This is a genomic window from Rhodococcus sp. NPDC056743, assembly GCF_042790355.1.
Taxonomy (GTDB): domain Bacteria; phylum Actinomycetota; class Actinomycetes; order Mycobacteriales; family Mycobacteriaceae; genus Rhodococcus_F.
Window position 1 is genome coordinate 1 of sequence record NZ_JBHTZI010000007.1, and the last position, 57,671, is coordinate 57,671.

The window sequence follows — 57,671 nt, forward strand, 5'->3', positions numbered from 1 at the left end:
ACGCCCGGTCCCATTCCGAACCCGGAAGCTAAGCCCTTCAGCGCCGATGGTACTGCACTCGACAGGGTGTGGGAGAGTAGGACACCGCCGAACACAACTTGAGAAAGCCCCCCAACATTGTTGGGGGGCTTTTTCGTGTCCCCGAATCGATTTGTCCCCGGGATCGGTAGTCGCCGGCACCAGTGGTCGGGGTGAACGTATCGCTCCCACCGTTGGACAGGGGCGGCGGTACGTTCACGCGATGCCGGAATACGGAAAACCCGCCACCTAATATCCTTGAACGTACCGTTCGCTCAATCCGTCGGCGGAACTGGAGCCGATACAAGGCCTTCCGCTGGCTCGCAAGGAATCGCAAGTTCTGTCTCTTCGAGACGACCGCGCAGTGTGATGCTGTCAGTGATACGCCACTGGTCGGCTTCGTCGCTGTGTGCGGCGGCAACAGCGCGGCCTGACGCGGCGAGATTTCCCGGTACTGTTTTGGCCACCTCGGAGAGGCGGGCTGCTTCGTTTACGGGATCACCGATGACGGTGTACTCGAATCGTTCACGCGCACCGACATTTCCGGCAACCGCGATACCGGACGCAACACCGATCCCGGCCTTGATTTCGGGCACCTCGGCGCACAAACGAACCTGGATCTTTCGGGCCGCGGCGAGTGCGCTGCCGGCATGGTCGTCGATCCGGTTCGGTGCCCCGAAGATGGCAAGGGCCGCGTCACCCTCGAACTTGTTGACAAATCCTCCGTGTCCATCCACCTCGTCGACGATGACGTCGAAGAACCTGTTGAGCAGTGCGACAACGGCGGTAGGAGTATTTGTCGAGGCGATTGTGGTGGAACCGATCACATCGACGAAGAGAACGGACACATCGCGTTCCTCACCGCCGAGTTCGGGATTCTGACGCATCGCGTTGGCCGCAACCTCGTGTCCGACGTGTCGTCCGAACAGATCGCGGATGCGTTCACGCTCCCGCAGTCCCTCCGCCATGCGATTGAAACCCGTTTGTAGCAAGCCCAATTCGGTACCGTCGTAGACAACGACATGAGCACTCAGATCGCCGCGGGTGACCTGTTCCATTCCGCGCCGAACCGATCGGATGGGCGCCGCGGCCGATCGAATGTTGATGTAAGTCAGCCCGAGCCCGACGCACAGAGTGATTCCGCCGATCACCAGGATGGCGATTGCGAGAGCTTGTCCGGATGCGGGACGGATGAAGCTGAAGATCGCGATCAACATCAGCCCGGTGACGGGGACACCGCTGCCGAGCATCCAGACCAGGATGGTGCGGCCGGTGATGCCGAGCACTGCGGATTTTCGTGGTGTTCCGGATTCGAGGGCACGCGCGGCGATGGGACGAAGTGCGAACTCGCTCAGGAGATAGCAGAACGCACAGGTCGTGATTCCGCTGAAAGCTATGGTGAACAACACTTTCGGGATGGTGTCAGCGTCGACGATCCCGTACATCGTGGTGAACGTGGCCAACGCCACAGTCCACAGGATTGCCTGAACTCTGGTCAGGCGCCACGGCCCGCGCAGCGCGGCCCGTTGATTCTCGGCTGTCGGAGGGACGTTGTCCGTTGCCCAGCGAAGATCATGGATGAGGCGAGTAGTTCCCCACAAGAGCCCGACGATGAAAACGCACAGAGTGAATACCGGCACTGCGATGAAGTTGATCCACGCGAACTCCGATCGCATGATGCTCGGCCCTGGAACCACAACTCCGATGAGAACGACAGCCAGTAGTGACCCGATCAGATTGGTGACCAGGAGTGGAGCAGTGAGGAGGGCTTGGACGCGGATGCGTCGTCGGCGGGGACTCTCGTCTGTGGATCCGAGCAACCACGACCCTAGAGGCGCGCTCGGGACGTTGCTTGGCTGCATAGTGTGTCGAGACTAGTCGCACCGATCGCTTAGGGTGGTGCAGTGCGCTTAGTTATTGCTCGTTGCCGTGTCGACTACGTAGGTCGATTGACCTCCCATCTCCCGACCGCCAGACGCCTTTTGTTGGTCAAAGCGGACGGTTCCGTCAGCATCCATGCCGATGACCGGGCGTATAAGCCGCTCAACTGGATGAGTCCGCCGTGCTGGTTGGTCGAGACCACTGGCGACAGCGACGACATTCTGTGGGTCGTGACCAACAAGGCCGGCGAAGAACTCCGGATCACCCTCGAAGAGGTCGAGCATGATTCGTCGTACGAACTCGGTATCGATCCGGGTTTGATCAAGGACGGCGTCGAGGCGCACCTGCAAGAGCTTCTCGCTGAGCACGTCGAAACACTCGGTGCCGGCTACACCTTGGTTCGACGCGAATACATGACGGCTATCGGGCCGGTCGACCTTCTGGTTCGTGATGCCGACGGAGCCTCGGTTGCCGTCGAGATCAAGCGTCGCGGTGAGATCGACGGTGTCGAACAGTTGACGAGGTACCTCGAGTTGCTCAACCGTGATCCTCTGCTCGCGCCGGTCACGGGAGTGTTTGCGGCGCAACAGATCAAGCCGCAGGCCAAGACTTTGGCAACCGATCGCGGGATTCGCTGCCTCGTCCTCGACTACGAGGCGTTGCGTGGGACCGAGAGCACCGAGTTCCGGCTTTTCTAATGCCTCGCCGCAAACCGATGCCGAAACAATCTCGTCGCACTGACAGTCGACGAGGTCCGGCCTCGGATGAGCCGAGGGGTGTGCTTTTCGGTGGGGCGGTAGTCCGCGAGGAACCGGGACCGGGCGGCGAGTTGTACATGGTTCGGCCGATTCCGGGAGCCAATGCCACAAAGTTCTACCGATGCCCCGGCTGCGACCACGACATCAGGCCTTCGGTCGCGCATGTGGTGACGTGGCCGTCGGAGCCGGGTGGGGCCGCAGAGCGTCGGCATTGGCACACCGGATGCTGGTCAGGCCGCGGAACCCGCGGCCTGACCAGACGGTGGTCCTGACGGATCAGTTTCGGGACTGCGCCCGCTGCTCGACTTCGCGTGTGTCGATTTCGGCAGTGTTGGTGTTTTCGATGTCGTCCGAGTCGTCGGTTTCCGGTTCCGACTCGGTGTAATCGGCCTCTTCGTACTCGTCGTCGGCGAATTCCGCGGCCGGCGGAGTGGTCGGAGCGTCGAGCAATTCGCTCTCACGGTTTACGGAGGCGAGCATCGCGGGCACCGAATCGAGCTGACCGCGGATTCCCAGGAGTTGCGCGAGAATCCGGCCACGCAGAACCCGCAGTTCTTCGGCAAGTTCCTTGGCGTGAGCGATCTTTCGCTCGGACTGATCTGTCGCGGCCTGTAGGCGACGCTGAGCTTCGCGTGTGGCGTCGGTCAATCGTCGTTCGGCTTCTGCCTTGCTGGATGCCTCGAGTTCGTCGACTGCGGCAACAACCTTGGCGCGTCGTTCCGCCATGGAGATGTCGAAATCCTCGCGAATCTGAGTTCGCTTTGCCTCGGATTCGGCGGCCAGACGATCGCGCTCGGCCTGCGCGGCTTCGACAATGCGTGCGGCTTCGGTTTTGGCCTGCAACATGGTCTGCTCGTGCATGGTTTCCATCGCGTTGCGACGGTCGTCGAGCTCCGCGATCAACGACTCGTAGTGCCCACGTAGGCGGGCGCCGTCCTGTTCCGCGATGGAGGTCATTTCTGCTGCGTCGGCCTCGGCTTTGGCACGAACCTCGGACGCTTCGTCGGACGCCAGTCGGAGCATGCGGCTGATGCGATCGCTCATGCCCTCCGCGGTGGTGGGCGGAACGGACAGACGGTCGACGTCCTTACGGAGATCGTCGATGTCGTCGCGGGCATCGTCCAACTGCTTGGCAAGGTCGCGGGCTTGCGCGGCTGCGGCATCACGGTCCGCAGCCGTCACACGCAGTTCTACGTCGAATCGCTCGAAGTAGTTGCGTACCTCGTCGCGGTCGTATCCCTTCCGTGCGATCTGAAACGGAAGTTGAATGGAACCGCGGTCCTGCTCGTATGCCATGGCGATAATCTACCTGGCATACCTGCAGGAGTCGGGGCTACTAGTGCGACGCGGCAGGTTCGACCAGTTCGACGAGTACACCGCCGGCGTCTTTCGGGTGAATGAAGTTGATGCGTGAGTTGGCGGTGCCGCGCCGCGGTGCGTCGTAGAGCAACCGGACGCCGCGTGCTCGGAGCTCGTCGGAGATAGCTTCGATGTCGGTGACGCGGTATGCGAGCTGCTGCAGTCCGGGGCCACTGCGGTCGATGAACTTGGCGATCGTCGAGTTCTCGTCGAGGGGCGCGAGCAACTGGACGGCCGTGGAGCCCGCGGGTGCACCGACGACGGAGAGCATGGCTTCGCGCACGCCCTGTGCTTCGTTGACCTCTTCGTGGGTCGAGACCATGCCCAGGTGCTGGGTGTACCACGCGATGGCGATATCGAGATCGGGAACGGCAATTCCGACGTGGTCGATAGCGACGACGAGGTCGGAGGACAACGCTGCGAGCGCGGGGCTGGGGGAGGTCTGTGTCATACCGTTCACGGTAGCGCTACCGTTTAAGTAGTACACGTCGGGATGTGACTTGGCTCGTATACCACGTGCGTCCGAAGACTATGTCTCTTTTTTGCAGCCGGAGGAAATCGTGACCAGTTCTGTGATTGTTGCCGGAGCCCGGACCCCGATGGGTCGCTTGATGGGTTCCCTGAAGGATCTGTCCGGATCCGATCTCGGTGGCATCGCCATCAAGGGCGCCCTGGCTAAGGCCGGTGTCGCACCCGAGCAGGTCGAGTACGTCGTGATGGGCCAGGTTTTGACCGCCGGCGCCGGGCAGATGCCGGCCCGCCAGGCCGCCGTCGCCGCGGGCATCCCGATGAACGTGCCCGCCCTGAGCATCAACAAGGTCTGCCTCTCCGGTGTCGACGCCATCGCCCTGGCCGATCAGATGATCCGCGCCGGCGAATTCGACATCGTCGTCGCCGGCGGGCAGGAATCGATGTCCCGCGCCCCGCACATGCTCGAAAAAAGCCGCGAAGGCTTCAAATACGGCGACGTCACGATGCGTGACCACATGGCCTACGACGGCCTGCACGACATCTTCACCGACCAGGCGATGGGACTGCTCACCGAACAGGTCAACCAACAGGAGACCACCCACATCACCCGCGCCGAGCAGGACGCGTTCGCCGCCGCCTCACACCAGAACGCGGCCCGCGCCTGGAAGGACGGCCTCTTCGACAACGAAGTCGTCCCCGTCTCCATCCCGCAACGCAAAGGCGACCCGATCGTCTTCGCCCAGGACGAAGGGATCCGCGCCGACACCACCGCCGAATCCCTCGGCAAGCTGCGTCCCGCGTTCAGCAAGGACGGCACCATCACCGCCGGATCGGCATCGCCGATCTCCGACGGCGCCGCCGCCGTCGTCGTGATGAGCAAGACCAAGGCCGAAGAACTCGGCCTTGCCTGGATCGCTGAAATCGGTGCGCACGGCGTGGTCGCCGGACCCGATTCCACCCTGCAGTCCCAGCCGGCGCGGGCCATCGCGAAGGCCTGCGCGAAGGAAGGCATCGACCCCATCGACCTCGACCTCGTCGAGATCAACGAAGCCTTCGCCGCCGTCGGGATCGCCTCCACCCGTGAACTGGGCCTCGATCCGGCGAAGGTCAACGTCAACGGCGGCGCCATCGCCGTCGGGCACCCCCTCGGAATGTCCGGCGCCCGCATCGCCCTGCACCTGGCACTGGAGCTGCAGCGCCGCGGCGGCGGCATCGGCGCGGCCGCACTGTGCGGCGGCGGCGGGCAGGGCGACGCCCTGATCATCCGCGTCCCCAAGGCCTGAGAGTCTGTCTAAATACACCTGAACATCTCAGTTCGCTCTACGGCGCCTCGTGGTATTCCTCACACCACTACGGGGCGTCGTAGTTGTTCGGGCACAATGGGGTTCATGGCGAACATCTTTGACGTGTCCACTCCTGCCAAGCGCTTCCGTCTGGTTGCCTGGTGGGAAGCGGTGACCTGGGCGGCCTTGCTGGTTGCCATGTTTTTCAAGTGGGTCCTCGGACATGAAGAAGCGATTCGCATCCCGGGAATGCTGCACGGCATCGCGGGCTTCATGGTGTTCATCGTTGTTGCCCTGCTGACCGCATGGTCGTTGAAGTGGGACATCAAGACGACGATCCTCGCGCTGATCTCGAGCGTCCCGCCGTTCGGCACCGTCGTTTTCGAGCGCTGGGCCGTGAAGAATGGCAAGCTCGGTGAACTGTCCACCGAGTACGAGACCGCCAAGGGCAACCCCGCGCTCGCCTGAGTGAAGTAGGCCTCTTCGAAGGTTCGGGCAACTCGTGACAAACTGGGACTTGTGACTCGACCAGGATCCAGGCCCCCCGCGCGTTCGTCCGCAGTTGCAGCCGCTATGAGCGGCGCAGTCGACTTGTCCGCTCTCAAAGAGCGGGCGACGGCCCCACCTCCGCGTAATCCCAGCGGCGACGGGGCCGTTTCTGCTGCCAACGGTTCTGTCGTCGAGGTGACGGAAGCGAACTTCGAGGCCGAAGTTCTGGTCAAGTCGAGCCAGGTACCCGTGATCGTCAACCTCGGTGGGCGTGCGTACGAACCGTCTGTCGTTTTCACCGAGGTGTTGGAGCGGTTGGCCGCGCAGGCCGGTGGCCAGTGGATTCTTGCGAACGTCGACGTCGACGTCAGCCCGCAGATCGCCCAGGCCTTCGGAATCCAGTCGGTGCCGACGGTTGTTGCCGTCGCGGCCGGCCAGCCGTTGGCCGATTTCCAGGGCGCGCAGCCCGAAGAACAGTTGACCCAGTGGTTTGCCGCCGTTCTGCAAGCTACCGCCGGCAAGCTCAGTGGTCCTGTTCCGGCCGCTGACAACGACGAACCCGAAGTGGAAGATCCACGGTTCGTTGCTGCCGAAACCGCTCTCGACGCCGGTGACCTCGACGGCGCGATCGCGGCATACCAGGTGATTCTCGACGCCGAGCCCGCCAACGCCGAGGCCCTCAACGCTGTTCGTCAGGTCAAGTTCATGGCGCGCGCCCAGAACACCGACCCTGATGCCGTCGCGGCCGCCGACGCAGATCCGTCGAACGCCGAACTGCAGTTCGCGGCAGCGGACCTGGAGATGGCCGGACAGAAACCGGAAGCAGCATTTGCCCGCCTCATCGGCGTCGTGTCACGTAGCGCCGGAGACGACAAGGCAGCAGCGCGGACGCGACTGCTCGAACTCTTCGAATTGTTCGATCCCGCCGAGCCCATGGTGATGGCCGCGCGCCGCAAACTCGCCGCAGCGCTCTACTAGCCCTCCCTGACGACAGCCGCTATTCGGTATAGAAGGTCGTAGCCGTCCTTCGGCCGCTACTCCGTGTAGCGGCTGTCGCAGGACACCTGCCCACCCAGCACACCGGTACGGAAGGCGTCGACCCGGGCGAAGCCGCTCGGGACGGTGTCGCCGTTGACATCGCTGGCAGCCAACCCGTCCGTCAGGAGTCCGGAGACGGCCTCGTCGAGGTCGCCGGGAGACAGGGTGACCTGCGCACCGGACTCAGCTGCGTTGGTGGGGCTCAGTGCGGCAGTGATCACTCCGGCCAAGCAAGCCGCCCGCAGTGCTGTCTGTGGTGTGTCGAGTGCCTGGCCACGTTCCTGCTGCATCGCCAGGGTGTACCGCGACGCGAGCAGCACGTACGCGTTGTAGTCGCCGGTGATGTCGGTCTGCATCAACTCGCGTCGTCCGACCCGTCCTGGCGTTCCGCGTTCCGCCAATTCGTCGACGCTGATGCCGATGGTGTTGGTCGACGGGCAGAACGAGACCGGTTCGGTGGCAACGGCGTCGGCGCATCCGGTGTCCGCGCCGTCGAAGGTAACTGTAGGCGGATTCTCCAGCTCGAAGACCGACTGGAACGTCGTCAGGAACTCCTGCAGTGTTTCCTCGGTGACGGGGAGTTCTCCGGAATCGCCTTCGGAGTCGAATGTCTGGGGCAGTTCGGCCCGTCGGGATTCGATTTCTTCCTGGTCGATCCGCGTGCAGGCGGACGCGCCGTCGGTGAATCCGATCTGTGTTGCAGTGACGCGTTCGAACGCGGAACCGTGGTGCGAGTCGGGATCGTTGGGATCGTCGTCACGGATAGCGACCGCAGAGGCGAGTACCTTGTTCAGGCCGTCCGACGTGTTCATGGTGAAGTGCACTGCCTTGTCTTCGGCAACGTGCCGCAGGAACGCGCCACCGAAGCAGTCGGCTTGCTGTTCACGCACCAAGGCCGATTCGGACCCACCTTTGACGATTCCGGCTTTGCGCTGGACCGCGTGCCCGTATTCGTGCGCGAAGATGAACGCGACGGCAACGTCCCCGAACTTTTCCTGCACCTCGGGAAGGAGCAGTTCGCGATCCCAGCCGATGGTGTGGTCGAGGCTGCAGTAGCCGGCGTTGATGAGGTCTTCGGTGGTCTCTTCGCAGAAGTCCGGGCCGTTCGATTCGGTGGGATCCCATGAGATCAGCTTGTCGACGGGTTCGAACGGCTCGTTGAAAAGGGCCGGATACTGCGTGTTCCAAAAGGTTTCGATGTCGGTGATCGCGTTGGCGGCCAGGGCGTCGATCGCGCCGCCATCGGTGCCGACGATGTCGCGTTCAGCGTCAGGCGCACCGGGCCGCAGACCGCTCGGACCCGACGACGCGTCGAGGCCGGCGACGCGGAAAGGGTCGTGGTAGATCGAGACGGCGTGACCGCTCGACGACTGGGAGCAGCCGGACAGCACGGCAGCAGTTACCAACAACGACGAAGTGACTAGTGCTGCTCGCCGGCCCACCATCAACGCTCCAGACTGATCCATATCGCGCCGTTGGCCGGCAGTGCGACCTGAGCTGACGCCGGCCGACCGTGCCACGACTGCGACGTCGCTGTGACCGCACCGAGGTTGCCCACCCCCGAGCCGCCGTACGTCTGCGCGTCGGTGTTGAGGATTTCCACCCATCGGCCGGGCTCCGGTAGCCCGACGCGGTAGCTCGAGTGTTCGCTGCCCGAGAAGTTGAAGAGGCAGGCGACAATCGAGCCGTCAGTACCGTAACGCAGAAAACTCAGGACGTTGTTCTCGGTGTCGTTGGCGTCGATCCACGAGTAGCCCCCCGGCGAGGTGTCCAGGGTCCACATTGCCGGATGTCGGCGGTAGGCGGCGTTGAGATCGCTGACCAGCTGTACGGCGCCGCGGTGGAGATTGCCGGTGTTCGGGTCGTCGAGCTGCCACCAGTCGAGGCCTCGTTCTTCGGACCACTCGGCGGTCTGGCCGAACTCCTGGCCCATGAACAGGAGCTGCTTACCCGGGTGTGCCCACATGTAAGCGAGGAGTGCGCGAAGCCCCGCGGCTTTTGTGAAATCGTTGCCGGGCATTCGTGTCCACAAAGTTCCCTTGCCGTGGACGACCTCGTCGTGGCTGATGGGCAGCAGGTAGTTTTCGCTCCACGCGTACATCAGCGAGAAGGTGATCTCGTGATGGTGATAGGTGCGGTGGACGGGATCGCGGCCCAGGAATCCCAGGGTGTCGTGCATCCACCCCATGTTCCATTTCATGTTGAATCCGAGTCCGCCGACATTGGTCGCGCGGGTGACCCCAGGCCAGGCGGTCGATTCTTCGGCGATGGTGACGACGCCACGATGTTTCTTGTGGACGGTGGCGTTCATCTCCTGAAGGAAGGCAACTGCTTCCAGGTTCTCGCGGCCGCCGTGAATGTTGGGAGTCCAGCCACCTTCGGGGCGGGAGTAGTCCAGGTAGAGCATGGACGCGACCGCATCGACGCGCAGGCCGTCGATATGGAATTCGTCGAGCCAGAACAGTGCGTTGGCGACGAGGAAGTTGCGGACCTCTCGTCGGCCGAAGTCGAATACGTATGTGCCCCAGTCCAACTGCTCACCGCGTTGCGGATCGGCATGTTCGTAGAGCGGTGTGCCGTCGAAGCGGGCCAGTGCCCATTCGTCCTTGGGGAAGTGGGCGGGAACCCAGTCGACGAGGACGCCGATGCCCGCGGCATGGAGGTGATCGACAAACCAGCGGAAATCGTCGGGTGTCCCGAATCGTGCGGTCGGGGCGTAGTACGACGTGACCTGATATCCCCAGGAACCGCCGAACGGGTGCTCGGCGACAGGGAGCAATTCGACGTGTGTGAACCCGGTTTCGGTGACGTACTGCGCGAGTTGCTCGGCCATCTGCCCGTAGTCGAGGCCGGGGCGCCAGGATCCGAGATGTACTTCGTACACACTCATCGGTGACTGCGCGGGGTCGACATGGGTGCGGGCCTCGAGCCACTCGGCGTCGCGCCAAACGTGGGAACTGGTGCTCACTCGTGACGCCGTCGCGGGCGGTACCTCGGTGGCGAAGGCCATGGGGTCGGCCTTGTCCGCTACTGAACCGTCTCGCCCGTGGACGCGGAACTTGTACAGTTCGCCTGCCGCGATTCCGGGCAGGAACAGTTCCCAGACTCCGGTGGACCCGAGGACGCGCATGGGTGCGAATTGCCCACCCCAGCCGTCGAAGTCACCGATAACGGTGACTCCCCGGGCGGCGGGTGCCCACACGGCAAACGAGGTTCCCTCGACAACTCCGTCAGGGGTTTCGTATCTGCGCGGGTGGGCGCCGAGGATATCCCACAGGCGTTCGTGTCGGCCCTCGCCGAAGAGATGGAGATCAAGTTCTCCGAGGGTGGGGAGGAATCGGTACGGATCTGCGACGACGACGGTATGCCCACCTGGATAAGTGACCGAGTATCGATAGTCCATGAGGTCAGCGAAGGGGACCAAGGCAGCGAAGACGCCACCCGAAATGTGCTGGAGGGGAAATATTTTCCCACCGATGACGGCGTCGACGGACTCGGCGTGTGGCCGGAGCGTGCGCAGCACGGTGCCGCCGGGATGGGTGTGTGCGCCGAGGACGCTGTGCGGATCGTGGTGCTCACCGCGGGCAAGCAGTTCCAGATCGTGGAGTGCGGGCGCAACTCCGGCAGGCAGTTCGGCGGCCATCATTTACCTCCGCGGTATGCCAGGGAAGTTCTGGCGGGGTAGGGAACTGGTGGTAGCGCAAGAATGTGGGCGACGGACCGCCACGGCTCGAGGCGAACGAAATTTGCTTGGCCCCACTGGTATTGCTCGCCGCTCACTTCGTCGAGCACGCTCAGGTGGTCTTGCCATTCGCGACCGAGTGCCGGCATGTCCAGCCAGATCGTTCCTTCTTCCGCGGCAAACGGATTGAGGTTGACGACGATGAGTACGGCATCGCCGGTGATCGGATCGAACTTCGAGTAGGCGATGATCGCGTCGTTGTCGATGTGGTGGAAGTGCAGGTTGCGGAGTTGTTGCAGGGCGGGGTGTGCGCGGCGGATTCGGTTGAGCGTGGTGATCCAGGGCTCGAGGGATTCGCCCCGCGCAGCTGCTTCCGCGAACCGGCGCGGACGTAGTTCGTACTTTTCCGAGTCCAGATACTCTTCGCTGCCGGGACGCACGGCCTGGTGCTCGTAGAGTTCGTACCCCGAGTAGACGCCCCACGTCGGCGCCAGTGTGGCGGCGAGAGCTGCTCGCAGCGCGAACATTCCGGGGCCGCCGTGCTGCAGGGACTCGTGCAGGATGTCCGGGGTATTCACAAAGAGGTTGGGGCGCGCCTCGTCGGCTTTTGCCGCGAGTTCGTTGCCGAATTCCGTCAGTTCCCACTTGGCGACGCGCCAGGTGAAGTACGTGTACGACTGCGTGAAGCCGCGTCGGGCCAGGCCGTACATGCGGGCCGGCCGAGTGAACGCCTCGGCCAGGAAGAGCACGTCCGGATCGGATTTCTTGACGTCGGCGATCAGCTTTTCCCAGAAGTTGGGTGGTTTGGTGTGGGGGTTGTCGACCCGAAAGATCTTGACGCCCGCGTTGATCCAGTGGCGAACGACGCGAAGGATTTCCTTGTCCAACCCGTCCGGGTCGATGTCGAAGTTGATCGGATAGATGTCCTGGTACTTCTTCGGCGGGTTCTCCGCATAGGCGATGGTGCCGTCGGGCAGGACGTTGAACCACTCGGGATGCTTTGCCGCCCACGGATGATCGGGTGCGCACTGGAGCGCGAGGTCGAGTGCCACTTCGAGGTCGAGTTTGCGTGCCCGCGATACAAATGCTTTGAAGTCCTTGAGCGTTCCGAGTTCCGGATGGACCGCGTCGTGTCCACCTTCGGCAGATCCGATGGCCCACGGAGATCCGACATCGCCGGGTTCGGGAGTGAGTGTGTTGTTGCGGCCCTTGCGATTGATCTCACCGATCGGATGGATCGGCGGCAGGTAGACAACGTCGAAACCCATTGCGGCAATGCGCGGTAGATCCTCCGACGCGGTCTTGAACGTGCCGTGCTTGGGCGCCCCGTTCTCGTCCCAGCCGCCGGTGGAGCGGGGGAAGAATTCGTACCACGATCCGAACAGTGCTCGGTGGCGGTCGACCAGTACGGTGTGCGGTTCGCCCTTGGTGATGAGTTCGCGTAGGGGATGCGCGCGAAGCAACTCGGCGACGTCGGACGCAAATGCTGGGGCGACCCGGGCCGTCACAGGCGCGGTGCTGCGCAGCGACGCCGTCACCGCCTCGAGCTTCGAGCGATTGGCGCGGGGCTGTTCCTGGGCGGCTTTCTCGAAGAGTCGTGCGCCGATCTCGAGGTCGTTGGCCAGCTCGGCCGGGCCTTGCCCGACGGACAGTTTGGCTTCGACGGCGTGCTTCCAGGTCGCGACGGGATCACTCCACGCCTCGATCCGAAACGTCCAGAGTCCCTCGGCGGACGGGACGAACACGGCGTCGACGGTGTCCGGTTCGCTGCCCGGGTCCATCTGGATCCGTAGTGGTTTGGTGCCGCGAGGTCCGCGCACGGTGAGGGTGGCCGCAACTGCGTCGTGGCCCTCTCGCCACACGGTGGCATGTACGGGAAACACTTCACCCACTACGGCCTTGGCTGGATAGTTACCCGAGATCGCGGGTACCACGTCGTCGATACCGAGGCGTCCTGTCACGGGAAGCTCCATTTCTGATGGTGGAGTGTTACTGGTGTGGCCGAGTTCAACCGTAGTGGGTACAGCGCCTTGTCGTCGCTCCAGCGGACACGGTGGTTGAACTCGACTAGGGTTCGCGGGGTGAAAGCCTTGCGTCGGTTCACTGTCCGAGCCCACCTTCCGGAGCGCCTTGCAGCGCTCGGCCCTTTGTCCACCAACTTGCGTTGGTCCTGGCACACCGAGACTCAGGATCTGTTCTCGCGCCTGGACCCCGAACTCTGGCAAGCAGTTCAGTTCGATCCGGTTCGAATGCTGGGTGAGGTCGACCCGTCGCGCTTGGACGAATTGAGCAGCGACGAGGCGTTCCTTGCTGACCTCGACACCGCAGCAGCTGATCTCGACGGCTATCTGAGCACTCCGCGCTGGTACCAGTCGCAGCAAGCGAAGGGGGTGTCGCTGGCCGGGGGAATTGCGTACTTCTCCATGGAATTCGGGGTGAGCGAAGTCCTGCCGAACTACTCGGGTGGCCTGGGAATTCTGGCCGGTGACCATCTGAAGGCCGCATCGGATCTGGGACTGCCGCTGATCGGTGTCGGACTGCTTTACCGGTCCGGGTATTTCCGTCAGTCGCTGACCGCCGACGGGTGGCAGGCCGAGCACTACCCGCCCCACGATCCGCAGGGGTTGCCTCTGCGTTTGCTGACGGATGCCGGGCCGTCGTCCGACGACGGATCGCCGGTAGTCATCCACGTTGCGATGCCCGGAGGACGAGTCCTGCGTTCGCGGGTGTGGATCGCGCAGGTCGGCCGGGTGCCGTTGCTTCTTCTCGATTCCGACATCGCAGAGAACGACGCGGACCTGAGGGGCGTCACCGACCGCCTGTACGGCGGCGATCAGGATCATCGCATCAAGCAGGAGATCCTCGCGGGTATCGGTGGCGTCCGCGCGGTGCGGGCCTACACCGCGGCGTACGGATTGCCCGATCCCGAGGTGTTCCACATGAACGAGGGCCACGCCGGTTTCCTCGGCATCGAACGAATCCGTGAACTTGTCACCACTCGAGGCCTCGACTTCGATTCGGCACTGGCTGCAGTCCGCGCCGGAACAGTCTTCACGACTCACACCCCGGTGCCCGCCGGAATCGACCGCTTCCCGGCTGATCTGGTTCGCCACTACTTCGGCGGTTCCAACGGGGAGAACGAATCGGCGCTTCTTCCCGGACTGACTGTCGATCGCATTGTCGGGATGGGCCGCGAGTCCGACCCGTCGATTTTCAACATGGCGCACATGGGCCTTCGGCTGGGCCAGCGTGCCAACGGTGTGTCGAAGCTGCACGGCATTGTCAGTCGCGACATGTTCAACGGTCTCTGGCCGGGGTTCGACGCCGACGAGGTGCCGATCGGTTCGGTCACCAACGGTGTCCACGCACCTACCTGGGCGGCACCGGAATGGATGAATGTCGCCCGCCGGATCGTCGGACAGGATCAGCTCGAGGAAGCGCGCGGCTGGGAGCGCCTGCACGAGTTGTCCGCCACCGAGCTCTGGGAAACGCGCAATGCGTTGCGCGGCAAGCTTGTCGACGAGGTGCGTCGACGTGTGAGGGCGTCGTGGCTCGAGCGCGGCGCCACCGAAGCCGAACTGGGTTGGACTGCGGGAGTTTTCGACCCCAACGTGTTGACCGTCGGTTTTGCGCGGCGGGTTCCGACGTACAAGCGACTGACGCTGATGCTGCGCGACCCCGATCGACTGCGTGCGATGCTGCTCGACGAGAAGCGTCCGGTGCAGTTGGTGGTGGCCGGTAAGTCCCATCCCGCCGACGACGGCGGTAAGGCGCTCATCCAGCAGGTCGTGCGATTCGCCGACGAAGCGGACGTGCGTCACCGCATCGTCTTCCTGCCGGATTACGACATGTCGATGGCCCGGTACCTGTACTGGGGTTGCGATGTGTGGCTGAACAATCCGCTGCGACCGCTCGAGGCGTGCGGAACCTCCGGAATGAAGTCCGCTCTCAACGGCGGACTCAACCTGTCCATCCGCGACGGATGGTGGGACGAGATGTACGACGGCGAGAACGGGTGGGCCATCCCGACGGCCGACGGTGTTCTCGACGACGTTCGTCGTGACGATCTCGAAGCCAGCGCGCTCTACGAATTGCTCGAGCATGCGGTGCTACCCACGTTCTACGACCGCGACGCTGCCGATCTGCCGACGCGGTGGGTTGAGAAGGTTCGCCACACGCTCGAGCATCTCGGTCCGAAGGTGTTGGCGTCACGCATGGTTCGTGACTACGCGGTGCAGTACTACGCTCCTTCGGCAGAATCAGCTCGAGCGGTGGTGGCCGACAGTTACGCCGGAGCGCGTGAGGTCGCAGAGTTCCGTCGACGCATCGAATCGCAGTGGCCGTCGGTGAGCGTTGTCCAGGTAGACGGTTCCGGGTTGCCGGATACCCCGGAAATCGGTGCGACCCTCTCGCTGAAGGCGCAGATTCGTCTTGGCGATCTGTCGGTGTCGGATGTCGAGGTGCAGGCCGTCATCGGACGCGTTACTCCCGGTGAGGAACTGACTGATGTCGTCACTTTTCCGATGACGCATTTCGGTTCGGAGGACGGCGTCGAGGTCTTCGAAGCTGAAGTGGCCCTTCCGGTTTCGGGATCGGTCGGCTACACGGTTCGGGTTCTTCCGCATCACCGTCTGCTGGTGAGTGCTTCAGAACTGGGACTGGTGACCACGCCGGCTGTGTAGTCACATTCTGCGCAAGTGTGTTCGGGCGGTCGTTGTAATTCTCGCAATTCAGCGGGAGTTGCAACGACCGTGCTGCGTTGTCCTACAAGTGATCGTCCTACAAGTGATCGATGACCGGCATGCATCTAATGTCGGTGCCGTCTGCTTGGATTGTCGGTATGAAGCAAACAGGGTGGGGATACTCGGGGTTTCGGGTCTTTGTGGGTCTATTCGTTCTGACGGGTGCCGTCGCGTGTGGTGGAGCAGGCGATGGGATGAAAGGGGATGTGGTGTCGGAGACGTCGACTCTCATGGAGTCGACTGAAAGTTCGACACCCTCCATACCTGTTGACGCCGATCCAGTGGAGTATTCGAGAGGAGACGGCTACTACGGGTTTGCATTGGAAGGTAAACCGTTGCGCGAATGCAGTTTTTCGCCTTCCACAGCCGGTGCTGGCGTTCGCGTCTCTTGTTCGGTCGCTTTCCCAGCAGGAACCCTTGATGTGAGCAATCCGCCGTTCGAGGGTGCCCCGAATGCAATCGCGCTCGAGCAAAGCGGCACCGTTCCCACCATCGTCGAAGGTGGACCTCCCGGCACCCGTGTTCTTCCTCCGGGTAGTCGGTTGACGATCCGAGACGCGCAGTGCAGTGCCTTGGTGGGTGGGGGAGTCGACTGTGAGAACGGTGGTGCAGGGTTCCGTTTCGTGGCAGGCGAATTGACGCGAAGAGGTCCCGAGTTGACGCCCTCGAAACCTGTTACCGTCGCGGCCACGACTGCTGAGGCAACCACCGGTGCGGCGCTCGGCGCTCCGATGGGGGTCTACACGGACGGCACAGATCCGGTTGAACCAGGCACAGTTTGCGGCGCAGCGACAGGCAGACGCGTGGTGAAGGTGGTAGCAGGATCGATCTCGTGCTCGGATGCCATTGCGGTCATGGATGCCTATGTTGCCTTGCCTCCCGGTGATTACGGGAATGCGAATATCCGCGCATTCGAGGGTTGGAGCTGTGCATCTCCGACTGCTGCCCGTTCGGCCGAACTTGGGTATGGAATGTCCTGCACGCGTGGCGATGTTCAGGTGGTTACACCCCGCTAGATCTCGCCGGTACCGGCTTCGCGCCACAACAGTTTTGCGGTAAGAACGGCTCTGCGACAATGGCTACTCTGCCCCGGACCAGGTCGAGAAGGTCCGGGGCAGAAGTGCGTCAGGGTCGCGAATCGCGGATGCGGGTCAGTGCCTTGCGGACGACCTCAGGCTTGGTCGTCTCCCAGAACGGTGGCAACGACGCCCGCAGGTATCCGGCATACCGAGCCGTTGCGAGGCGTGGATCCAGGACGGCCACAACACCTTTGTCGTCGACGCTGCGCAGTAGTCTGCCCACTCCTTGGGCGAGGAGCAGCGCAGCGTGGTTGGCCGAGACACTGAGGAAACCGTTTCCGCCGTGTGCCTCGATGGCCTGTTGGCGAGCCATCAGCAGCGGATCGTCCGGTCGCGGAAACGGAATGCGGTCCAGGATCACCAGTGATAGCGACGGGCCCGGAACGTCGACGCCCTGCCAGAGGGACAGTGTCCCGAACAGTGATGTGGCTTCGTCCTTGGCAAAAGCCTTGACGAGGGTGCCGGTGGCGTCGTCGCCCTGGCAGAGGATCGGGGTGTCGAGGCGATCACGCATGGCTTCGGATGCGGCTTTGGCGGCGCGCATCGACGAGAACAGTCCGAGGGTGCGCCCACCGGCAGCTTCGACGAGTTCGGCGATTTCGTCGAGGTAGACCGGGGACAAGCCGTCTCGGCCCGGTGTCGGGAGGTGGCGGGCGATGTAGATGATTCCGGCTTTGGCATGGTCGAACGGCGATCCGACGTCGACCGAGTTCCACCGGAATGCGTTGGCATCGGAGGGTGCTTCGCTTCCGATCGCAGTGCCGGAATCGGGGCGCACCGACGACTGCGCCGGTAATCCCCAGTTGATCGCCAGACCGTCGAAGGAACCGCCGACGGTGAGGGTTGCGGAGGTCAACACGACTGTCGATTCTGCGAACAGCCGTGAGCGCAGCAGACCGCCGACGGACAGGGGTGCCATCCGGACGGAGCGGCGGACCGATCCACGGAATTCGTCGGAGGAGAGCCAGACGACGTCTTTGCGCTGGGCGGGGTCGGGTTCGTCGAAAGCGGTGAGCACTCGTACGGCGCTGTCGTGAATGTCTTCTACCGAGGAGAGTGCCGCGTTGCGGGCGGCTGCGGCTTCGGGATCGGCTGCCATCATGCCGGGCTTGGCGGGTCCGATCGCCGTGCGCAAGGCCCACGCGGCATCGCGGATGGCTGCGAGCGCGGGGGCTGCGCCGTCGGGGAGCCCGTCCCAGCGTCCGGGGCGAAGTTCTTCGAGGAGCCCGGCCCAGCCTTCGCCTGCGGCTTCGAGACGATCGGCGTCCTGTTCTTCGACGATCTTGCCGCAGCGACGGGCCGCCGCGCTGATGGCGGCCGCCGTGAGTTCGTCCGTCGCGACCCCGGTGACGCGGTCGACCAGTTCGTGGGCTTCGTCGATGACCACGACGTCGTGCTCGGGCAGGATCTGGATTCCCGTGATGGCATCGATCGCGAGGAGGGCGTGGTTGGTGACCACGACGTCCGCCTTCGAGGCCTCGACGCGGGCGCGTTCCGCAAAGCAGTCCTCACCGACCGGGCACTGGTTCTTCCCGAGGCACTCGCGGGACGTCACACTGACCTGCCGCCACGCCTGATCGGAGACACCTGGCACCAGTTCGTCGCGGTCGCCGGTGTCGGTGTCCGACGACCACTCGGTCAAGCGCACCACTTCCCGGCCCAAGCGCGAGACCGTGAACGGATCGAACAGTTCATCCTCTGGCGGCTGCTCGGAGGCGCCGGTATGAATCTTGTTCATGCACAGATAGTTGTTGCGGCCCTTGAGGATTGCGAATTCTGCGCGGCGCCCGAGCGGCTTCTTCAGTGCGTCGGCCAGACGGGGCAGGTCGCGATCGACCAACTGCCTCTGCAGTGCGATGGTGGCCGTCGACACGACGACGGTGCGCCCGGACTCGACAGCGTGACGCAAGCTCGGCACCAGGTAGGCCAGTGACTTACCCGTACCGGTGCCGGCCTGGACGGCAAGATGCTCACCGGTATCTATCGAATGCGCTACCGCCGACGCCATCGTGAGCTGGCTGGTCCGCTCGGCACCGCCCAGCGCCTGCACCGCCGTGCGAAGCAGTTCGGGGACATTCGGAAGTTCATCGGCCACTGAAGCAGGTTAGTGGATACCTACGTCAGAAAGATCGACGCCACTCGAAGGCGCATGGTCGTCACGGCCGCTGAGCTGCACTCCGTGCTCGCGCATCTGCGTCAAAGCCGCCTCGATCGTGGCGGTTGCCACACCCGCGGTGAGGGGAAGGAGGACGGTCGTGGCAAAGCCGGCGCGGACAGCGTCGAGTGCCGTGGCCTTCACACAGTGATCGGCGGCGATGCCGATCACGTCGACGTCGGTGATGTCGTGCGCCCGCAACCACTGCTCGAGAGTTGTGCCGTCCTCGGAAAAGCCTTCGAACCCGGAGTACGCGGCGCTGTACGCACCTTTGGAAAACACGGCAGAACCGGCGATCGTTGCATCGAATGCCGGGTGGAAGTCGGCCCCGGAGGTTCCCACCACACAGTGCACCGGCCAGGTGTCGACGTAATCAGGGTTCTCGGAGAAGTGAGCGCCCGGATCGATGTGGAAATCGCGGGTCGCTGCGACGGCGTCGTACTCGTGAGAATCGACGAAGGTGTTGATTGCGGCAGCTACGGCAGCGCCGCCGTCGACGGCGAGGGCGCCGCCTTCACAGAAATCGTTCTGGACGTCCACCACGATCAATGCGCGCGCGGTCATCGCTGATCACCACCGACAAATCGAACCGGAACGGCGGAATCGCCACGGGAGAGCTTCAAGCCTTCCCACGGGAGGCTGACCAGTCCGGCTTTCACGACTGCTCGGCTTTCTTCCAACGTCGGGACGCCGTCGACGGTCTTGCCGCCGCGTACCAGAGGAATCATCAGCTCGGTCGCGCCGTCCGCGGCGGTGAACGGCGAGGGTGCGTCGGCGGGATAGATCACTTCCTCGACCAGTGTTCCGGTCGGGCGCGCGATGCGCAGTGCCTTCTTTGCTCCGCCGCGCGACGCCTTGTTGGTACTGCGCTTCTCGACGGGAATTCCGTCCACCTCGACAAGTTTGTAGACCATGCCGGCTGTCGGCGCGCCGGAGCCGATGACAAGAGATGTGCCGACGCCGTACGTGTCGACAGGTTCGGCACGCAACGCGGCGATGGCGTATTCGTCGAGGTCGCCGGAGACGACGATGCGGGTCTTGGTGGCGCCGAGGTCGTCGAGTTGTCGACGGACCTGGCGGGTGATCACCCCGAGGTCGCCGGAGTCGATGCGTACCCCGCCGAGCTCGGTTCCGGCAACGGCGATAGCGGTTTTCACGCCTTCGGTGATGTCGTAGGTGTCGACAAGCAACGTGGTCGAGACACCGAGTGCGTCGACCTGCGCGCGGAAGGCCGCAGCTTCGTCAGTTCCGTTGTCAGTGGTGTGCAGGAGGGTGAACGCGTGGGCGCTGGTGCCCGCGCCGGGAACCTCGTGGCGGCGGACGGCTTCGAGATTGGAGGTGGCGTCGAATCCGGCGAGGTATGCGGCGCGGGACGACGCGACGGCAGCTTGCTCATGGGTGCGGCGTGACCCCATCTCGATGAGCCGTCGACCGTCGGCTGCGCTGACCATCCGGGCAGCGGCCGACGCAATCGCACTGTCGTGGTTGAGGATCGAGAGCGCCAACGTTTCGAGCAACACGCATTCGGCAAACGATCCGCGGACGGAGAGGATCGGTGAGCCGGGGAAGTAGAAGTCGCCTTCGCGATAGCCGTCGATATCGCCGGAGAATCGGTAGTTGCGCAGCCACTCGACGGTGGTGTCGCCGAGGAACTTCGAGACGATCGCCAGTTCGGGTTCTCCGAAACGGAAGTGCTCGAGAGCGTCGAGTAGCCGCTCCGTACCGGCGACGATTCCGTAGCGTCTGCCGTCGGGGAGTCTGCGCGCGAATACTTCGAAACTGCAGGTACGGAAAGCAGATCCGTCGGCAAGTGCGGCAGAGAGCATGGTGAGCTCGTACTGGTCGGTGAGCAGAGCGGTACTCGCGGCGGCGTCACGGGTGTCGGAGATTTGCGTAGGCACGCACACAACTCTAGGCGGGAGACCACGAGGGTGGGTGTTGTCGCCTCGGATCGCGCCGTACCCTGGAGACATGGTTTTCGGCTCTGCGACTGTTTCCACAACTGCCTCTGCGCCGCGCGCGGTTCCGGAGCAGTCCGAGGCTGTTGCAATCATCGAAGCTGTTGACAGGCCTTGGGTGACGATCGTCTGGGACGATCCGGTCAATCTGATGCACTACGTGACCTACGTGTTCCAGAAGTTGTTCGGCTACAGCAAGGCCAAGGCCACCGATTTGATGATGAAGGTCCATTCGGAGGGCAAAGCCGTCGTGTCCAGCGGTTCGCGCGACAAGATGGAAGCCGATGTTCGGCGTCTGCACGCGGCGGGACTGTGGGCCACGATGCAGCGCGACGACACGTAAGACTCGCTCACCTTCGACAAGTTCGAATCGATCACAAGAGGGGAGTCCGACGCGTGCGGACGTGGATCAAGAAGAACTCGCTTTCCGGAGTGAAGTTCAAATCCGAGATGGACGCTCATGAGGTGACCGTCCTGAGTTCGCTCGTCGAGTCGGTGATCGGACTGCTGGAGGATCGTGAGTCCGGCGCACCGCAGGACGAGTTGGCAGCGCTCACCGGTCTTCGAACCGGTAACTCGGAGGCGCCGGACAATCCGGTTCTGGCGCGACTGCTTCCCGATTTTCAGCGGATCGATCCCGGCAAGGTGTCCCCGGATTCCGATGACCTCGACGACGCCGGCGCCAATGTCAACGGTGCGCTGCGGAGTTTGCACGAACCCGAGATCATCGATGCGAAGAAGGCGGCGGGCAGGGTGTTGCTGGCGTCACTTCCCGCGGACGGCGGCAAGATCCTCCTGACCCAGGAGCAGGCCGACGCGTGGCTGTCCGCGCTCAACGACGTTCGTCTGGCACTCGGCACCAATCTCGGTATCGACGCAGACACTTCGGAAAGTCTGGACCCGGACGATCCGCGGGCACCGCATCTTGATGTCTATCACTGGTTGACGTGGATGCAGGATTCGCTCGTTCAGGCGCTCATGCCGTGATCACCACGGCGACAGGCCCCACGGATTCGTTGACCGATATCGCCGGATTGACTGTCGGTCATCATCATCGGCTCGACGACGACGCTGCCCTGGGTTCGGGGGCGGCAACGGGATGCACGGTGGTTCTTGCTCCGGCGGGAGTGGTTGCGGGAGTTGATGTTCGGGGCGGCGGTCCGGGCACTCGCGAAACCGATCTCCTGGATCCGAGCCATTCGGTTCAGCAAGTCAATGCCGTGCTCTTGAGCGGCGGAAGTGCTTACGGCCTGGCCGCGGCCGACGGTGTCATGCGGTGGCTCGAGGAACACGGCCACGGAATCGCGATGGGCCTGCCCGGCCAGGTGGTGCCGATCGTGCCGGGCGCCGTCATCTTCGATCTGCCGGTCGGGGACTGGAAGATTCGACCTGACGCCGATTTCGGATATCTGGCAGCAGAATCCGCGTCGCGTGAATGTGCGACCGGAACGGTGGGCGCCGGTGTCGGTGCCCGGGCCGGTGGGATCAAAGGCGGAGTCGGAACTGCCAGCGTCGTGATCACCGACGGACCGGCCAAGGGGGCAACGGTGTCGGCCCTGATCGTGGCAAACCCGGTCGGCTCGGTATTCGATCCACGTACCGGTCTGCCGTGGGGCGTCGGGTCCGAGGGGGAGGTGTCCCTCGGGATCGGCATGCCGATCCCGTGCGAGCTCGATGCAGCCAACGCGATCGGCGCCAAAGGGACTGTGCTCAACACCACCATCGGCGTCGTCGCTACCGACGCGACCCTGACAAAAGCCGGGTGCCGACGCGTTGCGGTTGCCGGTCACGACGGTTTGGCCCGGGCTATCCGTCCTGCCCATTCACCGTTGGACGGTGACACGATCTTTGCGCTCGCTACCGGAACGCACACGCCGGAATCGGCGATCGACGTACCGGCGGCGTTCCCCGCTGATCTGCCAATCCTCGATGCTGTCTGTGCGGCTGCCGCCCAGGTTGTGGAACGGGCAATCGTCAAAGCGATTCTGGACGCGACATCGGTGGCGGGAATCCCGAGTTACCGAGACCTGTTCCCGTCTGCGTTCCTCTAGATCCCGGCCGGCGCCGGTAACCTCGATGTAGACACATCTACTGTGAGGACAACCGCGATGACGATGGATTTCAGCAGTCCGGATTTCGGTTCACGGGCACCGGTTCCGGCGCCGAAATCTCCGTCGGTGTGGAAGCAGTCCGCGGTGCTGGTCGGCGGATTTGTTCTGGCGCTGTACGTAATCGAGATCGTCGATGTCATTTCCGGTCAGACGGTCCAGAACGCCGGAGTTTCACCGCGAACGCTGGACGGTTTGTGGGGCATCCTTTTTGCGCCCGTGCTTCACGACGACTGGGCACATTTGATCGCGAACACCATTCCCGTACTGATACTCGGCTATCTCGTTCTGGTGTCCGGCATATCGAGAGGGCTGGCCGCGACCGGAATCATCTGGGTGATCGGCGGGGTCGGAACGTGGCTTGTTGCCGGAGCGAATACCAACCATGTCGGGGCGTCGGTGTTGATTTTCGGGTGGGTGACCTATCTGTTGACGCGTGGATTCTTCACCCGAAGTTTCGGTCAGATCCTGATCGGTGTTGTGGTCTTCGTGATCTACGGCGGAGTGCTGTGGGGCGTGCTGCCCAGTACACCGGGAGTGTCGTGGCAGGGGCATTTGTTCGGTGCGGTCGGCGGCGTCGTGGCGGCCTGGGCACTCTCCTCCGGCGATCGAGCGAACCGCCTTGCGGCCGCAACACCGGCCCGACCTGCAACTTTCTGACCGGACGTGGGTCACACCCGTCTATCGGTGTGACTTCGACTCGCCAAAACGACCGGGAGCTTTTTTGTTGATGGGTCGACGTGGCAGCATGACCTTATGCGCATGACCGTCCTGGGGTGTTCCGGCAGCGTCTCGGGGCCGGATTCACCGGCTTCGGGCTACCTGCTCACAGCGCCGGGTACCCCGCCGCTCGTCATAGATTTCGGTCCCGGAGTGCTCGGGGCACTGCAGCGGTACGCGGACCCCGGTGATGCGACGATTCTGCTCTCGCACCTACATGCGGATCATTGCCTCGACATGCCGAGCCTGCTCGTGTGGCGTCGTTATCATCCGAACCGCCCCGAGGGGCGCGCGTTGGTGTACGGCCCGACCGATACCGCCTGCCGGATCGGAACGTCGTCCGCCGAATGCGCCGGCGAGATGGACGATATTTCCGACACCATCGATCTGAAGCTGTGGGCCGAAAACGAGCCCGTCACTTTCGGCGAACTGACGGTCGTGGCGAGCCGCATGAACCATCCGCCGGAGGCCTACGGATTCCGGATCACCGACGCCGACGGCCGGGTTCTCGTCTACACCGGCGATACCGGGATGTGCGACAACGTCGTCGAGCTTGCTCGTGGCGCCGATATTCTTCTGTCCGAGGCGTCGTGGACGGACAGCCCGGATCGACCGGAAGGTATACACCTGTCCGGCAAGGAAGCCGGCCGGATCGCGACGTTGGCCGGAGTGAAGGAACTACTCCTCACACACATCCCGCCGTGGACGTCCCGTGAGGACGTCATCGCCGAAGCAAAATCCGAGTTCGCCGGACCGGTTCACGCTGTGTCCGCGGGAAGCGTGTACGACATCTGACGTGTTGCCTGAGGCGGGACGCTAGGCTCACGAAGGTGACTACACGAGAAGACGGCAGGGCGGACGACGAACTTCGCCCGATCAAGATCACCCGCGGGTTCACCAGCCATCCGGCCGGCTCGGTTCTGGTCGAGTTCGGTAATACCCGGGTGATGTGCACAGCCAGCGTCGAAGAAGGTGTTCCGCGGTGGCGCAAGGGTTCCGGGCTCGGCTGGCTCACCGCTGAATACGCGATGCTCCCCGCAGCGACGCACACCCGCAGTGGACGTGAATCCGTCAAAGGCAAGGTCGGTGGCCGCACCCAGGAAATCAGCCGGCTCATCGGTCGATCTCTCCGGGCGTGCATCGACCTCGCTGCCATCGGCGAGAACACCATCGCTCTGGACTGCGATGTCCTGCAGGCCGACGGTGGCACCCGTACCGCTGCCGTCACGGGGGCATACGTAGCTCTCGTCGACGCGGTGACGTATCTGCGCGCTGCCGATTTGTTGAGCGACCCGCAGCCCATCTCGTGTGGCATCGCGGCCGTCAGCGTCGGCGTCGTGGACGGACGCGTGCGCCTCGATCTGCCGTACGAAGAGGATTCGCGCGCCGAGGTCGACATGAACGTCGTCGCCACCGATACCGGAACCTTGGTGGAAATCCAGGGCACCGGCGAGGGCGCTACCTTCCCGCGCTCGACCCTGGACAAGCTTCTCGACTCGGCGCTCGCGGGCTGTGAGCAGCTGTTCGAGATCCAGCGTCAGGCTTTGGCGGAGCCGTATCCGGGCGTGTTGCCCGAACCCAAGAACCCGGAACCCAAGAAGAAGTTCGGTGCCTGAGCTGTGAGCGTACGAGTATTGGTAGCAAGCAGAAACGCCAAGAAGCTGAAGGAACTCCATCGCGTTCTCGACGCCGCCGGTGTGAGCGGAATCGAACTGGTCGGGCTCGACGAGGTGCCGCCGTTTCCGGAAGCGCCGGAGACCGGTGCGACATTCGAAGAGAATGCGCTCGCCAAGGCCCGCGACGGCGCCGCGGCCACTGGAATGCCTTGCATCGCAGACGATTCCGGGGTCGAGATCGACGCCCTCAACGGAATGCCCGGCGTGCTGTCCGCCCGCTGGTCCGGCACTCACGGAAATGACGCCGCGAATACCGCGCTGGTCCTCGCTCAGTTGGGTGACGTGCCCGACGAGCGGCGCGGCGCAGCCTTTGTCTCGGCGTGCGCACTGGTGATTCCCGGCGGAGACGAGACCGTGGTGCGCGGCGAATGGCGCGGCGTCATCGGCCGGGAACCGGCCGGTGACGGCGGATTCGGCTACGACCCGATCTTCCGTCCCGGCGGTGACACCCGCTCGGCAGCGGAGTTGACGCCGGCCGAGAAGGATGCGGCCTCGCATCGGGGGAGAGCTCTCGTGCAGTTGGTCCCCGCGTTGGCGGCCCTGGCCGGCTGATCGCACATACAGCAAAGGCCCTGAACGTCAATGACGTTCAGGGCCTTTGCTTTACGTGAGGATCAGAGGTTGTAGTCGCTCTTGACCTGGATGGTCCGCTTGTGTTCGAAGACGAACGACAGGAACGGAATGGTGCCAGCCAGTGCCGTGGCAACCGTCGTACCAGGCTTCCAGCGCGCCTTGATCGCCAAGTCGACCGTGAACACCAGGTACAGCATGTAGAACAACCCGTGAATCTGGCCGATGTAGAACAGCCACGACGGAGCGTCAGCGGAGTTCTCCAGAATCAGGTACTTGTAGACCATCTCACCGGTCAGGAACAGCAGCCACAAGCCGGTGATCCACGCGAGAACGCGGTAACGAACTAGCGCCGAAGCAACTTTCTTCTGCTTCTCGGCCTGCGCCTTGGTGGCCTTGTCTGAGGTGGTAGCGGTACTCGCTTCCGGGCCGGTACTCACGTGGTGCTCCTATCGGGCTCGCGAGCGGCGAGCTGCGCAAGGTAGTCGTTGTATTCGAGCATTTGGCGTGCCTCAGGGTCATCGGCATCAAAATCCGCGTCGCCGAACTGTGCCCGGGGGCGCTGCGGTAGAAGATCGGCCGGAATCTCACGCGGCTCGGCCGCGGCTTCCTCGGCTTCGACCTCATCCGGGTCGGCATCTTCGAGCTGAACGAACTTGCGATATGCGTACACCACAAATCCAGCGAACAGTGGCCACTGCAATGCGTAGCCGAGGTTCTGCCCGCTGCCGCCCACAGCTTCGAAGCGCTCCCACTGCCACCAACCGAGCGACAAGCAGACCGCTGCTGACACAAGAACCAGCAGGATCAGCGCAGGTCGGCTTTTTGTAGGCTTCTTCGACACACTACGACGGTACCGCAGAGCTATAGTGCCGCGCCCTGCGATCTCCGACACGGTGTCGTAGCAACAGGAAGTAACAAACAGAGCCCCACCGAAAAGATCTCGGTGGGGCTCTGCGTTGTGCGCGAGGGGGGACTTGAACCCCCACGTCCTGAGACACTGGAACCTAAATCCAGCGCGTCTGCCAATTCCGCCACTCGCGCGCGGAATTCACAGGATACGCGATTGCCGCCCCCACCATCGACACCGCCCTCACATGGCTGGAACCGGCACCGATTTCGTCGGTCGCCTGGGTTGCTCGGCAGTGCGTTGGTACCGCCAGGCCGCGTGTGTGAGAGTTGTTGTGGGGACGCTCAATTCTGCGGCCACCGCAGCGAGAAGTGACGTTGCTTCCACGGTGCCCAGTTCTTCGCTACTACCGACTGCCTCGGTGGCAAAGCGAGTCAGCAATTCAACCGAATCAGAGGTGAGTGTGCCGGACAGGAACAGCAGCATGTCGAATGTGCGCGCGCCGAACCCCGGAACCGACATGATTGCCGCGCGATGCCCGTCGGTGTCGCTGATATCTGCGCAACCGGTACATCCGACCGCAACAAGCGCTGCTGCGCCCAGTGCGGCGGCCTCCGCTTTGGTGGAGTAGTTGCCCGGCACGCGCTGGCGGTTACCGAGAATGCCTGCCAGTTCGTCGCCGCGCTCGGCGAAGTCCGCCAGCGCGGAAAGGTTGTCGAGTGGTGCGTCGGACTTGCGGTGGCTACGCCACCTCGTGATGACGGCTCGCACCCCCGTCGTGGGCGTTCCGTAGGCGGCGCGGGCCGAGAAAGTTGCGTCGAGAATGGCGGCTTCGGCTTCCTGCGCCCACCCGTCGGTCCAGTGTGGCCACGCGGACTGCGGCAGTTCGCGTGAGATGAAGTCGATGACGATTTTTGTGCTGTCGGTACCCATGGTTTCTCCCCCCGAGAAAGTTGTCCGATCGGACGGGCTGACCCTAGCGGCGGAGTCCGACAGGTTTCGGGCTGAAAGGCACGCGAGGGCCCAACCGTCAAGAGGGTAACGATTCGGTAACGATAAATATGAGGGGTTCCTCAGGTTTGTGGAAATCCTAGTAACAGTCCCTGGCAGCGCGTTTGTGACCTACTCACGAGTCACTTTCTCGGCATCCCGTGAGGAAGATCACCGCCTGGAAAGTCCAGTATTTCGAGCCGCCGCCAAACGTGAGGAAATCCTCATGATCCTGTGTCAGCCTTAACGTGCACGCCGGGCGCAGACATGCCGATTTCTTTCGGTCCCATGCACGACATGCGCCCCCGGGCAGACCCACAATTCCCACCTCGCCGCAGAGGTGACCAGGAGAGGACGTACGCGTGACGATCGATGACACGACACCTACAGGAAACGGACGCGACTCGAAGGACGGACGCCGCGTCGGCGTCGACGGGGGAGCCTCCCGCACGAACAGCAAAGGTGCGCTCGTCGATTCACTGAACAACGGATTGCCGTACGCCCTTGCCTTCGGTGGACAGGGTGCCCCGTGGCTCAGCACGCTCGAGGAACTCAGCCGCGACAACGGTCTAGAGCCACTTCTCACCGACTTGGTCAACGACGCGGCAGCGCGTCTCGCTCCGCTCGCCCAGGATCTTGTGGTGGTGCGCCCCATCGGATTCGATCCGGTTGCGTGGATTCTCGAAGCCGAGATCGTGGACGAGGAAGAAGGTGAGAAGCCGGCAGGTCCCTCTGCTGCAGCACTCACCGCAGCACCCGTTTCACTTCCCGGCGTCTTCCTCACGCAACTTGCGGCGTTGCGTGCGTTGACTGCGCAGGGTCTCGATATTGCAGCGCATCCACCGGTGTCCGTCATCGGTCATTCGCAGGGTGTGCTCGCTACTGCTGCCGTTGCAGCCGGTGGCAATGACGACGGCGAGCTTCTTGCCGTGGCTCAGCTCGTCGGCGCCGCAGCCAGCCTGGTCGGTCGTCGTCGCGGCATCATCGCGAGCGCATCCGGCAAGCCGATGGTTGCCGTCTCCAATGTCGACCCCGAGCGCCTCGCGGCGATCGTCGCCGAACTGGCCGAGACCACGACGGACGATCGCGCTGCGGTTCTGGCAATTCGCAACGGACGTCGCCGGGTTGTCCTCGCGGGACCGCCCGCTCAGCTGGCCCGCGTGCAGGAACAGTGCGAGCAGATCGAAGCGAACGAGGCCCGCGAGCGTGACGGCAAGAAGCGTGGCGGTTCGGTCTTCGCTCCCACCTTCGACGCTCTCGACACCGAGATCGGTTTCCACCACCCGGCGCTCGCCGATGCAGTCGACCTGGTCGGCAGCTGGGCAGCGCGCTGCGGCCTCGACGCAGATCGCGCCAGTGCACTTGCGCAGGCAATTCTCGTCGACCCGGTCAACTGGGTGCAGGCTGTTGACGGTGCGATCGATGCCGGCGCGCAGTGGATCCTCGATCTCGGACCCAGCGATCAGCTGACCCGTATGACGTCCTCCTCGCTGCGTGGCCAGGGTGTTGGCATCATCGCCGCATCGACCCGCGGCGGTCACCGCAACTTGCTCACTCCCGGTGCTGCGCCTGAGGTCTCACGTTCGTGGACCGAATTCGCGCCCAAGCCGGTGACGTTGCCGGGTGGACGCATCGGCGTCGAGACGGCCTTCACGAAGCTGACGGGTCGTTCACCGATCCTGCTCGCAGGTATGACGCCGACCACGGTCGACGCCAAGATCGTTGCCGCTGCTGCCAACGCCGGTCACTGGGCCGAGCTCGCCGGTGGTGGACAGGTCACCGAAGAGATCTTCGAAGATCGTGTCGCAGAACTGAAGATGCTGCTCGAGCCGGGCCGCGCGGTCCAGTTCAACTCGCTGTTCCTCGACCCGTACCTGTGGAAGCTGCAGCTCGGTGGCAAGCGCCTCGTGCAGCGTGCCCGCACTGCCGGTGCCCCCATCGACGGCGTCATCGTCACCGCCGGTATCCCGGAACTCGAAGAGGCCGTTGCGCTTATCGAAGAGCTGTCCGAGATCGGCATCACCAACATCGCATTCAAGCCGGGCACCGTGGCGCAGATCCGCTCCGTGATCCGCATTGCCAACGAGGTTCCGAACTTCCCCGTCATCGTTCACATCGAAGGTGGTCGCGCCGGCGGACACCACTCGTGGGAAGACCTCGACGACCTGCTCCTCGACACGTACGCCGAGCTGCGCACGCGCTCGAACCTGATCATCTGCGTCGGCGGCGGCATCGGAACACCCGAGCGCGCAGCCGATTACCTGACCGGCCGTTGGTCGATCGGAGCCGGCTTCCCGGCAATGCCCGTCGACGGCATCCTCGTCGGCACGGCCGCCATGGCGACGCTCGAGGCCACCACCTCTCCCGAGGTCAAGCAGCTTCTCGTCGACACTCCCGGTACGCCGGACTGGGTCGGCGCCGGTACCGCTGAAGGTGGAATGGCTTCTGGCCGTAGCCAGCTCGGCGCAGACATCCACGAGATCGACAACGCTGCTTCGCGCACCGGACGCCTCCTCGACGAGGTAGCCGGCGACGCGGACGCCGTCGCCGAACGCCGCGACGAGATCATCGCCGCACTCGACGTCACCGCAAAGCCGTACTTCGGTGACATCGAGACCATGACGTACGCGCAGTGGTTGCGTCGTTACCTCGAGCTGACCGTCGGAATCGACGCGGCGAAGGAATTCGACTGCGGCGCAGACCTGGCCGATGCGATCGCCGACGCAACCTCGAGCCCGTGGCTCGACATCACCTGGCGCGCCCGCTTCGGCGAGATGCTCCAGCGCACCGAGGCGCGTCTGCACCCCGTCGACCGTGGACCCATTCCGACCCTGTTCGGTGACGCCGAGACTCTCGAGCGTCCCGAGGCCGCGATTTGCGCACTGCAGGCTTCGTACCCGGACTACGCGAGCACGGTTCTGCATCCGGCCGACGTCTCGTTCTTCGTTTCTCTCTGCAAGACGCCGGGCAAGCCGGTCAACTTCGTTCCCGTCGTCGACGGTGACGTGCGCCGCTGGTGGCGCAGTGACTCCCTGTGGCAGGCACACGATCCGCGGTACACCGCCGATCAGGTCTGCGTCATCCCCGGCACCGTCGCCGTCGCCGGCATCACGCGCGTCGACGAGCCCGTCGGTGACCTGCTCGATCGTTTCGAGAAGGCCACGTACGACGAATTGGTTGCCGGCGGAACCGCTCCGGTTGTTCTTGCCAGCCGTCGCCACCAGGATTCCGCTCCCGGTTTGCTCGACGCCGTTCTGTCGGCACCGGATCTCCAGTGGGCCGGTCGCCTGACCCAGAACCCCGTGCGTCGTCTCGGCGATCTCGAGGAGTGGAGTGCCGCGTCCGCTGACAAGGCTGTTCATACCTCGACCGGGTCGAGCCTGACGGTTGTCGACGACACTCACGTCCTGCTCTCGGTTCCGCTCGTGGCCGACAAGTCGGTCGACATCACGATCACCATCCCGGCCTCCGTTGTCGACGGTGGCGCTCCGGTGGTCACCGAGGCCGATGCCGAAGCTGCGATGTCCGCACTGCTGGCAGTTGCTGCCGGACAGGAACTTCCGACGGTCAAGAACGGCACCGCACGCCTCAACGTCGCGTGGGTCCCTGACCGCATCGCCGATCACGCCGGAGTCACCGGTTCCGGTCTGCCCGCCACACTCAGTGTCAGCGGCAAGGCTGTTCCGGACGTCGTCGTCGGAGCCTGCTGGCCCGCCGTGTTCGCCGTCCTCGGCGCAGCCAAGCTCGACAGTCTTTCAGTCATCGAAGGCATGCTCGACCTGGTCCACCTCGACCACACCGTCGACTTCGTCGGTGAGCTGCCTTCCGAGACAAGCATTCTCGTGGTCAATGCCGAGGTCACCTCGGTTCTCGACACCGACCTCGGTCGTGTGGTCGAGGTCAAGGTCGAGGTCGGCGCCATGCTGGGCGAGGGCCTCGACGCTCCCGCCGTGGTCACCATGTCCGAGCGCTTCGCCATCCGCGGACGCACCGGCGCAGGCGAACTCGCCGACCCGGCTCGCGCCGGTGGATCGATCAGCGATGCCGCTATCGACACGTCGCGTCGTCGTCGCCGTGACGCGAAGATCCTCGCACCGGTCAGCATGGGCGCCTTCGCTCAGGTTTCCGGCGATCACAACCCGATTCACACGTCCGACAACGCCGCTCTCTTGGCCGGTCTCGGATCCCCGATCGTGCACGGCATGTGGCTCTCGGCCGCAGCGCAGCAGGTTGTCACGGCAGTCGATCCCAGCGAGACCCGCACGCCGCCGCGTCGTCTGACCGCGTGGACTGCTCGCTTCCTCGGAATGGTTCGCCCCGGTGCCGAGATCGACGTCCGCGTCGATCGCGTCGGTATCGATCAGGGTGCCGAGATCGTGGAGGTCGGTTGCCGTATCGACGGTGACCTCGTCATGGTCGCCACCGGACGCACCGCTGCACCGAAGACGATCTACGCTTTCCCCGGCCAGGGTATCCAGCGTCCGGGCATGGGCCTCGACGCCCGCGCCCGCTCGAAGGCAGCGCGCGACGTCTGGGAGCGTGCGGACAAGCACACTCGCAAGGCGCTCGGATTCTCCATTCTTGCTGTGGTGCGCGACAACCCGGTCACCGTCAAGGCCCGCGGTGTCGAGCACAAGCACCCGGACGGTGTCCTGCATTTGACGCAGTTCACCCAGGTCGCGATGGCTGTTCTCGGTGTCGCCCAGGTTGCGGAACTGCGTGAGTCCGGAACCTTCATCGAAGGCTCGTTCCTTGCCGGTCACTCGGTCGGTGAGTACAACGCACTCGCCGCTGTTGCCGAGGTCTTCCCGCTTGAAGCACTCCTCGAGGTTGTCTTCCAGCGCGGCTCCGCGATGCACCAGTTGGTTCCCCGTGACGCAGCGGGCCGTTCGGACTACCGCATGGCTGCAATCCGTCCGTCGCAGATCGGTGTGTCCGACGACGATGTGCAGGCTTTTGTTGCCGGCGTTGCCGAGGCGTCCGGTGAGTTCCTCGAAATCGTCAACCTGAACCTGCGTGGCAGCCAGTACGCCATCGCCGGGTCGGTTGCCGGCCTCGACGCACTCGAGATCGAGATCGACCGTCTTCGTGCGGAATTCGGTGGCAAGCGGGCCTACATCCAGGTTCCCGGCATCGACGTGCCGTTCCACTCCACCGTCCTGCGCGGCGGCGTCGCGGACTTCCGTCGTTGCCTCCAGGATCTGCTCCCGCACGACATCGATCCGGACATCCTGATCGGCCGCTACATCCCGAACCTCGTTCCGCGGCTCTTCTCGCTGGACCGCGACTTCGTTCAGGAAATCGCCGACCTGGTGCCGTCCGAGCAGCTGCAGGAAGTCCTCGCGGACTTCGACAGCTACGCAACGCGCAGCCACGAGTTGTCCCGGATCATCCTGATCGAGCTTCTGGCTTGGCAGTTCGCCAGCCCGGTTCGCTGGATCGAGACCCAGGATCTGCTCTTCGGTGACGAGGCTGACGGTGGCCTCGGTGTCGAGCGCTTTGTCGAGGTCGGTCTCGGTGCTGCCCCGACCGTCGCGAACCTCGCGTCGCAGACACTCAAGCTGCCGGGTCGCTTCGGTTACCCGGTCGAGGTTCTCAACATCGAGCGCGAAGCTGCGATCGTCTACGGCACGGACGTCGATCCGGCTGTCGAGGACGACGACGTGGAAGCGCCCGCTGCTGCCGCTGCTCCGGCTGCTGCTGCCGCACCGGTTGCTGCCGCACCGGCTGCACCCTCGGGCGGACCGCGTCCGGACGACATCACCTTCAAGGCGCCGGACGCCACGAAGGTCCTGATCAGCCTGTGGACCAAGCTGCGTCCCGATCAGGTCGGCCCCGCCGACACGATCGAGGCTCTGTGCGACGGCGTGTCCTCACGTCGGAACCAGCTTCTGGTCGACCTCGGTTCCGAATTGTCCCTCGGTGCCATCGACGGTGCGGCGGATGCCGACATGGGCTCGCTCGCAGCCACAGTCGACAAGCTGGCCCGTACGTACAAGCCGTTCGGACCGGTACTTTCCGATTCGATCAACGATCACCTGCGCAAGGTCTTCGGCCCCTCGGGCAAGCGTCCCGGCTACATCGCCGATCGCGTCAAGAAGGTCTGGGAACTCGGCGACGGTTGGGCGCACCACGTCACCGCGGCGGTAGCGCTCGGTACCCGTGACGGTGCCAGCATCCGCGGCGGCGATCTCGGCGGCTTGACCTCCGGCGCTCTGGCCGATGCAGCAGCAGTCGACGCAGTCATCGACAGCGCCGTTGCTTCGGTTGCGTCCGCTCGCGGCACCAGCGTTTCGCTGCCCGCAGCGGGTGGCGGCGGCGGTGGAACCGTCGACGCAGCTGCTCTGGGTGAGTTCACCGAGAACATCACGGGCCGCAACGGCGTTCTGGCTTCGGCCGCCCGCCTCGTGCTCGAGCAGCTCGGACTCAGCGAAGAGGCTCCGGTCGCGACGGTCGAAGACACCGAACTGGTCGAACTGGTCTCGGCCGAACTCGGCTCGGACTGGCCGCGTCTGGTTGCTCCGGCATTCGACGCTCAGAAGGCAGTGCTGCTCGATGACCGCTGGGCAAGTGCGCGTGAGGATCTCGCACGTATCTGGCTGGGTGACACTGCGTTGTCGGTGGAGAACTTCATCGGTGCCGGTTCCACTGTTGCCGCGCAGGCGAAGTGGTGGGCCACTCGCGCCACCGACGAAGGCCGCACCACGCTGGCCGAGGTCTACACGCGCATCGCCGATGCGGCCGTGACTGCAGAAACCGACGCACCCGAGTGGGCCGGCGAGGTCGCAGTCGTGACCGGCGCCAGCAAGGGATCGATCGCAGCAGGGGTCACGGGCAAGCTCCTGGCCGGTGGTGCAACGGTATTCGTCACCACGTCGCGTCTGGACAGCTCGCGTCTCGGCTTCTACCGCGACCTGTACCGCGAGAACGCTCGCGCCGGTGCCGCTCTCTGGGTGGTTCCCGCCAACATGGCGTCGTACACGGATGTCGACGCACTGATCGACTGGATCGGCAACGAGGCCACCGAAAATGCCGGTGGCGCAAAGAAGCTGATCAAACCGGCCATGACGCCGACGATGCTCTTCCCGTTCGCGGCTCCTCGCGTCGCGGGTGAGCTCTCCGACGCCGGTGCCCGCGCCGAAATGGAAATGCGCGTGCTGCTGTGGTCGGTGGAGCGTCTGATCGGTGGTCTGTCGAAGATCGGTTACGACAGTGACGTCGACACGCACCTGCACGTCGTTCTGCCCGGTTCGCCGAACCGCGGAACGTTCGGTGGCGACGGTGCTTACGGTGAGGCCAAGGCTTCGCTGGTCGCCGTGGTCAACCGCTGGAAGGCCGAGCGCAACTGGGCCGAGCGAGTCACGTTGGCACACGCCATCATCGGCTGGGTCCGTGGAACCGGTCTGATGGGCCACAACGATCCCATCGTCGACGCTGTCGAAGCTGCCGGTGTCCGCACCTGGTCCACCCAGGAAATGGCAACCGAACTGCTGAAGACGGCTTCCGTCGAGTCGCGTCGTAGCGCAGCGAAGGCTCCGCTCGAGATCGACCTGACCGGTGGACTTGCCGAGGCGAATCTCGACCTGGGCGCTCTGGCCAAGGAAGCTGCCGCGACGGCGGAGATCGCCGAGGCGGTCGACGAGGCAGTGGACGAGAACACCATCCTCGCGCTGTCCGCACCGGCACGTATCGACAGCTCGATCAAGGCTCCGAGCTGGCCCGAACTCGATGTCACCCCCGCGGACCTCGTAGTCATCGTGGGCGCGGGCGAGCTCGGCCCCTACGGTTCCTCGCGCACTCGCTTCGAGATGGAGGTCGACGAGCAGCTCTCTGCCGCAGGCGTTCTCGAATTGGCGTGGAACACCGGACTCATCGTCTGGGAGAACGACCCCAAGCCGGGTTGGTACGACGTCGAATCAGGCGATCTGGTGCCCGAGGCGGAAATCGCCGACAAGTACCACGACGCAGTCGTCGAGCGTTGCGGCATCCGTCGCTACGTCGACGAAGGCCAGATGATCGACAACACCGCGCCGCTGCTCACTTCCGTGTTCTTGGACAAGGATCTGAGTTTCGTGGTCGGTAGTGAGGCAGAGGCCCAGGCCTTCGTCGAATCCGATCCCGAGAACACCGTGGCCGCGGTATCGGCCGAATCCGGTGACTGGACGGTCACGCGCCGTGCCGGCACCGAGATCCGTGTTCCGCGCAAGATGAAGCTGACCCGCAGTGTCGGCGGTCAGATTCCGACCAACTTCGACGTCACGAAGTGGGGCATTCCCGCCGACATGGCTGATTCGGTCGACCGCGTCGGACTCTGGAACATCGTCGCAACCGTGGACGCGTTCCTCACGGGCGGCTTCACTCCGAGCGAACTGCTGCGTTGGGTTCACCCGAGCCTGGTGGCTAACACGCAGGGCACCGGCATGGGCGGCATGACGTCCATGAGGAGCCTGTACATCGACACGCTGCTCGGCGAGAACCGCCCCAACGACATCCTGCAGGAAGCTCTGCCGAATGTTATTGCGGCGCACGTCGTTCAGTCCTACGTCGGTGGCTACGGTGCGATGGTTCACCCCGTCGCGGCCTGCGCTACGGCAGCTGTGTCCGTCGAGGAAGGCGTCGACAAGATCCGGTTGGGCAAGGCCCAGCTGGTTGTTGCCGGTGGATTCGACGACCTGAGCGCGGAAGGCATCATCGGCTTCGGTGACATGTCGGCCACGGCCAAGACGTCGGACATGCACGCCAAGGGCATCGAGGATCGCCGGTTCTCGCGGGCCAACGATCGCAGGCGTGGCGGCTTCGTCGAGTCCGCCGGTGGTGGCACGATCCTGCTCGCTCGCGGTGACCTGGCACTGGAGATGGGCTTGCCCGTTCTCGGTGTTGTCGCCTGGGCCGGATCGTTTGCAGACGGTGTCCACACGTCGATCCCGGCTCCGGGAATCGGTGCACTGGGTGCCGGACGTGGGGGAGCGGACTCGCAGCTCGCACTCTCGCTCAACGCTCTCGGCGTCAGTGCGGACGACATCGCGGTCATCTCCAAGCACGACACGTCCACCGCGGCAAACGATCCCAACGAGGCGGAACTGCACGAGCGTCTCGCCGGGGCCCTCGGCCGCAGTGACGGTGCCCCGATGTTCGTGGTCTCGCAGAAGAGCCTGACCGGCCACGCCAAGGGCGGCGCAGCTGCCTTCCAGCTGATCGGTCTGTGCCAGGTGCTCAGCCAGGGCGTCATCCCGCCGAACCGCAGTCTCGACTGCGTCGACGACAAGATGGCCGAGTTCGAGCACCTCGTGTGGGCACGTCAGCCGCTCAAGTTCGGTGAGCAGCTTCCGCTGCGCGCCGGCCTGCTGACCAGCCTGGGCTTCGGTCACGTCTCCGGACTGATCGCCGTCGTTCACCCGCAGGCCTTTGTCGAGTCGGTACCGGCTGCCAAGCGTGAGGCGTACATCGCCGCAGCACAGCAGCGCGCCATTGACGGTCAGCGTCGCCTCGCCAAGGCGATGTGCGGTGGCGACAGCCTGTACGAGCGTCCCGCCGATCGTCGTCTCGGCGCCGACGGAACGCCCGCGAAGGCGTCGCGTCAGCTCGAAGCAGACATGCTGCTGAGCGAGGACGCCCGACTCGGCGCAGATCAGGTGTACCGCTCGAATCTGCCTGGCTGCAAGTAGATAATCGCAGGATGGGAGTTCTGGGTATCGGTTTCGACCTCGTCACGGTGTCGGAGTTCGCCGAGCAACTGAAACGGCCGGGAACGGCTATGCTCGACAACTTCACACCGGGCGAGCGTCGAGACTCCAATACTCGGAGTTCCGATCCCGCAAGACATTTCGCGGCCCGGTGGGCGGCGAAGGAAGCAGTGATCAAAGCGTGGTCCACTGCTCTCTTCGCCAGCCCACCGGTGCTGGGGGAGATGATTCACAATCAGATCGAAGTCGTCTCGGACGCGTGGGGACGCCCCAGCATCAGATTGCGGGGCGACGTCGCGAAGCACCTCACCGACGTGAAGATTCACATTTCACTGACGCACGACGGAGACATGGCCGGCGCATTTGCCGTCATCGAGTCGAACTAGCGTCAGAACTGGTCGTCGGCGGCCGTGCCCTGGCCTTTCAGACGAGATTCCTTCTCCGCCACCAGCAGATACGCACCCATCAGACGCTTGAGTTCCACCACCGCGTCGGCGTGGCTCTGGCCGTCCTGCACGGAGAAATTCAGCATCGAATACACGACGTGCACAAGCACTTCCGCCATCATCATGCGGCGATCCCGCGGTGAACGCGGGGTGAGCGGGCCGAGCATCTTGGCGACGGTTTCCGCGAACTGCTTCTCGTGAATGACACCGGTCGCCCGCGTCGACGGCGTGGACTGCATGGCCAGCCACACCTCGCGCCGCGACGGATCGGACGTCCAGAGTCCGGCCATGTGGTCGACAAAACTGTTGAGGAACCGCAGCCAATCGAGCGACGGCACTTCGCCGCCGAACTGCGCCAGCTCGTGCTGCACCCCCACGAGGTCCTGACGGTTCAGTTCACACACGATGACGTACTTGTTGGCAAAGAACTGATACAGGGTCCCGATGGGCACGTCAGCGCGTGCCGCGACCTCTTCGCATGTGAACGATTCGAAACCGACGTCGGTGAGAAGTTCCCGGGAGGCGGCGAGCAGAGCATCGAATTTGCGCTGGCTTCGTTCCTGCGTCGGACGTTTGCGCGGGAGCAGTTCCTGAGGTGCGTCGCTCTGAGAATTTTCGAGTGCGGGGTCCGGCCGGCGTCGTACACGGTTGCGGGTGGATGGCTGCACGGATTCGAGGTTATCGGCATCCGTCGCAGAATTTGGCACTTGTGGAATATCAGGGGTCACCGAAAGATCACCTGACCGACTGCTCGAAATCCGACGACGTTGCCACCCTTCGATACTAGGTGACCGAACGTGCGCTAGAGGAGAGGGTTGCTCCTCGGTGATTCGGGCACACTGGAGTCGGCGAGAAAAGGAGACCGAAATGGCCGAACAGTTGCGAGCCGCAGTACACGAGCTCATGCCCCGCGCCCACGAGGATCTGACGCGGCTGGTTGCGTTGCGGTCGGTCGCGGATGCACGGCAATTTCCGCCGGAAGAGTGTGCGGCAGCTTCCGCCTGGGTGGTCGAGGCATTCCGCGACCAGGGATTCGCGGACATCGAGGCGGTGGAGACATCGGACGGTTCCGCAGCGGTGATCGGATATCGGCCGGGGCCACCGGACGCCCCGACAGTTCTCCTGTACTGCCACTACGACGTTCAACCACCCGGAGACGAAGAGCTTTGGAATTCGCCACCTTTCACGCTGACCGAACGCGGCGGACGGTGGTACGGGCGAGGTGCGTCGGACTGCAAGGGCAATCTCGTGATGCACTTGACCGCACTCCGGGCCTTGGCCGCGGCAGGGATCGACCCGGCGGTCAATCTGCGAATCGTCGCCGAGGGCTCGGAAGAAATGGGAACCGGAGGTCTCGAAGACCTGCTGCGCCTGCGTCCCGAACTGTTCGCCGCCGACGTCATGCTGATCGCTGACACCGGCAACACTGCGGTGGGTGAGCCCACGATCACGACGTCACTGCGCGGCATCGCGAATGTGGTCGTCCACGTCTCGGCACTCGAAGGTGAGGTGCACTCCGGTGTGTTCGGTGGCCCGGCACCCGACGCGATGACCGCATTGGTGCAGATGCTGGCAACGCTGCACGACGAACACGGCAACACCACCGTCGACGGCTTGGTGAACGATCAGCGCTGGGCCGGTGTCGAGTACGACGACGAACAATTCCGCATCGACGCGGGAGTTATCGACGGTGTCGATCTGGTGGGTTCCGGTTCGGTGGCCGACCAGGTGTGGGCTCGGCCGGCGCTCACGATCTTGGGAATCGACTGCCCGCCGGTGGTCGGCTCGGCTGCAGCGATCACGCCCCGTGCCTCCGCGCGACTGAACCTTCGCGTTCCACCCGGCACGGATCCGGCCGACGCTCAGGACTTGTTGATCGGGCATCTTCTGGCCGGCGCGCCGTGGGGCGTGCAGGTGAGCGTGGAACCGGAGGCAACGGGAATGCCGTTCGGCGCTGCTACGGGTGGGCCGGGATTCAAACAGCTCACAGCGGCTCTGAGTGCGGCGTACGGCGCCGAAGTCGGATTCGCCGGACAGGGAGGCTCGATTCCCCTGTGCAGCGCGCTGGCGGAGCAGTTCCCCGACGCGGAGATCGCATTGATCGGCGTCGAGGAACCGCAGTGCCGCATCCACGCCCCGAACGAGAGCGTCGATCCGTCGGAGATCGAGAATCTCGCGTTCGCGGAAGCTCTGTTTCTGAGCAGGTTCGAATAGCTAGTCCGGTTCGAATAGCTAGACGGACAGGTCGCGTCGCAACTTGGCGACGTGACCGGTGGCGCGGACGTTGTACTGCGCAACCTCGATCTTTCCCTCTTCGTCGACGAGGAAGGTGGATCGGATGACGCCCTGGACGGTTTTGCCGTACATCTTCTTCTCGCCGAACGCGCCCCAGGCTTCGAGGGTTGTCTTCTCCGGATCGGAGAGCAACGGGAAGGTCAGCTCCTCGTTGTCGCGGAACTTGGCGAGCTTGGCCGGCTTGTCCGGTGAGATGCCGATGACGTCCAGGCCCGCCCCGTTCAGTTCGGCGAGGTTGTCCCGGAAGTCGCACGCCTGCTTGGTGCAGCCCGGGGTGTTGGCAGCCGGGTAGAAGTACACGATGACCTTGCGGCCTCGGTAGTCGTGCAACGAAACTTCGTTGCCTTCGGCGTCGGGGAGCGTGAAATCCGGCGCGGTATCGCCGGCGGACAATCTACTGTTCTCGGTCACGGGAATCGAGGTTAGTCGAGAAATTGCGCGCCAGGTGGGCGCGCGAGCAATCTGCTCCTCTACGGTAGAACCAGGTGTCGACGCCTCGCGTCTGCACGGACGTAGCGGCAGAAGAACATCAAGCGACAGCACACAGACAAGTTGGAGGACACGTGCCCAGGGACACCGAGAGCATCGAGCGCGAGATCGAGAAGGCGCGTAACCAGCTCGCGAGCACACTCGACGAACTGACGGTACGTACCAACCCGAAGCGGCTGGTCGAGAACACCAAGAAGACGGTGCTCGCCAAGCTCAACGAGCCGAATGTGAAGTACGCGTTGATCGCCGTGGGATCCGTTGTCGGACTCTTGGTCATTCGCAAGATCATTCGCTGATCACCGTCACCGGACATGAAGAAGGCCCCCATCTCGATGAGATGGGGGCCTTCTTGCAAGTGCGCCCACAGGGACTCGAACCCCGGACCCAGTGATTAAGAGTCACTTGCTCTACCAACTGAGCTATAGGCGCTCGCTCTTGCGAGACAGAACATTAGCCGACAGGCTCGGCAGTTTGCAAAACGCGTCGTCGCAATCGTGACGGCAGTTACATCGCGCGTCTCTTTCAGGCCTGCGGCGGACGGGAACTCGTCCACCCGATCCGACCCTCGAGTTGCTGCGCGAGCGACAGAATTGCCAGCTCGCCGTTCGGCCGCGACACCAGTTGGACGCTGAGGGGGAGCCCGGTAGACGAAAATCCGGCAGGCACGGCCGCCGCGGGATTGCCGCACACATTCCAGATCGAGCAGTACGCCGCGATCGGCAACGCCTTGCGGACGGCGGACAGCAGGCCGGTGCCTTCGAGTTGACCGATCCGCCGCGGTAACGCGGGTGTGGTCGGCGTCAGCACGATGTCGTACGTGTCGAAAACCTGGTTGACGGTGTGCGCGATCCGTTGGCCCCGCCGGTATGCGGCCCTGCCGACGCGCCCCGGCGACGCGATCCTGCCGATCGACGACAGTGCGCGGGTTCGCTTTTCGAGGAGGTCGGGCCGATCGACGCGGAGGGCCTCGTCGCGAACGCCGCCGAGTACCTGGGGCAGGAATGACGCTGTTGCATCGGGGTAGTCGGGATCATGGTCGTCGACGTGATGCCCCAAGTCGCTCAGCATTTCTGCGACGGCACGAACTCCGGCAACCACTTCGGGCGCCGGTGTGATGCCGCGCACGGGACAGCGGGTGGACACCGCGATGCGCAGGGGGCCGGGTGGGCGTGCCGCGGCCTCGGTGAAGCTCGCCTCGAGTGGCTGAGCCCGGTAGTCGTCCACCGCCGTAGTACCGGTAATGGCGTCGTAGACGAGTGCGCTGTCCCGAACCGAACGGGTGAGCGGGCCGAGTGTCCCGAGACTGCGCCACAGGTTGCCGTTCGGCGCGGTGCTTACTCGGCCACGTTGCGCTTTCAGTCCGAACAATCCGCAGAACGCCGACGGAAGTCGGATGGAACCGCCGCCGTCGCCGCCGATTCCCGCGGCAACCATGCCCGACGCGACAGCGGCTGCCGTGCCGCCGCTCGATCCTCCCGTGGATACTGTTGTGTTCCAGGGGTTTCGGGTGTACCCGTGTGCTGCTGTTTCGGTGAACGGCCAGATGCCGAACTCCGGCATCGTGGTTTTTCCGATGACGACTGCGCCGGCGTCGCGTAGGCGTCGGACTACTTCGGAGTCTGCTTTCGCGATTCGCGTCACGGCCGCGCCGCCGTACGTTGTCGGTGTTCCGGCTACGTCGTTCTCGTCCTTGATCGCGATGGGCACGCCGTGCAGTGGGCCGACCGGGTCGCCGGAGGCCTGGCGCTCGTCGAGTCGAGTGGCTTCGGCGATTGCTTCGTCGGCGAGTACGCGAGTGAAGGCGTTGAGTGTGGGATTGAGTCGTTCGATCCGCCGGAGAGTGTGTTCGGTCAACTCACGAGCCGACAGTTGGCCGCTGCGGATCAGTTCGGCTTGACCGACGACGCCGGCGAATGCGACTTCCGAATCGGGCAGTTCAGTCATAGCTCGCTCCATTGTGTCGGGTTCGCTGGAGTGTATTCGCCCTCGGACACAAAAAAGATCCCCACCTTGTTTCCAAGGTGGGGATCTTTGCAAGTGCGCCCACAGGGACTCGAACCCCGGACCCAGTGATTAAGAGTCACTTGCTCTACCAACTGAGCTATAGGCGCTCGCTCTTGCGAGACAGAACATTAGCCGAACCGTTCCGTCGGGAGCAAATCGCCTGGTGGGGCGTCGGAGGCCGGGTGATTTGTATGGCGTTGTCGGAAATCGGTAACAAAACAAGCGGTACGAAACGATTGATACTCGAACGTTACTCTTCGACGGGGTTTTCATGACCGTGAGTAACGACTGTGCCTGGCATCATTGACCTGGCGCAATTGCTGGTCGTTAACATGTGAAGCGGAGTCGAACAAATGAGTCGTCAGTGGTGGGGCCTGTCCGTGCGTGGGGGGACAGGCCGAGTCTCGAGGGGCGCCGCAATGGCTGCCGTGTCGTTGGGTGCGTTGGTTCTGGTGACCGCGTGCACGTCCAGTGGGGCTGCCGTGAACACGGAGGGTGCCGCGCCGATCGACTCCAATCCCCTGACTGAGCTCATCAAGCCCAAGGTCACCGCCACCGTCGCTGACGGCGCAATCGGTTTCTCTCCGGGAGATCCGGTCCGCATCGACGTCGCCGACGGCACCCTGTCCGACGTTCGGATGGTCAACGCCGAGGGTAAGACGGTTGCCGGTGCAATTGCAGCCGACGGAGCGTCGTGGGTGACCGCTGAACCCCTCGGTTACAACCGCAAATACAAGATCGAGGCTCAGGCCTACGGATTGGGCGGCGCCAGCACCACGGTGACATCGTTCACGACCAGTGCGCCTGGCAACCTCACCAAGCCGTACGTGATGCCTGGCGAGGGTGCGGTAGTCGGTATCGGCCAGCCGATCGCCGTGCAGTTCGACGAGAACATTCCCGATCGCAAGGCTGCCGAAGAGTCGATCACCGTCACGACGACCCCGGCCGTCGAAGGTGCTTTCTACTGGGTCAACAACCGTGAGGTGCGGTGGCGTCCGGAGGAATACTGGGCGCCGGGCACCAAGGTCGACGTCAAGGTCAACGTCTACGGACGCGATCTGGGCAAGGGCGTCTTCGGTCAGGAGGACGCCACGACGTCCTTCGACATCGGTGATTCCGTGATCGCGATTGCCGACGACAACACGAAACAGGTCACTTTCCAGGTCAACGGCGAGACTGTCATGACCATGCCCACATCGATGGGTAAGGACAGCACACCCACCGACAACGGCGTTTACATCATCGGCGACCGGTTCGCGAACATGGTCATGGACTCGTCGACGTACGGAGTGCCTGTCACGTCGTCCGACGGATACAAGACTCCGGTCGACTGGGCGACACGAATGTCCTACAGCGGCATCTTCTTCCACTCCGCACCGTGGTCCGTCGGGCAGCAGGGTTACTCCAACACCAGCCACGGCTGCCTCAACCTGAGTCCCGCCAACGCCAAGTGGGTCTACGACAACACCAAGCGCGGCGACATCGTCATCGTGAAGAACACCGTCGGCGGAACGCTCTCGGGCACCGACGGCCTCGGGGACTGGAACATCCCGTGGAACGTGTGGAAAGCCGGTAACGCGGACGTCTGAGTGCGTCCCTGAATCAATACGAATGCCCCCAGCTGATCGGCTGGGGGCATTCGTATTTCCACGACCAGATGCAATGTTGCACAACCAAAAGAACCCCCGGAAATATCTTTCGACATTTCCGGGGGTTCCCTTTGGGTGAGCGACGGGACTCGAACCCGCGACAGCCAGGATCACAACCTGGTGCTCTACCAACTGAACTACGCCCACCATTGCCTCGGCGACCGGTTTGACCCGGTTGCTTTGACGTAGAAGATACTAGCCTGAAAGTTGGCCAGGATGCCAATCGGCAGGTCAGGCAGGCCCGAGACCCTCTACGACGGCTGCGATCTCTGCGCTGGACGGTCCGGGCGCGGGGACAAATGCGGTGCCGCGGTAGTACTTGAGTTCGCGGATGGATTCCTTGATGTCGGCCAGGGCGCGGTGCGCGAGGCCCTTTTCGGGCTGGCCGAAGTAGATCCGCGGGTACCAGCGACGCGAGAGTTCCTTGATGGAACTGACGTCGATCATCCGGTAGTGCAGGTAGGTGTCCAGGGCGCTCATGTCCCGCGAGATGAACCCGCGGTCGGTGGCGATGGAATTGCCGGCCAGGGGAGCAGTGCCGGCGACGGGAACGTGCTCACGGATGTAGGCGAGCACCTCTTTCTCCGCTTCGGCAAGGGTGACCGTCGACTTGCGAACTTCTTCGGTCAGACCTGATTTGGCGTGCATCTTCTTCACGACGTCCGGCATGGCGGCCAACGCGTCGTCGTCGGCGTGGATGACGATGTCCACGCCTTCGCCCAAGATGTTCAATTCGCTGTCGGTTACCAGAGCCGCAATCTCGATGAGTTTGTCCGACTCCAGCCGCAGCCCGGTCATTTCACAATCGATCCATACCAATTTGTCCTGCACCAGGAACACAGTAGTAGGCGCGGCCGGAAGGATAAGGTCTGCGGTGACAGTCGACGCGCGTAATTCTTCTTTTGTAGTGCAAATGAGGAGGGCCTTGTATGACCGTGGATCCCAAGGACGGTGCTGTTTCGCTCACGCCGGCCGAGAAGGCGAAAGTGGCCAAGGCGGCCGCTGCCGAAGCTGCTCGGGTTGCTGCCGAGGCCGCACAAGCCGCCGAGGATGCCGAGCGTGAAGCCCTAGCTGCGGAGAGTGTCGCTGCGGAGGGTGCGGAGACGCAGTCCGCTCCGTCCGGTGCCGCTGCCGAGATCGCTGCGGGCTATGCGTCGGAGGGGCAGGCGCTGGAACTGGGGTCGATAGTTGTCGACGGAGTTGCCGATCCAGCGGCCCGGGTGCGCATTCCCTTGGCCACCGTGAACCGTCACGGCTTGATTGCCGGTGCAACCGGTACGGGTAAGACGAAGACGTTGCAGGGCATCGCGGAACAACTCTCGGCCGCGGGTGTGCCCGTCGTGATGGCGGATGTGAAGGGTGATCTCTCGGGATTGTCGAAAGCCGGTGAGAGCAACGACAAGATCACGGCCCGCGCCGTCGAGACGGGCGACGACAACTGGACTCCGTCCGGGATGCCTGTCGAATTCCTGTCGCTGGGAACCGGCGGTATCGGGATTCCGGTCCGCGCCACCATCACCAGTTTCGGGCCGATCCTGCTCAGTAAGGTTTTGGGCCTCAACGAGACTCAGGAGTCCACGCTGGGATTGATTTTCCACTGGGCGGACACTCAGGGTCTTGCGTTGTTGGATCTCAAGGACTTGCGTTCCGTCATTGCGCATCTCACCAGTGCCGAAGGCAAAGCAGATCTGAAGGGGATCGGCGGCGTATCCACGGCTACGGCCGGGGTCATCCTGCGCGCGCTGGTCAATCTCGAGGCTGACGGCGGTGACACCTTCTTCGGTGAACCGGAACTCGAAACCGAGGATCTGCTGCGGGTAGTCGGTGGCGCCGGCGTCATCACACTCTTCGAGCTCGGCGCGCAGGCCGCGCGGCCGGCGATGTTCTCCACCTTCCTGATGTGGGTACTGGCAGACCTGTTCCAGACCCTGCCGGAGGAAGGGGACTTGGAGAAGCCCAAGTTGGTGTTCATCTTCGACGAAGCCCATCTCTTGTTCGCCGACGCGTCGAAGGCCTTCCTCCAGCAGGTCGAGCAGACCGTGAAGTTGATTCGTTCCAAGGGCGTTGGCGTGTTCTTCTGCACGCAGTTGCCCACCGATATCCCCAATTCTGTTCTGTCGCAGCTGGGTGCGCGGGTGCAACATGCTCTGCGCGCGTTCACTCCGGACGATCAGAAGGCGCTCAACAAGACGGTTCGCACCTACCCGAAGACGGAGCATTACGACCTGGAGAAGGCTCTCACATCGTTGGGAACCGGTGAGGCTATCGTTACCGTCCTCTCGGAGAAGGGGGCGCCGACACCGGTGGCCTGGACCAAGATTCGTCCACCCCGTTCCTTGATGGACACGATCGGCAACGACGCCGTCAAGGCTGCGGCCGCGTCGAGTCCGCTCTACCAGAAATACGGCCAGACCATCGATCGTGAATCGGCGTACGAGAAACTGACAGCGAAGGTGGCCGGGGCACCCACGGCAGACCCGTCGCTGGATCTGCCGCCGCTACCGGATCTGTCGCAGCTTCCGCCGCCTCCGCCCGTCGAGCCGGATGGACCCAACATTGCCGAGCAGATTCTCGGCAATTCCGCCGTCAAGAGTTTCCTCAAATCGGCGGCATCTGCTGCCGGCCGGGAGATCTCGCGAAGTATTTTCGGGACCGGAAGCCGCCGCAGGCGCTGAAAGTTCGACGCCCGCGAGGTCAGATACCGACCTCGCGGGCGAGTAGGTCGTTGATCGATTCGCGCCGGATCAACGGTCGTGCGACGCCGCCGTGTACGGCAATCACCGGCGGCCGGCACACGCTGTTGTAGGTTGACGCCATGCTGTGGTGATAGGCGCCGGTGCACGGCACTCCCAACAGATCACCCTCGTGGAGGTCTGCGGGAAGTTGTATGCCGACGGAAATTTCGTCTCCCGATTCGCAGTGCCGCCCCACAACGGTCACTTCCTCGAGCGGTGCATTCGAATGTCGGTTGACCAATTCGACGTCGTAGCGGCTGTTGTACAACGACACTCGCGGATTGTCGCTCATACCACCGTCGACGGAGACGAATGTTCTTCCGCCGCTGATGGTCTTGATGTTCGCAACGCGGTACAGCGTGACCCCGGCCCGTGCAGCGATGGCCCGGCCGGGTTCGAGGACGATTTCGGGCCGGGGGAAGCGATTTCGGGTGCAGGCGTCGTCGAGTGATTCGTCGACAACGATTGCCAGTCGAGTCAGGTCGAGCTGGGCGTCGCCCGGGATGTACGCGATTCCGTGCCCACCCCCGAGGTCGAGTTCGGTGAGGATGATTCCGTGCGTGCGACGAATGTCGTCCATCTGGGCGATCATCGTGCCTATCGCGGGGCGGAAGTGTTCGGGATCGGTGATTTGCGAGCCGAGATGGCAGTGCAGGCCGATAAGTTCGAGGTGGGGTGCTGCGCTGACGGCGGCGACCGCACGATCCAATTCCTCGGAGAATGCCGGCAGGCCGAACTTCTGGTCGACGACGCCGGTGGTCACCGCCTTGTGCCCGTGAATGTCGACACCGGGCGTAACTCGGATCAGCACTTTCTGTTCCCGCGTGCATACCGATGCCAGCCGTAGTGCTTCGCTGTGGGAGTCGAGAACTATCCGGCCGACGCCGGCGTTGGCGGCTGCTCTGAGCTCGGAGACAGATTTTGCGTTGCCGTGCAGGATGATTCGTGCCGGGTCCACACCCGCCGTCAGTGCAATAGTGAGTTCTCCGGCAGAGCAGACATCCACGCCCAGTCCCTCTTCGGAGACCCATTTTGCCATCGCCCGAATCATGAGTGCCTTGCCCGCGTACACGATTTCCGCGTCGGGGAAGATCTCCCGGTACATCCGGCAGCGGTGGCGCACATCAGCCTCGTCGACGACATAGGTGGGAGTTCCGTACTGATCGGCGATCTCTTCGAGGGACACGTCGCCGATGCAGATGCGGCCGCTCTGATCGTGGTGAGTGCTGATGGGCCACAAGGCCGGATCCAAGCGCGGTGTCATTGCGCCGCGTAGGGACGGGAAGATATCGAGAAGCGTCACGTCGATCTCCTGAAAGTGACCCGCTCGGTGCGGGGCTGACTTCAGGATTACTCCGAAACAGCTCCGGTGGACCTCGTCTTGACGGGTACTTGACGGGGAAGGGGCTGAGTTTGACGGCGTTCTTTTATGCCCGCCGTCTCCGCTTCCAGCCGAACCAGCTCAGCCCGGCGAGTACTGCCACTACCGCGACACCTCCAACAACAGCAGTCTTGTCGACATACACCGCAACGGACGGCGTCCCACCCGTTTCGGGAACGTATCCGGCGCCGTAGACCGCTTCGACGGTCTTCTGGACGTCGAAATCGGTTCCGGTATACGGCCCGCAACTGTGTCCCTCGTATTCGGCGTCGACGTCGTAGGGCGCCGAGAGGAACATCAATTGCTCGGTCCCGACTACGTAGCTTGTGCCACAACCATTCCCGTTGGCGAGTGTTCCCACCGACGTCACCGAGGCGACATCGCCTTTGTAGACGCGACTCACGTCGAACAGATAGGTGTCTTCGAACCCGTCCGAGGTTTTCTCCGTCGGAGTCCCGAGGAAAATGGTGCTCGAAACGCTCACTGCTTCCTCGGGGGTTGCGAAGGACATGCATGAGCACGCATTCGCTGTTGTAGGGAGCAGAAGGGGCAACCCTCCGGTCATGAGAAGGATTGCCCCTACTGCCAGTGCTCGCTGAGAGGCCATTTACAGACTATATGGTCTGATATGGCCGGGAATGAGAAACTTGGCCGATTCAGCCGCCGAGCTTCTTGTAGAACGTGCCCACGATCGGGGCGACCACGGCGCGCGGGGTGTAACCGCCGGCAACCGACATCGCTTTACTCAAGATGCCCGGGACGACGCGCATCTTGTTCTCGGCCAGGCCGTCGAGTGAGACCTTGGCGGTGTACTCGCTCGAGATCCAGAAGAAGTCCGGGACCAGCTTGTCGACGATGGAGGCCTCGGCCGGGTCCGGGGTCTCGGTGCGAACCGGACCGGGGGCGAGGAGCGTGACATTGACCCCGGTGCCCTTGAGCTCGCCGCGCAGGGATTCCGCGAACGTGTTCACGAAGGCCTTGGTGGCGGCGTAGGTCGCATTGTTCGGGATCGGCATGTTGCCTGCGGCCGATCCGACCATCAGGATGCCGCCGGACTTGCGTTCGATCATGCCGGGCAGCACGGCCAGGGTGAGGTCGTGAACTGCGACGGCGTTGAGTTCGACCTGGGCGCGCTCGTAGCTCGGATCGAGCTCCGCCACCGGACCGAAGGTGGCGATACCGGCGTTATTGCACAGGATGCTGATCTCACGCGTGCCCAGTTCCTCGACCAAGACGGCGCGTGCCGCACTGTCAGAGAGATCGCAGGCGCGGACCTCGACGTCGACGCCATGCTTGGCGCGAAGTGTCTCGGCGAGACCTTCCATGACGTCGCCGCGTCGCGCGACCAGGATCAGGGAGTGTCCGCGAGAGGCCAGATCAGCGGCCAGTGCCTCTCCGATTCCGGAGGAGGCGCCGGTCACGACGGCGCGGGATGTGGTGGTGGGTGTCGGCAGGCTCACGATCAGTCAGCGTAGCCGGTCAAATCGTCGCGGCTAGTCGTGTGCCCTGTTCGATGGCGCGTTTTGCATCGAGTTCACCGGCTACGTCCGCCCCGCCGATGACGTGGGTCACGACCCCGGCAACGGTCAGCTCGTCGACGATATCGCGCACCGATTCCTGTCCCGCGCAGATCACGATCGTGTCGACTTCGAGGAGGCGAGGCTTCTCGTGCTTCTCGCCGAAGGTGATGTGCAGGCCGGCGTCGTCGATCCGTTCGTAGTTCACACCGGAGAGTTCGTGCACACCTTTGTTCTTCAAGGCAGCGCGATGGACCCAACCGGTGGTCTTGCCGAGGCCGGCGCCGATGCGTCCGGGCTTGCGCTGCAGGAGGTAGACCTCACGCTCGGAAAGTTCGGGGACGGGGATGGTGAGCGCTCCCGGTGCCATCTCGGGCTCCGTGACGCCCCACTCCTGCTTCCATTCCTTCAAGTGCAGAGTGGGTGATGTCGGGTGAGTGAGGAATTCGCTCACGTCGACGCCGATGCCGCCGGCCCCGATCACGGCGACGGTCTTGCCCACCGGCTTACCCTCACGCACTACCTCGGCGTATGTCAGTACCTTCGGATTCTCGATGCCGGGGATGTTCGGGACCCGAGGAGTCACGCCGGTCGCTACCACCACCTCGTCGAACGTTCCGATGAGATCGGCTGGAGTGACTCGTGTTTCAAGCTTGACATCGACTCCGGCGAGTTCCAGTTGCCTGGTGTAGTAGCGGATGGTCTCGGTGAACTCTTCCTTGCCCGGGATCAACTGTGCGATCCCGAACTGGCCGCCGATCATGTCCGACGCCTCGAAGAGGGTGACGGCGTGGCCGCGCTGTGCGAGATTCAACGCAGCAGAGAGGCCCGCTGGTCCGCCGCCGACAACAGCGAGGTTCTTGCTGCGCGGGGTGGGGGAGAGGACGAGCGTCGTCTCACGTCCGGCGCGTGGGTTGAGGAGGCAGGACACATGTTTGCGAACAAATGCGTGGTCGAGGCAAGCCTGGTTGCACGCGATGCAGGTGTTGATTTCATCGGATGCGCCGCGGTGTGCTTTGTTTGCCCAGTCGGGATCGGCGAGCATCGGGCGGGCCATGGAGATCAGTTGCGCGTCGCCGCGGGTGAGAATCTCTTCGGCGGTCTCGGGCATGTTGATGCGGTTCGATGCAACAACCGGAATGCTGACGTGCTTTTCGAGTTTGCCGGTGATATCGACAAAGGCCGCGCGGGGTACCGAGGTCACGATGGTGGGTACCCGCGATTCGTGCCACCCGATGTCGGTGTTGATGATCGTGGCGCCAGCGGCCTCGATTTCCTGTGCCAGAGTGACGATTTCATCCCAGGTCTGACCGCCCTCGACAAGATCGGCCATCGACAGCCGGAATACGACGATGAAGTTCGGGCCGACGGCGCGGCGGGTTCGCTTGACGATCTGGACAGCCAGGCGTCGACGGTTTTCGGAGCTACCGCCCCATTGATCGTTACGCTTGTTCGTGCGCTCGCACAGGAATTGGTTGATGAAATACCCTTCACCGCCCATGATTTCGACGCCGTCGTAGCCGGCGGATTGAGCAAGACGCGCGCAGCGGACGTAGTTGCGGATCTGCCAGCGCACTCCGCGATCGGTGAGCTTGCGCGGCCGAAACGGATTGATCGGTGCTTTGATCGACGACGCAGACACACTGAACGGTTGGTAGCTGTACCGGCCGGCGTGCAGGATCTGCATCGCGATCTTTCCGCCGGCGTCGTGTACCGCCGTGGTGATTCGGCGATGGCGGCGCGCTTCGATCTTGTTGGTCAGCTTGGCGCCGAAAGGAAGGAGCCAGCCGGTGCGGTTGGGGGCGTAGCCGCCGGTGACGATCAATCCGACTCCGCCGCGGGCGCGTTCGGCAAAATACTCGGCGAGTTTGTCGGTGTCCTTGGCGCGGTCTTCGAGGCCGGTGTGGATCGAACCCATGACAATACGGTTCTTCAGTGTGGTGAACCCGAGGTCGAGGGGTGAGAACAGGAGGGGAAACTGCGGAGTCGTCATGGCTGGTGGTGTCCTTCCGAGTTGTCGTCGAGGCCGGGGAGCGCGTCCAGGATCTCTTGGCACCAGTCGACAAAGCCCTCTTCGACGCGGATTCCGCCGCGCAGAACGAGGTACTGGTGCAGGGGTGATCCGGATAGGGCTGCGGGATTGGGGAAGTCGCGTTTCTCGATGAGTCGGTAGACGTCGAGCCGGGAAGCATGGCCGTCGCGGTGACGAGCGACCTCGCCTCGAAGGGCGGGGATGTCTGCAGTACCGGCGGCGCGGATCTTCACGGCCAGTTCGTTACGCAGATGGCTGGGTTCGGACGGTTCGGCTATCCAGCGCGTCAGTTCCGCGCGGCCGGCCTTGCTGACGCGATACACCTTTTTGTCTGGGCGCCCGTCTTGAGCGACGGTTTCCACCTCGACCCACCCGGCGTCGTCCATCCGCTTGAGGATTCGGTAGATCTGCTGGTGCGTTGCGCTGTGGAAGAACCCGATCGACTTGTCGAATCGACGGGTCAGGTCGTAGCCCGACGCCTCCTGCTCGGTCAGCGAGGTGAGGAGCGCGTGTTCGAGTGCCATGAGTGAAGTATGTATGCACCTCGTTCCATATGCAACCAAGTGCATACTTGCCAAAGTCTTGTACTGTTTTGTCCCTCTCGCTCGAATAGGCTCGCGATCATGAGCGCAGAGTCGACAAGCACGCAGGCCGAACCGCCCGCAGGGATAGGCGCCGCGGCGACCAAGAGTCAGGTGGTTGCGTGGGGGTTGTGGGACTGGGGATCGGCCGCATTCAACGCGGTGATCTTGACCTTCGTCTTCTCCGTCTACCTCACCGATGCGGTTGGCGACGATCTGCCTGGCTCGGTGTCGGCAACAACGTGGCTCAGTTGGGCGCTGGGAATCGCGGGCTTCTTCATCGCGATTCTGGCTCCGATTACCGGGCAGCGGTTCGACGCGTCCGGCAAGCGTAAGTGGTCGTTGGCGATCCTCACGGGCATCACCGTTCTGTCGATGGCCGGGTTGTACTTCGTCGAGGACAACTATCGGTATCTCTGGCTGGGGCTGGTACTCCTCGCCATCGGTTCGGTGATCTTCGAACTCGCCGGAGTTCCCTACAACGCCATGATGCGGCAGGTGTCGACGCCGGAGAATCTGGGCCGGGTTTCCGGGTTCGGATGGGCCATGGGCTATTTCGGCGGAATTGTTCTGTTGCTGCTCTGCTACTTCGGGTTCATCGTCGGTGACGGCGACACGCGGGGTTTCCTGGGGTTGACCACCGACGGCGGCCTGAACATCCGGATGGTGGCTCTGCTTGCGGCCGCGTGGTTTGCCATTTTCGCGATCCCGGTATTTTTCAAGGTGCCCGAGTTGCCTACCCCCGACGCAGATCCGGGCGCGGCCAAGGCTGGGCTTCTCGATTCCTACCGCGTGCTGTGGCGCGACTTGCGCGAACTGTGGATCGTCGACCGTCGCACTATCTGGTACTTGATTGCGAGCGCACTGTTCCGCGACGGCCTCGCCGGGGTGTTCACTTTCGGTGCTGTCCTTGCCGTGAATGTGTACGGAATCAGTGCGGCGGACGTTTTGTTGTTCGGTGTTGCAGCCAATGTCATTTCGGCCATCGGCGCCTTGGTGGCCGGGCGATTCGACGACCGGATCGGGCCCAAGCAGGTCATCACCGTATCGCTCGCGTCGATGATCGTGGTCGGTGCGATCTTGATCGCGGTGTCCGGGCCCGTCATGTTCTGGATCTTCGGACTCGCGCTGTGCCTGTTCGTCGGGCCGGCGCAATCGTCCGCTCGAACGTTCCTGGCGCGCATCACTCCGCCCGGACGCGAAGGTCAGCTTTTCGGTCTGTATGCGACCACAGGCCGAGCAGTGTCCTTTCTGGCGCCGACACTGTTCGGCCTGTTCGCGTGGATGTTCGGTGCCGACCGCGCCGGCATCGTCGGACTACTGGTGGTTCTTGCCGTGGGCCTTGCTGCCCTGTCACTGGTCAAGGCACCCGAAGGTGACAGCGCGGAGGCTGTCAGTCCTTGAAGTAGACCAATTGATGCGTAGTGGCGAGCAATTCGCCGTCACTGCCCCATAATTCGGCGCTCTGATCGAAGTACCCGTTACCGAAACGCTGGGTGCGCGCGGTCCCGAGGATGGAGCGATCGGACTGCCGGGCCAGCGCCGCGGCGTCGGCGTGGAAGTAGATCGTCAACGAGACGGTTCCAGCGGGGGCCATCTTTCCGCGGCGCAGGAATATTCGCGGGAAGAACACGTCGCACAACGAGGTCAGCGAGAAGAAATCAAGCGCGCGGGGCGGGCTGTCGCGAACCCAGAGGGTCGAGACGGAGTCGGGGTGTTCGCCGGATTCCAAGTCGGGGATTGCGCCCTCGACAAACCGCATTTCGTAGTTCTGGGCCCAGGCGATGAACTCGGGGAACGGTTGTGCGGGAGTATCTTCTGCAACCGGTACTGCCGGCATCTCGATCTCCGTGGAATCCCAGGTCTCGCGGCGCAGGCCGAACACCGCAGTTGCGGTAGTCGCCACGGTGCCGTTCTGAGCGAGTTCGATCCACCAATGCTGCGTCGTGCGGTTGGTGCGGACCGGTCGCGCAGTGATCTCGAACGGGCCTTCGGCAATCGGGCCCGCAAAATTGACCGTCAGCGACAGCGGTTCACCCAGGCGCTCCGGGTGCCGCTGAACCGAGGCCAGCAATGTGGCCGCGGTGATTCCACCGAAGGGGCCGACCATGTTGTTGTACGCGGCGCTGGTGTGTCCAGTCGAGAGACCCGGCGTAATGGATTCCAGGTCGAGGGCGGCATCAAACGGATGCGGGGGTGCAACGGTTGTGGTCACGACAAGCTCCTGACGGTGAAATCGACGTATGTATGACAACATACATAGAACCTCAGGTGTGGGGCGGATCAGGCTCCCGCTCGCCGGATAATTGCGTCCGCCAGTTCTTCGGCACGTTCCTCGGGTATCCAGTGACTACCGCCCTCCAGAACCACAAATTCGTACGGCGCATCCACGAATTCACCGCATCGTTCCGCTCCGGCGCGCCCGAGGGCGCTGTCGCCCGTACTCCAGACGTACGTAGTCGGAACGGTGGTGGGAGCTAGATCGCCGAAATCGCGAGTCATAGCGCGATACCAGTTCAATGCGCCGGTCAACGCCCCGTCGCCGCTGAGGATTCGAATATGTTCGTCGGCGAATTCGGGGTCGATCTGGCCGTCGAACATCGCACGCAATCGGCGGAAGTTGTCCTCCGACAACACCTTTTCGGCCTTTCCTTCCTGACGAAGCAACCGGATGTACGACGAACGCTCCTTTTGATCCTCGTCTTCGCGTAGTGCCCAACCGAAGGCAGTGGGGTGTGGAACAGATATCGCGGTCAGGCTGCGAATTCGGTGAGGATGCCGCCCGGCAACCTGCCACGCCACCGCGGATCCCCAGTCGTGACCGACCAGATGAGCGTCAGGCAAACCGAGGGCGTCGAGCAGGCCGACGGTATCGGCAACAAGGTGTTCGATGCGGTACGCGTCGACGCCGGCGGGCCGGGCATTGGGCGAGTATCCCCGTTGGTGCGGTGCGATGACGCGAAACCCGGCGGCAGTCAGTAGGGGAGTCACCTTGCCCCACGACGCGGCGCTTTCGGGAAATCCGTGGAGCGCGAGTAGGGGAATGCCGTCGTCAGGGCCGGAAATCAGGACGTCGAAGGTCAGGTCGCCGACAGGAATCCGAAACGTATTCGTGGATGACATGCTGCCACCGTACGAGGGTAATCGGCATCGGCACCACACTTCGGGCTGAATCGACGACCGCCGGTTATCTCAGCAGGCGATACCCTTGAGGGTGGGTGTGCGAAAGGTAAAGCACATGTGGTTAATCCGGGTAGATGACTGATGGTCGAAGAGGATCCGCTCCGCACAAGTCGCGACGTGGTCAACTCGATCGCGGAAGAGTTGGGTGCCGCGGGATTCGGCGCTGCTGAAGTAGTCGGACGCGGCGGGTTCGGTGTTGTGTACAGGTGCTCGCAGTCCGAGCTCGATCGAACGGTGGCGGTGAAGGTTCTCACCACCGACCTCGATGACGTGAACGTGGCACGGTTTCTGCGCGAACAGCGGGCGATGGGCCGGCTCACCGGCCACCCGAACATCGTCAATGTTCTTCACGTCGGGGTCACCGCCAGCGGCCGCTCCTATTTGGTGATGCCCTATTGCGCGCAGGGTTCACTCGAGGCGCGAATTCGCCGACTTGGTCCGCTGGAGTCGAAGGAAATCCTCCGGTTGGGGGTGAAGATGGCGGGCGCGCTCGAGACCGCTCACGTGTTCGGGATCGTGCACCGCGATATCAAACCGGCGAACATCCTTTTCACCGATTACGGAGAACCGGCCCTCGCCGATTTCGGAATCTCGCGTGTGTCCGGCGGCTTTCAGACCGCTACGGGATCCGTGGCCGGATCGCCGGCATTTACTGCGCCGGAGGTACTCGGCGGGGCCGAACCGAGCACAGCGTCCGACGTCTACGGACTCGGAGCGACATTGTTCTGTGCGCTCACCGGACATGCGGCTTTCGAGCGATTGAGCGGTGAGCAGGTGGTGGCCCAGTTTTTGCGGGTGACCACACAACCGGTACCGGACTTGCGCGAGAGCGGCGTCGACGACGATATTTCCGAGTTGGTGGAACGGACGATGTCCCGCGATCCAGAACAACGGCCGACCGCGGCCGCAGTGGGCGAGGAACTTCGGCAGTTGCAACGCGGTCGCAACGTGCCTGTCGACGAGATGGCGCTGCTCGCTGGGGCAGGGCAAGGTCATGCCGATTCGCCATCACCGATCCCGAGGCATCCCGCTCCGGCGCGGCGGGGAAACACCGGTGCTCTTCCCGTGGAGCTGACCAGTTTCGTCGGCCGACGCAAGGAAGTATCAGAGCTCAAGAGCCTATTGTCGGCGACTCGTCTGGTGACGCTGACTGGGGTCGGAGGCGTTGGCAAGACGCGTCTCGCGCTGCGGGTCGCGTCGACCGTGCGGAAGGACTTCTCGGATGGAGTGCGGCTGATAGAGTTGGGTGAAGTACACGACGCATCCCTGACACAAAGTGTGGTTGCATCCGCGCTGGGCGTGCGAGATCAACCGGCGCGGCCGGTGCAGGACGTCCTGATCGACTTCCTTCACGCTCGGGACCTGCTCCTTGTCCTCGACAATTGTGAGCATGTGGTCGAGGGAGTGGCCGAGTTGGTCGACCCGCTGCTTCAGGCGTGCCCCGGCCTGCGGATTCTCGCCACAAGCCGTGAACCCTTGGGGGTCATAGGGGAGCGGGTACGGTCGCTGTCCCCACTCACCATTCCTGCACCGGATATAATGCCGTCGCTGCGGACTGTGCGCCGATATGACGCGGTGACACTGTTCGCGGAACGCGCCGCAGCCACCGTTGAGGGATTCGAAGTCACCGAAGACAACGCGGCGACGCTGGTACAGATCTGTACTCGCCTCGACGGGTTGCCGTTGGCAATCGAGTTGGCGGCGGCCAGATTACCTGCGATGTCGCCCGATCAGATCTTGCAGCGTCTGACCGACCGTTTCGCGCTGTTGACCCGTGGCAGCCGTGGAACACCGAGCAGACAGCGGACGCTGTGGTGGAGCGTCGACTGGAGCTACGAGTTGTGCACAC

45 protein-coding genes, 4 tRNA genes and 1 rRNA gene (1 of these 50 running past the window's edge) are annotated in these 57,671 nt (G+C 63.6%); 23 read left to right on the forward strand and 27 right to left on the reverse strand.

The genetic code is table 11. The features are described 5' to 3' along the window. Positions 1–93: ribosomal RNA gene (gene rrf, locus ACFRFQ_RS16645) — 5S ribosomal RNA — on the forward strand; the annotation flags it as partial. A 200-nt stretch (positions 94–293) separates the two neighbouring features. Here rrf and ACFRFQ_RS16650 read toward each other — a convergent pair. Further along, complete coding sequence (locus ACFRFQ_RS16650; protein ID WP_378659699.1) at positions 294–1,880, reverse strand: adenylate/guanylate cyclase domain-containing protein; 1,587 nt, start codon at positions 1,878–1,880, stop codon at positions 294–296. 42 nt (positions 1,881–1,922) lie between these two features. Here ACFRFQ_RS16650 and nucS point away from each other — a divergent pair, with 42 nt between their 5' ends. Beyond that, positions 1,923–2,597, forward strand: a complete 675-nt coding sequence (gene nucS, locus ACFRFQ_RS16655; RefSeq protein WP_378659702.1) for an endonuclease NucS — start codon at positions 1,923–1,925, stop codon at positions 2,595–2,597. After that, a complete protein-coding gene (locus ACFRFQ_RS16660) occupies positions 2,597–2,929 on the forward strand; it encodes an ATP/GTP-binding protein (protein ID WP_378659705.1) in 333 nt (110 codons plus the stop codon). Before nucS ends, ACFRFQ_RS16660 begins: the two co-directional genes overlap by 1 nt. A 4-nt stretch (positions 2,930–2,933) precedes the next feature. Here ACFRFQ_RS16660 and ACFRFQ_RS16665 read toward each other — a convergent pair whose 3' ends face one another. Both ACFRFQ_RS16665 and mce read right to left on the reverse strand, forming a co-directional pair. Continuing rightward, complete coding sequence (locus tag ACFRFQ_RS16665) at positions 2,934–3,953, reverse strand: hypothetical protein (protein ID WP_378659707.1); 1,020 nt, start codon at positions 3,951–3,953, stop codon at positions 2,934–2,936. Between the two features lie 40 nt (positions 3,954–3,993). Continuing rightward, the gene (gene mce, locus ACFRFQ_RS16670; protein WP_378659709.1) at positions 3,994–4,467 is read right to left on the reverse strand and encodes a methylmalonyl-CoA epimerase; all 474 of its coding nucleotides are present in this window, start codon (positions 4,465–4,467) and stop codon (positions 3,994–3,996) included. A gap of 109 nt (positions 4,468–4,576) precedes the next feature. Between mce and ACFRFQ_RS16675 the strand changes: the two genes are divergently transcribed. The 3 genes from ACFRFQ_RS16675 to ACFRFQ_RS16685 all read left to right on the forward strand — a co-directional run bounded on the left by ACFRFQ_RS16675 (position 4,577) and on the right by ACFRFQ_RS16685 (position 7,237). Beyond that, positions 4,577–5,770 carry an acetyl-CoA C-acetyltransferase gene (locus ACFRFQ_RS16675; protein ID WP_378659712.1) on the forward strand — a complete coding sequence of 398 codons (1,194 nt, stop codon included), beginning with the start codon at positions 4,577–4,579 and terminating at the stop codon, positions 5,768–5,770. 105 nt (positions 5,771–5,875) lie between these two features. Further along, positions 5,876–6,238: a DUF3817 domain-containing protein gene (locus tag ACFRFQ_RS16680; RefSeq protein WP_378659715.1), complete on the forward strand. Its 363-nt coding sequence runs from the start codon at positions 5,876–5,878 to the stop codon at positions 6,236–6,238. 105 nt (positions 6,239–6,343) lie between these two features. Further along, a complete protein-coding gene (locus ACFRFQ_RS16685; protein ID WP_378659718.1) occupies positions 6,344–7,237 on the forward strand; it encodes a tetratricopeptide repeat protein in 894 nt (297 codons plus the stop codon). A gap of 56 nt (positions 7,238–7,293) precedes the next feature. On the opposite strand, the gene ACFRFQ_RS16690 is transcribed toward ACFRFQ_RS16685, so the two are convergent. The 3 genes from ACFRFQ_RS16690 to ACFRFQ_RS16700 are packed head-to-tail and all read right to left on the reverse strand — an operon-like array spanning position 7,294 to position 12,940. Further along, positions 7,294–8,742, reverse strand: coding sequence for a neutral zinc metallopeptidase (locus ACFRFQ_RS16690; RefSeq protein ID WP_378660586.1), 1,449 nt, complete (start codon positions 8,740–8,742; stop codon positions 7,294–7,296). Beyond that, the gene (glgB, locus tag ACFRFQ_RS16695) at positions 8,742–10,940 is read right to left on the reverse strand and encodes a 1,4-alpha-glucan branching protein GlgB (protein WP_378660588.1); all 2,199 of its coding nucleotides are present in this window, start codon (positions 10,938–10,940) and stop codon (positions 8,742–8,744) included. The genes ACFRFQ_RS16690 and glgB overlap by 1 nt, the downstream gene beginning before the upstream one ends. Then, positions 10,940–12,940 (reverse strand): maltotransferase domain-containing protein, encoded by a 2,001-nt coding sequence (locus tag ACFRFQ_RS16700; RefSeq protein WP_378659721.1) that lies wholly within the window; start codon positions 12,938–12,940, stop codon positions 10,940–10,942. Before ACFRFQ_RS16700 ends, glgB begins: the two co-directional genes overlap by 1 nt. Before the next feature lie 120 nt (positions 12,941–13,060). Between ACFRFQ_RS16700 and glgP the strand changes: the two genes are divergently transcribed. Then, positions 13,061–15,661 (forward strand): alpha-glucan family phosphorylase, encoded by a 2,601-nt coding sequence (glgP, locus tag ACFRFQ_RS16705; protein WP_378659724.1) that lies wholly within the window; start codon positions 13,061–13,063, stop codon positions 15,659–15,661. Between the two features lie 482 nt (positions 15,662–16,143). Next, positions 16,144–16,737, forward strand: a complete 594-nt coding sequence (locus tag ACFRFQ_RS16710) for a hypothetical protein (protein WP_378659727.1) — start codon at positions 16,144–16,146, stop codon at positions 16,735–16,737. 109 nt (positions 16,738–16,846) lie between these two features. On the opposite strand, the gene ACFRFQ_RS16715 is transcribed toward ACFRFQ_RS16710, so the two are convergent. Genes ACFRFQ_RS16715 through ACFRFQ_RS16725 form a run of 3 tightly spaced genes read right to left on the reverse strand, consistent with a single transcriptional unit; the run spans position 16,847 to position 20,856 of the window. After that, positions 16,847–18,895, reverse strand: a complete 2,049-nt coding sequence (locus ACFRFQ_RS16715; RefSeq protein ID WP_378659730.1) for an ATP-dependent DNA helicase — start codon at positions 18,893–18,895, stop codon at positions 16,847–16,849. Positions 18,896–18,904: 9 nt separating this feature from the next. After that, the gene (locus tag ACFRFQ_RS16720) at positions 18,905–19,519 is read right to left on the reverse strand and encodes an isochorismatase family protein (protein ID WP_378659733.1); all 615 of its coding nucleotides are present in this window, start codon (positions 19,517–19,519) and stop codon (positions 18,905–18,907) included. Next, entirely contained in the window at positions 19,516–20,856 is a 1,341-nt protein-coding gene (locus ACFRFQ_RS16725; protein WP_378659736.1) for a nicotinate phosphoribosyltransferase, read from the reverse strand. Before ACFRFQ_RS16725 ends, ACFRFQ_RS16720 begins: the two co-directional genes overlap by 4 nt. Positions 20,857–20,926: 70 nt before the next feature. Here ACFRFQ_RS16725 and clpS point away from each other — a divergent pair, with 70 nt between their 5' ends. The 7 genes from clpS (at position 20,927) to rdgB (ending at position 25,969) form a co-directional block, all read left to right on the forward strand. Then, positions 20,927–21,256 carry an ATP-dependent Clp protease adapter ClpS gene (gene clpS, locus ACFRFQ_RS16730; RefSeq protein WP_033232727.1) on the forward strand — a complete coding sequence of 110 codons (330 nt, stop codon included), beginning with the start codon at positions 20,927–20,929 and terminating at the stop codon, positions 21,254–21,256. Positions 21,257–21,309: 53 nt separating this feature from the next. Beyond that, positions 21,310–21,900, forward strand: coding sequence for a DUF2017 domain-containing protein (locus ACFRFQ_RS16735; RefSeq protein WP_378659740.1), 591 nt, complete (start codon positions 21,310–21,312; stop codon positions 21,898–21,900). Then, a complete protein-coding gene (locus tag ACFRFQ_RS16740) occupies positions 21,897–22,964 on the forward strand; it encodes a P1 family peptidase (RefSeq protein WP_378660591.1) in 1,068 nt (355 codons plus the stop codon). Before ACFRFQ_RS16735 ends, ACFRFQ_RS16740 begins: the two co-directional genes overlap by 4 nt. A gap of 57 nt (positions 22,965–23,021) precedes the next feature. After that, on the forward strand, positions 23,022–23,681 hold the full coding sequence (locus ACFRFQ_RS16745; RefSeq protein WP_378659742.1) for a rhomboid family intramembrane serine protease: 660 nt from the start codon (positions 23,022–23,024) through the stop codon (positions 23,679–23,681). 96 nt (positions 23,682–23,777) lie between these two features. Next, positions 23,778–24,536 carry a cyclic nucleotide-degrading phosphodiesterase gene (locus tag ACFRFQ_RS16750; protein ID WP_378659744.1) on the forward strand — a complete coding sequence of 253 codons (759 nt, stop codon included), beginning with the start codon at positions 23,778–23,780 and terminating at the stop codon, positions 24,534–24,536. Positions 24,537–24,571: 35 nt separating this feature from the next. Further along, a complete protein-coding gene (rph, locus tag ACFRFQ_RS16755; RefSeq protein ID WP_138872777.1) occupies positions 24,572–25,357 on the forward strand; it encodes a ribonuclease PH in 786 nt (261 codons plus the stop codon). A gap of 3 nt (positions 25,358–25,360) precedes the next feature. Further along, a complete protein-coding gene (gene rdgB / locus ACFRFQ_RS16760) occupies positions 25,361–25,969 on the forward strand; it encodes an RdgB/HAM1 family non-canonical purine NTP pyrophosphatase (protein WP_378659747.1) in 609 nt (202 codons plus the stop codon). A gap of 62 nt (positions 25,970–26,031) precedes the next feature. Here the strand turns inward: rdgB and ACFRFQ_RS16765 are convergent, their stop codons facing one another. The 4 genes from ACFRFQ_RS16765 to ACFRFQ_RS16780 form a co-directional block, all read right to left on the reverse strand. Further along, on the reverse strand, positions 26,032–26,427 hold the full coding sequence (locus tag ACFRFQ_RS16765; RefSeq protein WP_138872779.1) for a DUF3817 domain-containing protein: 396 nt from the start codon (positions 26,425–26,427) through the stop codon (positions 26,032–26,034). Then, entirely contained in the window at positions 26,424–26,831 is a 408-nt protein-coding gene (locus tag ACFRFQ_RS16770) for a transcriptional regulator (protein ID WP_185993168.1), read from the reverse strand. Before ACFRFQ_RS16770 ends, ACFRFQ_RS16765 begins: the two co-directional genes overlap by 4 nt. A gap of 118 nt (positions 26,832–26,949) precedes the next feature. Further along, positions 26,950–27,031, reverse strand: a tRNA-Leu gene (locus tag ACFRFQ_RS16775). 49 nt (positions 27,032–27,080) lie between these two features. After that, on the reverse strand, positions 27,081–27,770 hold the full coding sequence (locus tag ACFRFQ_RS16780; RefSeq protein ID WP_378659752.1) for a hypothetical protein: 690 nt from the start codon (positions 27,768–27,770) through the stop codon (positions 27,081–27,083). A gap of 419 nt (positions 27,771–28,189) precedes the next feature. On the opposite strand from ACFRFQ_RS16780, the gene ACFRFQ_RS16785 reads away from it, so the two are divergent. After that, a complete protein-coding gene (locus ACFRFQ_RS16785) occupies positions 28,190–37,492 on the forward strand; it encodes a fatty acid synthase subunit beta domain-containing protein (protein ID WP_378659755.1) in 9,303 nt (3,100 codons plus the stop codon). An 11-nt stretch (positions 37,493–37,503) separates the two neighbouring features. Beyond that, the gene (locus ACFRFQ_RS16790) at positions 37,504–37,896 is read left to right on the forward strand and encodes a holo-ACP synthase (protein WP_378659757.1); all 393 of its coding nucleotides are present in this window, start codon (positions 37,504–37,506) and stop codon (positions 37,894–37,896) included. Between the two features lie 2 nt (positions 37,897–37,898). On the opposite strand, the gene ACFRFQ_RS16795 is transcribed toward ACFRFQ_RS16790, so the two are convergent. Continuing rightward, entirely contained in the window at positions 37,899–38,624 is a 726-nt protein-coding gene (locus ACFRFQ_RS16795; protein WP_378659760.1) for a TetR/AcrR family transcriptional regulator, read from the reverse strand. Between the two features lie 199 nt (positions 38,625–38,823). Here ACFRFQ_RS16795 and ACFRFQ_RS16800 point away from each other — a divergent pair, with 199 nt between their 5' ends. Next, complete coding sequence (locus ACFRFQ_RS16800; RefSeq protein WP_378659762.1) at positions 38,824–40,170, forward strand: dipeptidase; 1,347 nt, start codon at positions 38,824–38,826, stop codon at positions 40,168–40,170. Positions 40,171–40,188: 18 nt separating this feature from the next. Here the strand turns inward: ACFRFQ_RS16800 and bcp are convergent, their stop codons facing one another. Continuing rightward, positions 40,189–40,662, reverse strand: a complete 474-nt coding sequence (gene bcp / locus ACFRFQ_RS16805; RefSeq protein WP_378659765.1) for a thioredoxin-dependent thiol peroxidase — start codon at positions 40,660–40,662, stop codon at positions 40,189–40,191. A 152-nt stretch (positions 40,663–40,814) separates the two neighbouring features. On the opposite strand from bcp, the gene ACFRFQ_RS16810 reads away from it, so the two are divergent. After that, positions 40,815–41,036, forward strand: a complete 222-nt coding sequence (locus tag ACFRFQ_RS16810; protein ID WP_033232750.1) for a DUF3618 domain-containing protein — start codon at positions 40,815–40,817, stop codon at positions 41,034–41,036. Between the two features lie 60 nt (positions 41,037–41,096). On the opposite strand, the gene ACFRFQ_RS16815 is transcribed toward ACFRFQ_RS16810, so the two are convergent. The 3 genes from ACFRFQ_RS16815 to ACFRFQ_RS16825 form a co-directional block, all read right to left on the reverse strand. Next, positions 41,097–41,169 (reverse strand) — tRNA-Lys (locus ACFRFQ_RS16815). Between the two features lie 93 nt (positions 41,170–41,262). Beyond that, complete coding sequence (locus ACFRFQ_RS16820) at positions 41,263–42,684, reverse strand: amidase (protein ID WP_378659769.1); 1,422 nt, start codon at positions 42,682–42,684, stop codon at positions 41,263–41,265. Positions 42,685–42,778: 94 nt separating this feature from the next. Continuing rightward, positions 42,779–42,851: transfer RNA gene (locus ACFRFQ_RS16825), tRNA-Lys, on the reverse strand. Between the two features lie 312 nt (positions 42,852–43,163). Here ACFRFQ_RS16825 and ACFRFQ_RS16830 point away from each other — a divergent pair. Continuing rightward, the gene (locus ACFRFQ_RS16830; protein ID WP_378660593.1) at positions 43,164–44,333 is read left to right on the forward strand and encodes an Ig-like domain-containing protein; all 1,170 of its coding nucleotides are present in this window, start codon (positions 43,164–43,166) and stop codon (positions 44,331–44,333) included. A 134-nt stretch (positions 44,334–44,467) separates the two neighbouring features. Here ACFRFQ_RS16830 and ACFRFQ_RS16835 read toward each other — a convergent pair. Together ACFRFQ_RS16835 and orn are read right to left on the reverse strand one after the other, a co-directional pair. After that, positions 44,468–44,540, reverse strand: a tRNA-His gene (locus ACFRFQ_RS16835). A gap of 84 nt (positions 44,541–44,624) precedes the next feature. Beyond that, entirely contained in the window at positions 44,625–45,224 is a 600-nt protein-coding gene (gene orn / locus ACFRFQ_RS16840) for an oligoribonuclease (RefSeq protein ID WP_138872787.1), read from the reverse strand. Positions 45,225–45,322: 98 nt separating this feature from the next. On the opposite strand from orn, the gene ACFRFQ_RS16845 reads away from it, so the two are divergent. Next, on the forward strand, positions 45,323–47,068 hold the full coding sequence (locus ACFRFQ_RS16845; protein WP_378659771.1) for a helicase HerA-like domain-containing protein: 1,746 nt from the start codon (positions 45,323–45,325) through the stop codon (positions 47,066–47,068). 19 nt (positions 47,069–47,087) lie between these two features. Here the strand turns inward: ACFRFQ_RS16845 and lysA are convergent, their stop codons facing one another. The 5 genes from lysA to ACFRFQ_RS16870 form a co-directional block, all read right to left on the reverse strand. Then, on the reverse strand, positions 47,088–48,431 hold the full coding sequence (lysA, locus tag ACFRFQ_RS16850) for a diaminopimelate decarboxylase (protein ID WP_378659774.1): 1,344 nt from the start codon (positions 48,429–48,431) through the stop codon (positions 47,088–47,090). Between the two features lie 124 nt (positions 48,432–48,555). After that, positions 48,556–49,116 (reverse strand): hypothetical protein, encoded by a 561-nt coding sequence (locus ACFRFQ_RS16855; protein ID WP_378659776.1) that lies wholly within the window; start codon positions 49,114–49,116, stop codon positions 48,556–48,558. 49 nt (positions 49,117–49,165) lie between these two features. Beyond that, positions 49,166–49,969 carry a mycolate reductase gene (cmrA, locus tag ACFRFQ_RS16860; protein WP_378659779.1) on the reverse strand — a complete coding sequence of 268 codons (804 nt, stop codon included), beginning with the start codon at positions 49,967–49,969 and terminating at the stop codon, positions 49,166–49,168. A gap of 19 nt (positions 49,970–49,988) precedes the next feature. Then, positions 49,989–52,019 (reverse strand): FAD-dependent oxidoreductase, encoded by a 2,031-nt coding sequence (locus ACFRFQ_RS16865; protein ID WP_378659782.1) that lies wholly within the window; start codon positions 52,017–52,019, stop codon positions 49,989–49,991. Beyond that, the gene (locus ACFRFQ_RS16870; RefSeq protein ID WP_378659785.1) at positions 52,016–52,582 is read right to left on the reverse strand and encodes a PadR family transcriptional regulator; all 567 of its coding nucleotides are present in this window, start codon (positions 52,580–52,582) and stop codon (positions 52,016–52,018) included. The genes ACFRFQ_RS16865 and ACFRFQ_RS16870 overlap by 4 nt, the downstream gene beginning before the upstream one ends. A 99-nt stretch (positions 52,583–52,681) precedes the next feature. On the opposite strand from ACFRFQ_RS16870, the gene ACFRFQ_RS16875 reads away from it, so the two are divergent. Then, positions 52,682–54,043 carry an MFS transporter gene (locus ACFRFQ_RS16875; protein WP_378659787.1) on the forward strand — a complete coding sequence of 454 codons (1,362 nt, stop codon included), beginning with the start codon at positions 52,682–52,684 and terminating at the stop codon, positions 54,041–54,043. Here the strand turns inward: ACFRFQ_RS16875 and ACFRFQ_RS16880 are convergent. Together ACFRFQ_RS16880 and ACFRFQ_RS16885 are read right to left on the reverse strand one after the other, a co-directional pair. Then, positions 54,033–54,854, reverse strand: coding sequence for an acyl-CoA thioesterase (locus ACFRFQ_RS16880; RefSeq protein WP_378659790.1), 822 nt, complete (start codon positions 54,852–54,854; stop codon positions 54,033–54,035). The genes ACFRFQ_RS16875 and ACFRFQ_RS16880 overlap by 11 nt on opposite strands. Positions 54,855–54,922: 68 nt before the next feature. Then, the gene (locus ACFRFQ_RS16885; protein WP_378659793.1) at positions 54,923–55,762 is read right to left on the reverse strand and encodes an alpha/beta fold hydrolase; all 840 of its coding nucleotides are present in this window, start codon (positions 55,760–55,762) and stop codon (positions 54,923–54,925) included. A gap of 141 nt (positions 55,763–55,903) precedes the next feature. On the opposite strand from ACFRFQ_RS16885, the gene ACFRFQ_RS16890 reads away from it, so the two are divergent. Then, a protein-coding gene (locus ACFRFQ_RS16890) for a protein kinase (RefSeq protein WP_378659795.1) crosses the window boundary here: on the forward strand, positions 55,904–57,671 show its 5' portion. 1,502 nt of this gene lie beyond the right edge of the window; the window shows 1,768 of its 3,270 coding nt (coding positions 1–1,768); the start codon lies at positions 55,904–55,906; its stop codon lies beyond the right edge, outside the window.

Excerpts from the sequence above, each read along its gene's own strand:
- ACFRFQ_RS16650 (WP_378659699.1), bottom strand. The coding sequence starts at position 1,880 with ATGCAGCCAAGCAACGTCCCGAGCGCGCCTCTAGGGTCGTGGTTGCTC.
- ACFRFQ_RS16660 (WP_378659705.1), top strand. The coding sequence starts at position 2,597 with ATGCCTCGCCGCAAACCGATGCCGAAACAATCTCGTCGCACTGACAGT.
- ACFRFQ_RS16665 (WP_378659707.1), bottom strand. The coding sequence starts at position 3,953 with ATGGCATACGAGCAGGACCGCGGTTCCATTCAACTTCCGTTTCAGATC.
- mce (WP_378659709.1), bottom strand. The coding sequence starts at position 4,467 with ATGACACAGACCTCCCCCAGCCCCGCGCTCGCAGCGTTGTCCTCCGAC.
- ACFRFQ_RS16680 (WP_378659715.1), top strand. The coding sequence starts at position 5,876 with ATGGCGAACATCTTTGACGTGTCCACTCCTGCCAAGCGCTTCCGTCTG.
- ACFRFQ_RS16685 (WP_378659718.1), top strand. The coding sequence starts at position 6,344 with ATGAGCGGCGCAGTCGACTTGTCCGCTCTCAAAGAGCGGGCGACGGCC.
- ACFRFQ_RS16690 (WP_378660586.1), bottom strand. The coding sequence starts at position 8,742 with ATGGTGGGCCGGCGAGCAGCACTAGTCACTTCGTCGTTGTTGGTAACT.
- glgB (WP_378660588.1), bottom strand. The coding sequence starts at position 10,940 with ATGGCCGCCGAACTGCCTGCCGGAGTTGCGCCCGCACTCCACGATCTG.
- ACFRFQ_RS16720 (WP_378659733.1), bottom strand. The coding sequence starts at position 19,519 with ATGACCGCGCGCGCATTGATCGTGGTGGACGTCCAGAACGATTTCTGT.
- clpS (WP_033232727.1), top strand. The coding sequence starts at position 20,927 with ATGGTTTTCGGCTCTGCGACTGTTTCCACAACTGCCTCTGCGCCGCGC.
- ACFRFQ_RS16745 (WP_378659742.1), top strand. The coding sequence starts at position 23,022 with ATGACGATGGATTTCAGCAGTCCGGATTTCGGTTCACGGGCACCGGTT.
- ACFRFQ_RS16750 (WP_378659744.1), top strand. The coding sequence starts at position 23,778 with ATGCGCATGACCGTCCTGGGGTGTTCCGGCAGCGTCTCGGGGCCGGAT.
- ACFRFQ_RS16780 (WP_378659752.1), bottom strand. The coding sequence starts at position 27,770 with ATGGGTACCGACAGCACAAAAATCGTCATCGACTTCATCTCACGCGAA.
- ACFRFQ_RS16790 (WP_378659757.1), top strand. The coding sequence starts at position 37,504 with ATGGGAGTTCTGGGTATCGGTTTCGACCTCGTCACGGTGTCGGAGTTC.
- ACFRFQ_RS16800 (WP_378659762.1), top strand. The coding sequence starts at position 38,824 with ATGGCCGAACAGTTGCGAGCCGCAGTACACGAGCTCATGCCCCGCGCC.
- ACFRFQ_RS16820 (WP_378659769.1), bottom strand. The coding sequence starts at position 42,684 with ATGACTGAACTGCCCGATTCGGAAGTCGCATTCGCCGGCGTCGTCGGT.
- ACFRFQ_RS16830 (WP_378660593.1), top strand. The coding sequence starts at position 43,164 with ATGGCTGCCGTGTCGTTGGGTGCGTTGGTTCTGGTGACCGCGTGCACG.
- ACFRFQ_RS16845 (WP_378659771.1), top strand. The coding sequence starts at position 45,323 with ATGACCGTGGATCCCAAGGACGGTGCTGTTTCGCTCACGCCGGCCGAG.
- ACFRFQ_RS16855 (WP_378659776.1), bottom strand. The coding sequence starts at position 49,116 with ATGGCCTCTCAGCGAGCACTGGCAGTAGGGGCAATCCTTCTCATGACC.
- ACFRFQ_RS16865 (WP_378659782.1), bottom strand. The coding sequence starts at position 52,019 with ATGACGACTCCGCAGTTTCCCCTCCTGTTCTCACCCCTCGACCTCGGG.
- ACFRFQ_RS16870 (WP_378659785.1), bottom strand. The coding sequence starts at position 52,582 with ATGGCACTCGAACACGCGCTCCTCACCTCGCTGACCGAGCAGGAGGCG.
- ACFRFQ_RS16875 (WP_378659787.1), top strand. The coding sequence starts at position 52,682 with ATGAGCGCAGAGTCGACAAGCACGCAGGCCGAACCGCCCGCAGGGATA.
- ACFRFQ_RS16885 (WP_378659793.1), bottom strand. The coding sequence starts at position 55,762 with ATGTCATCCACGAATACGTTTCGGATTCCTGTCGGCGACCTGACCTTC.